This window comes from Allobosea sp. TBD101, assembly GCF_059817965.1.
Genome location: NZ_CM187543.1, coordinates 2,489,703 through 2,546,331, shown reverse-complemented (window position 1 = coordinate 2,546,331; position 56,629 = coordinate 2,489,703). Strand labels below are relative to the sequence as shown.

At 67.1% G+C, this 56,629-nt stretch carries 51 protein-coding genes, 1 tRNA gene and 1 pseudogene (2 of these 53 only partly in view); 16 read left to right on the top strand and 37 right to left on the bottom strand.

All coding sequences use genetic code 11. The features are described from left to right. The 9 genes from tssH to AC6RIC_RS12380 all read right to left on the bottom strand — a co-directional run. Positions 1-668, bottom strand: partial view of a type VI secretion system ATPase TssH gene (tssH, locus tag AC6RIC_RS12420; protein WP_499736389.1) — the start only. Its footprint begins 2,062 nt before the window's first position; only the first 668 of its 2,730 coding nucleotides appear in the window; it begins with the start codon at positions 666-668; its stop codon lies off the left edge, out of view. A gap of 17 nt (positions 669-685) precedes the next feature. After that, on the bottom strand, positions 686-1,744 hold the full coding sequence (tssG, locus tag AC6RIC_RS12415; RefSeq protein ID WP_499736388.1) for a type VI secretion system baseplate subunit TssG: 1,059 nt from the start codon (positions 1,742-1,744) through the stop codon (positions 686-688). After that, the gene (gene tssF, locus AC6RIC_RS12410; RefSeq protein ID WP_499736387.1) at positions 1,741-3,702 is read right to left on the bottom strand and encodes a type VI secretion system baseplate subunit TssF; all 1,962 of its coding nucleotides are present in this window, start codon (positions 3,700-3,702) and stop codon (positions 1,741-1,743) included. The genes tssG and tssF overlap by 4 nt, the downstream gene beginning before the upstream one ends. A gap of 4 nt (positions 3,703-3,706) precedes the next feature. Further along, positions 3,707-4,276 (bottom strand): type VI secretion system baseplate subunit TssE, encoded by a 570-nt coding sequence (locus tag AC6RIC_RS12405; RefSeq protein WP_499736386.1) that lies wholly within the window; start codon positions 4,274-4,276, stop codon positions 3,707-3,709. Positions 4,277-4,318: 42 nt separating this feature from the next. Further along, positions 4,319-4,804: an Hcp family type VI secretion system effector gene (locus AC6RIC_RS12400; protein ID WP_499736385.1), complete on the bottom strand. Its 486-nt coding sequence runs from the start codon at positions 4,802-4,804 to the stop codon at positions 4,319-4,321. 135 nt (positions 4,805-4,939) lie between these two features. Then, positions 4,940-6,445 carry a type VI secretion system contractile sheath large subunit gene (tssC, locus tag AC6RIC_RS12395; RefSeq protein ID WP_499736384.1) on the bottom strand — a complete coding sequence of 502 codons (1,506 nt, stop codon included), beginning with the start codon at positions 6,443-6,445 and terminating at the stop codon, positions 4,940-4,942. Between the two features lie 146 nt (positions 6,446-6,591). Beyond that, positions 6,592-7,122 carry a type VI secretion system contractile sheath small subunit gene (gene tssB, locus AC6RIC_RS12390; protein ID WP_499736383.1) on the bottom strand — a complete coding sequence of 177 codons (531 nt, stop codon included), beginning with the start codon at positions 7,120-7,122 and terminating at the stop codon, positions 6,592-6,594. Positions 7,123-7,244: 122 nt separating this feature from the next. Next, positions 7,245-8,714 carry a type VI secretion system protein TssA gene (locus AC6RIC_RS12385; RefSeq protein ID WP_499736382.1) on the bottom strand — a complete coding sequence of 490 codons (1,470 nt, stop codon included), beginning with the start codon at positions 8,712-8,714 and terminating at the stop codon, positions 7,245-7,247. A gap of 172 nt (positions 8,715-8,886) precedes the next feature. After that, positions 8,887-9,444, bottom strand: coding sequence for an OmpA family protein (locus AC6RIC_RS12380; protein ID WP_454656570.1), 558 nt, complete (start codon positions 9,442-9,444; stop codon positions 8,887-8,889). A 118-nt stretch (positions 9,445-9,562) separates the two neighbouring features. Here AC6RIC_RS12380 and AC6RIC_RS12375 point away from each other — a divergent pair, with 118 nt between their 5' ends. The 3 genes from AC6RIC_RS12375 to tagH are packed head-to-tail and all read left to right on the top strand — an operon-like array spanning position 9,563 to position 13,419. Then, the gene (locus tag AC6RIC_RS12375; protein WP_499736381.1) at positions 9,563-11,422 is read left to right on the top strand and encodes a type VI secretion system Vgr family protein; all 1,860 of its coding nucleotides are present in this window, start codon (positions 9,563-9,565) and stop codon (positions 11,420-11,422) included. Positions 11,423-11,460: 38 nt separating this feature from the next. Beyond that, on the top strand, positions 11,461-12,009 hold the full coding sequence (locus tag AC6RIC_RS12370; protein WP_499736380.1) for a DUF6931 family protein: 549 nt from the start codon (positions 11,461-11,463) through the stop codon (positions 12,007-12,009). A gap of 33 nt (positions 12,010-12,042) precedes the next feature. Next, positions 12,043-13,419, top strand: a complete 1,377-nt coding sequence (tagH, locus tag AC6RIC_RS12365; RefSeq protein WP_454656567.1) for a type VI secretion system-associated FHA domain protein TagH — start codon at positions 12,043-12,045, stop codon at positions 13,417-13,419. A gap of 162 nt (positions 13,420-13,581) precedes the next feature. On the opposite strand, the gene AC6RIC_RS12360 is transcribed toward tagH, so the two are convergent. The 3 genes from AC6RIC_RS12360 to AC6RIC_RS12350 form a co-directional block, all read right to left on the bottom strand. Beyond that, entirely contained in the window at positions 13,582-13,935 is a 354-nt protein-coding gene (locus AC6RIC_RS12360; protein ID WP_336812475.1) for a RidA family protein, read from the bottom strand. Between the two features lie 62 nt (positions 13,936-13,997). After that, positions 13,998-14,780: a hypothetical protein gene (locus AC6RIC_RS12355; RefSeq protein WP_499736379.1), complete on the bottom strand. Its 783-nt coding sequence runs from the start codon at positions 14,778-14,780 to the stop codon at positions 13,998-14,000. Positions 14,781-14,847: 67 nt separating this feature from the next. Next, positions 14,848-15,351 carry a PAAR domain-containing protein gene (locus AC6RIC_RS12350; protein ID WP_499736378.1) on the bottom strand — a complete coding sequence of 168 codons (504 nt, stop codon included), beginning with the start codon at positions 15,349-15,351 and terminating at the stop codon, positions 14,848-14,850. A gap of 177 nt (positions 15,352-15,528) precedes the next feature. Here AC6RIC_RS12350 and tssK point away from each other — a divergent pair, with 177 nt between their 5' ends. From tssK to AC6RIC_RS12320, 6 genes are read left to right on the top strand one after another with little or no spacing between them, the layout of a single operon-like run. Next, entirely contained in the window at positions 15,529-16,866 is a 1,338-nt protein-coding gene (tssK, locus tag AC6RIC_RS12345; protein ID WP_499736377.1) for a type VI secretion system baseplate subunit TssK, read from the top strand. Continuing rightward, positions 16,863-18,308: a type VI secretion system protein TssL, long form gene (tssL, locus tag AC6RIC_RS12340; RefSeq protein WP_499736376.1), complete on the top strand. Its 1,446-nt coding sequence runs from the start codon at positions 16,863-16,865 to the stop codon at positions 18,306-18,308. The genes tssK and tssL overlap by 4 nt, the downstream gene beginning before the upstream one ends. Before the next feature lie 12 nt (positions 18,309-18,320). Next, positions 18,321-21,956: a type VI secretion system membrane subunit TssM gene (gene tssM / locus AC6RIC_RS12335; protein WP_499736375.1), complete on the top strand. Its 3,636-nt coding sequence runs from the start codon at positions 18,321-18,323 to the stop codon at positions 21,954-21,956. Between the two features lie 3 nt (positions 21,957-21,959). Continuing rightward, positions 21,960-22,667, top strand: coding sequence for a type VI secretion system-associated protein TagF (tagF, locus tag AC6RIC_RS12330; RefSeq protein WP_499736374.1), 708 nt, complete (start codon positions 21,960-21,962; stop codon positions 22,665-22,667). A gap of 10 nt (positions 22,668-22,677) precedes the next feature. Continuing rightward, positions 22,678-23,472 (top strand): PP2C family protein-serine/threonine phosphatase, encoded by a 795-nt coding sequence (locus tag AC6RIC_RS12325; protein ID WP_499736373.1) that lies wholly within the window; start codon positions 22,678-22,680, stop codon positions 23,470-23,472. Further along, positions 23,469-25,625, top strand: a complete 2,157-nt coding sequence (locus tag AC6RIC_RS12320) for a serine/threonine-protein kinase (protein ID WP_499736372.1) — start codon at positions 23,469-23,471, stop codon at positions 25,623-25,625. Before AC6RIC_RS12325 ends, AC6RIC_RS12320 begins: the two co-directional genes overlap by 4 nt. A 212-nt stretch (positions 25,626-25,837) precedes the next feature. On the opposite strand, the gene AC6RIC_RS12315 is transcribed toward AC6RIC_RS12320, so the two are convergent. From AC6RIC_RS12315 to AC6RIC_RS12305, 3 genes are all read right to left on the bottom strand, one after another. Next, entirely contained in the window at positions 25,838-26,116 is a 279-nt protein-coding gene (locus AC6RIC_RS12315) for a hypothetical protein (RefSeq protein ID WP_499736371.1), read from the bottom strand. Positions 26,117-26,172: 56 nt separating this feature from the next. After that, positions 26,173-27,948: a transglycosylase SLT domain-containing protein gene (locus AC6RIC_RS12310; RefSeq protein WP_499736370.1), complete on the bottom strand. Its 1,776-nt coding sequence runs from the start codon at positions 27,946-27,948 to the stop codon at positions 26,173-26,175. A gap of 66 nt (positions 27,949-28,014) precedes the next feature. Beyond that, on the bottom strand, positions 28,015-29,568 hold the full coding sequence (locus tag AC6RIC_RS12305) for a methyltransferase regulatory domain-containing protein (protein WP_499736369.1): 1,554 nt from the start codon (positions 29,566-29,568) through the stop codon (positions 28,015-28,017). Positions 29,569-29,941: 373 nt separating this feature from the next. Here AC6RIC_RS12305 and AC6RIC_RS12300 point away from each other — a divergent pair, with 373 nt between their 5' ends. Further along, positions 29,942-32,077 (top strand): caspase family protein, encoded by a 2,136-nt coding sequence (locus AC6RIC_RS12300; RefSeq protein ID WP_499736368.1) that lies wholly within the window; start codon positions 29,942-29,944, stop codon positions 32,075-32,077. 114 nt (positions 32,078-32,191) lie between these two features. Continuing rightward, positions 32,192-32,265 (top strand) — tRNA-Gly (locus tag AC6RIC_RS12295). A gap of 119 nt (positions 32,266-32,384) precedes the next feature. Here AC6RIC_RS12295 and AC6RIC_RS12290 read toward each other — a convergent pair. Next, complete coding sequence (locus AC6RIC_RS12290) at positions 32,385-35,108, bottom strand: bifunctional diguanylate cyclase/phosphodiesterase (RefSeq protein ID WP_454656554.1); 2,724 nt, start codon at positions 35,106-35,108, stop codon at positions 32,385-32,387. A gap of 24 nt (positions 35,109-35,132) precedes the next feature. Continuing rightward, on the bottom strand, positions 35,133-36,233 hold the full coding sequence (locus tag AC6RIC_RS12285) for a TRAP transporter substrate-binding protein (RefSeq protein ID WP_499736367.1): 1,101 nt from the start codon (positions 36,231-36,233) through the stop codon (positions 35,133-35,135). A 443-nt stretch (positions 36,234-36,676) separates the two neighbouring features. Between AC6RIC_RS12285 and AC6RIC_RS12280 the strand changes: the two genes are divergently transcribed. After that, positions 36,677-37,099: a hypothetical protein gene (locus tag AC6RIC_RS12280; RefSeq protein ID WP_454656552.1), complete on the top strand. Its 423-nt coding sequence runs from the start codon at positions 36,677-36,679 to the stop codon at positions 37,097-37,099. Between the two features lie 52 nt (positions 37,100-37,151). On the opposite strand, the gene AC6RIC_RS12275 is transcribed toward AC6RIC_RS12280, so the two are convergent. The 16 genes and pseudogenes from AC6RIC_RS12275 to napE form a co-directional block, all read right to left on the bottom strand. Beyond that, on the bottom strand, positions 37,152-37,403 hold the full coding sequence (locus AC6RIC_RS12275; RefSeq protein WP_499736366.1) for a hypothetical protein: 252 nt from the start codon (positions 37,401-37,403) through the stop codon (positions 37,152-37,154). A 183-nt stretch (positions 37,404-37,586) separates the two neighbouring features. Then, positions 37,587-37,889: a DUF6522 family protein gene (locus AC6RIC_RS12270; RefSeq protein WP_499736365.1), complete on the bottom strand. Its 303-nt coding sequence runs from the start codon at positions 37,887-37,889 to the stop codon at positions 37,587-37,589. A gap of 68 nt (positions 37,890-37,957) precedes the next feature. Beyond that, positions 37,958-38,101: pseudogene (ccoS, locus tag AC6RIC_RS12265) on the bottom strand (cbb3-type cytochrome oxidase assembly protein CcoS); the annotation flags it as partial. Then, entirely contained in the window at positions 38,098-40,356 is a 2,259-nt protein-coding gene (locus tag AC6RIC_RS12260) for a heavy metal translocating P-type ATPase (RefSeq protein ID WP_499736364.1), read from the bottom strand. The pseudogene ccoS and the gene AC6RIC_RS12260, both read right to left, overlap by 4 nt. Continuing rightward, the gene (locus AC6RIC_RS12255) at positions 40,353-41,138 is read right to left on the bottom strand and encodes a DUF2189 domain-containing protein (RefSeq protein WP_454656548.1); all 786 of its coding nucleotides are present in this window, start codon (positions 41,136-41,138) and stop codon (positions 40,353-40,355) included. The genes AC6RIC_RS12260 and AC6RIC_RS12255 overlap by 4 nt, the downstream gene beginning before the upstream one ends. Positions 41,139-41,149: 11 nt before the next feature. Further along, on the bottom strand, positions 41,150-41,356 hold the full coding sequence (locus tag AC6RIC_RS12250; protein ID WP_454656547.1) for a hypothetical protein: 207 nt from the start codon (positions 41,354-41,356) through the stop codon (positions 41,150-41,152). Continuing rightward, on the bottom strand, positions 41,353-42,231 hold the full coding sequence (ccoP, locus tag AC6RIC_RS12245; protein ID WP_454656546.1) for a cytochrome-c oxidase, cbb3-type subunit III: 879 nt from the start codon (positions 42,229-42,231) through the stop codon (positions 41,353-41,355). Before ccoP ends, AC6RIC_RS12250 begins: the two co-directional genes overlap by 4 nt. Before the next feature lie 3 nt (positions 42,232-42,234). Then, complete coding sequence (locus AC6RIC_RS12240) at positions 42,235-42,405, bottom strand: cbb3-type cytochrome oxidase subunit 3 (RefSeq protein ID WP_454656545.1); 171 nt, start codon at positions 42,403-42,405, stop codon at positions 42,235-42,237. A gap of 4 nt (positions 42,406-42,409) precedes the next feature. Then, the gene (gene ccoO / locus AC6RIC_RS12235; protein ID WP_454656544.1) at positions 42,410-43,141 is read right to left on the bottom strand and encodes a cytochrome-c oxidase, cbb3-type subunit II; all 732 of its coding nucleotides are present in this window, start codon (positions 43,139-43,141) and stop codon (positions 42,410-42,412) included. 4 nt (positions 43,142-43,145) lie between these two features. After that, positions 43,146-44,801 carry a cytochrome-c oxidase, cbb3-type subunit I gene (ccoN, locus tag AC6RIC_RS12230; protein ID WP_454656543.1) on the bottom strand — a complete coding sequence of 552 codons (1,656 nt, stop codon included), beginning with the start codon at positions 44,799-44,801 and terminating at the stop codon, positions 43,146-43,148. Between the two features lie 232 nt (positions 44,802-45,033). After that, on the bottom strand, positions 45,034-45,747 hold the full coding sequence (locus AC6RIC_RS12225) for a cytochrome c3 family protein (RefSeq protein ID WP_454656542.1): 714 nt from the start codon (positions 45,745-45,747) through the stop codon (positions 45,034-45,036). 12 nt (positions 45,748-45,759) lie between these two features. Continuing rightward, positions 45,760-46,263, bottom strand: coding sequence for a nitrate reductase cytochrome c-type subunit (locus AC6RIC_RS12220; RefSeq protein WP_499736363.1), 504 nt, complete (start codon positions 46,261-46,263; stop codon positions 45,760-45,762). Beyond that, positions 46,230-48,731, bottom strand: a complete 2,502-nt coding sequence (gene napA, locus AC6RIC_RS12215) for a periplasmic nitrate reductase subunit alpha (RefSeq protein WP_499736362.1) — start codon at positions 48,729-48,731, stop codon at positions 46,230-46,232. The genes AC6RIC_RS12220 and napA overlap by 34 nt, the downstream gene beginning before the upstream one ends. Further along, on the bottom strand, positions 48,728-49,015 hold the full coding sequence (locus AC6RIC_RS12210; RefSeq protein ID WP_454656539.1) for a chaperone NapD: 288 nt from the start codon (positions 49,013-49,015) through the stop codon (positions 48,728-48,730). The genes napA and AC6RIC_RS12210 overlap by 4 nt, the downstream gene beginning before the upstream one ends. Next, on the bottom strand, positions 49,008-49,514 hold the full coding sequence (gene napF, locus AC6RIC_RS12205; RefSeq protein ID WP_454656538.1) for a ferredoxin-type protein NapF: 507 nt from the start codon (positions 49,512-49,514) through the stop codon (positions 49,008-49,010). Before napF ends, AC6RIC_RS12210 begins: the two co-directional genes overlap by 8 nt. A gap of 10 nt (positions 49,515-49,524) precedes the next feature. Then, positions 49,525-49,719 (bottom strand): periplasmic nitrate reductase, NapE protein, encoded by a 195-nt coding sequence (napE, locus tag AC6RIC_RS12200; protein WP_454656537.1) that lies wholly within the window; start codon positions 49,717-49,719, stop codon positions 49,525-49,527. A gap of 335 nt (positions 49,720-50,054) precedes the next feature. Between napE and AC6RIC_RS12195 the strand changes: the two genes are divergently transcribed. Beyond that, complete coding sequence (locus AC6RIC_RS12195; protein ID WP_454656536.1) at positions 50,055-50,747, top strand: Crp/Fnr family transcriptional regulator; 693 nt, start codon at positions 50,055-50,057, stop codon at positions 50,745-50,747. Here the strand turns inward: AC6RIC_RS12195 and AC6RIC_RS12190 are convergent, their stop codons facing one another. The 4 genes from AC6RIC_RS12190 to AC6RIC_RS12175 all read right to left on the bottom strand — a co-directional run bounded on the left by AC6RIC_RS12190 (position 50,748) and on the right by AC6RIC_RS12175 (position 53,812). Then, positions 50,748-51,377, bottom strand: a complete 630-nt coding sequence (locus tag AC6RIC_RS12190; protein WP_454656535.1) for a hypothetical protein — start codon at positions 51,375-51,377, stop codon at positions 50,748-50,750. Between the two features lie 75 nt (positions 51,378-51,452). Next, a complete protein-coding gene (locus tag AC6RIC_RS12185) occupies positions 51,453-51,884 on the bottom strand; it encodes an RrF2 family transcriptional regulator (protein WP_454656534.1) in 432 nt (143 codons plus the stop codon). 215 nt (positions 51,885-52,099) lie between these two features. Beyond that, positions 52,100-53,305 carry an NnrS family protein gene (locus AC6RIC_RS12180; RefSeq protein ID WP_499736361.1) on the bottom strand — a complete coding sequence of 402 codons (1,206 nt, stop codon included), beginning with the start codon at positions 53,303-53,305 and terminating at the stop codon, positions 52,100-52,102. Between the two features lie 78 nt (positions 53,306-53,383). Then, on the bottom strand, positions 53,384-53,812 hold the full coding sequence (locus tag AC6RIC_RS12175) for a pseudoazurin (RefSeq protein ID WP_454656532.1): 429 nt from the start codon (positions 53,810-53,812) through the stop codon (positions 53,384-53,386). A 597-nt stretch (positions 53,813-54,409) separates the two neighbouring features. On the opposite strand from AC6RIC_RS12175, the gene AC6RIC_RS12170 reads away from it, so the two are divergent. The 3 genes in view from AC6RIC_RS12170 to AC6RIC_RS12160 are tightly spaced (at most 26 nt apart) and all read left to right on the top strand, a layout consistent with a single transcriptional unit that may run on beyond the window. Further along, a complete protein-coding gene (locus AC6RIC_RS12170; RefSeq protein WP_499736360.1) occupies positions 54,410-55,015 on the top strand; it encodes a flavin reductase family protein in 606 nt (201 codons plus the stop codon). Positions 55,016-55,038: 23 nt separating this feature from the next. Then, positions 55,039-56,043: an MsnO8 family LLM class oxidoreductase gene (locus AC6RIC_RS12165; protein WP_499736359.1), complete on the top strand. Its 1,005-nt coding sequence runs from the start codon at positions 55,039-55,041 to the stop codon at positions 56,041-56,043. A gap of 26 nt (positions 56,044-56,069) precedes the next feature. Beyond that, positions 56,070-56,629: the start of an LLM class flavin-dependent oxidoreductase gene (locus AC6RIC_RS12160; RefSeq protein ID WP_499736358.1), read on the top strand. Its footprint extends 784 nt past the window's final position; the window shows 560 of its 1,344 coding nt (coding positions 1-560); the start codon lies at positions 56,070-56,072; its stop codon lies beyond the right edge, outside the window.

Below are 56,629 nucleotides of genomic sequence, written 5' to 3'. Positions count from 1 at the left end.
AGCACGTCGATGACCTGCCGGATCTCGTCGTCGCGGCCGAGGATCGGGTCCATCGTGCCGGAGCGCGCCTTCACGGTGAGGTCTTGCGAGAAGCGGTCGAGCGCCGTCGTGCCCTTCGCCCCCTCGGCCTGTTCGGCGCCGGGCGTGCCCGCCGCGCGCAGGCCCGAACCGTCCATCGGCCGGAGGTTCTCCTCCTCCGAGCTTTCCCAGACCTTGCCGTAGCCTGCAGCCAGTTCCTCGACCGGGATCTTGGAGAACTCCTTGGAGAGCCCGGTCAGCACGCGGCGCAGTTCGGTTGATTTCAACGCCGCGACCAGAAGGTGGCCGGTCCTGATCTGCGTCTCCCCGAAGAACAGGGTGGCGTAGTGCCAGCCACGGTCGAGGATATCGACGATGTGGTTGGCGATGCCGGGCATCTCCGTCTCGTTACGGCGGAAGCCCTCGACCACGCCGCCGAGCTCCATCAGCATCTTGGCGCGGTCGAGCTTGTAGTGATCCGCCGTCAGCGTCAGGTCGTTGCTGGTGCCCTGCAGGATCTGGAGCAGCCAATGCGCCAATTCGACATTGCGGTTCCCGGCCCCCTTCGCCTGCCTGAGCGCCTGCAGGAAGGTGTCGTAGCCGACCCGGTTGAGCTTGCCTGTGACGGCTTCGAGGCTGATATCGGCCATGGTCGTCCCCTTCGATGTCAGGTGGCCGCAGCGCGGCTTCGTTTCAGGCGCAGGCTTTCGGCGGGATGGAAGCGGGCGTCGCGGCGTAGCGCCCCCTCCTCGACATTCCAGTTCGGCGCCATCCAGCTCGTCCAGCCGAGATGGCCGGACTGACCGAGCCGGACCGGCTTCACCGCACCGACCGGTAGGGCAAGCTCGACATCCCATTCGAACTGCTCGCCGAGATGGAAAAACACCGCATCGGCCAGGGGCTCGCAGCGGTCGCCATCCGGCAGGAAGCGCGCGAACTGTTCGAGGTCGCGAGCAACGATCTTCACGCGGAACTTGTCCTCGACGCTGTAGACGCTGCCGCCCAGCAGCGCGTCGCTGCCCAGCGTGCAATGCGAACCGCCGAGCCGCGTCCGGTCTCCCGGGTCGAAGACCAGCCACATGCCCGTAAACTGCTCGATCTCGATATCAGCCTTGAACAGCCCGGCGAGGAAGCGCCGCAGGCGCGAGGCCGATTTCGCCTGCGCGCCGATCAGCCCGGCATGGGCGAGCTTCTCGGCATCGGGAACGGAATCGCGCTTGAGATAGGGCTTCGAGCCCACCCCGATCATGCTGCCGATATAGGCGGCGAAACGGTCAAGATCGGGCCGGTCATGCTGGGCGACAGGTCGCGAATCCGCCCAGGCCCGGTAGAACAACTGCAGGAAGCGGTGGTTGAAGATGTCGAGGAAGCGCGGGAAGGCGTCGTCGCGCGCCAGTGTCCAGTGGTAGCTCTCCTCGGTCGTCGCCAAGGGCAATGGGCCCTGCGGCCCGAGCAGGCCGAGGAACTTGACGAAGAGCCGCAGGCGCCCCTGCCCGTCGCGATCGGCTTCCGCGATGCTCGACGCCGGAAAGTCGAGATAGGGCTGTTCGCCCAGCGCGACATATTCGTCGCGGCGCGAGGCGACGTCGCCGACGCGCGGCCGGTCGGGGAAGCTACGCTCCAGCCGGCGCATCGCCGCATAGAAATCGAAGCGCCAGGGCTCGGCCTCGAGCTGCGCCTGGTAGTCCGGCGCCTTCTCCAGCGGGGTGGCCGCGTCCTCGCTCACAGGATGCGCCTCGCACCGGCGCGCGGCGGAAAGCGCATGACTTCGCCGCGCTCGACGGTGCGGATCACCGTCTGGGTGAAATGGTTCATCGCCGCGTATTCGGCGAAAAAGCGGTCGAGCACCGCCCCCAGCAGGAAGACGCCCGAGCCCTCGAACGCCTTCTCGTCGAGCAGCACGGTGATTTCGAGCCCGCGCGCCGCGCCGGTCCCCGCCCGCTGCGGAAAGCGGCGCACCACGGCGCGGCTGTCGACGCCCTTGATGCCGCGGATGCGCCGCTCGGTCGCGCTGTCGGCGAGATCGGCAAAGAGCGAGAGCAGTTCGCGCAGTGCCTCGCCGTTCTCGCCGGCGCCGCGCTGGACGAGGCCGAGATGATTGAGGCTGATCAGATTGACCAGCCGCCAGGTCACGACGCCTGTGCTGGCTGTCTCCGAACGCAGCTTGAGCTGGGAAACGACCGGCTCGCGCGGCGGCGTCGGCCCGGCAAGGCAGGCAATGTCGAGCGAGACATTGTCGATCAGCCGGAAATCGGCGCCGCCCTGTCCGGTCGGCAGGTGCTCGGTCAGGTGGCGGTTGGAGCAGAGCGCGCGCACGCTGAGTTCGGCGACGGACGCGGTATCAGACACACCGGCCGGCTCGACCAGCGAGATGAACATCTCGGTGCCCGTATAGTCTGAAGCCCTGCCCTGCCGGCGCTCGACCGAGGAGCGGCGGCGCGGCAGGCGGCGCTGCGTAAAGTGCAGCCCCTGCGTCGGCGAGGCGCCCTCCGGCGAGGAATAGAGCGGGTGGACCGGCTGTTTCTCCCGCCCGCCGACATAATGCGCGTGGACCGAGAGGATGCTGTGCGGCTCGTAGTCGAGTGCGCGGCTGCGATCGGGCACGACATGGAACTCGTGCTGGTTCGTCTTGACCGGGATGCGGTCCGTCGTCTTCTCGAACAGGTTGATCGCCGGCGCCGCATAGAGCGCGAACATCTCCTTGCGCACGGCAGCAGGCAGCCGCGTGTTCGCCTCGTCGAAGACGAAGATGATATCGACCGACTTGGCCTTGAGCTTCGGCATGATGCCGGCGAGCCCTTCCAGCCGGAAACCGAGGAACTTGCGCGGGAACCAGAACAGTTCGCGCAACAGGTCGAAGCCGCGGAAGACGCGGGTATCAGCCGGCAGCAGCGCCTCATCCTCTTCGAAGCCGATCTGTTCGAGCCGGCAACCATCGCCCGGCGTCACCACGGGATCGCCGAATTCGTCGAGATGGCGAAAGTGGATGCCGATGCAGTTCGAGAACAACTGCTCGTAGAGCGCCACCGCATCGGCCTCGCTGCCGAGCAGATGGACCGGCAGTTCACGGGTTCGACATCCGGCGAACCAGCTCGCCGGGTTCTTCAGTGCCTGCGCGGCCGAGGGCTCCTGCTCGCGATCGGCCATCATCCGGTGGGTCAGCGAAATGCGCAGGCCGGACAATGCCCGCGGGCCGGTGCGCAGGCCGAGCGCCTGCAAAGGCCCAGGAGCCGGGATGTACTCCGCTGCCGTGATCTCGAAGGGCCAGAGCGTGACCTCGCCGCCGAGGCGATAGCGGCAGGCGACCCGGCGCTCGCGCTCCAGATAAGTCGCGTCGATATAGGAGCCGCGCGCGATCCGCATGCCCTCGCGGAGCGCCGGATCGGAATAGGTCGGCACCACGCCGGCCAGCAGCGCCGAAGGCGTCGGCGCCAGATAGTTCGGCAGCAATTGCTCGATCAGGTTGTTGGTGAATTCGGGAAACTCGTGCCGGAGCTTCAGCTGGACGCGCGCGGCGAGGAAGGCCGCGCCCTCCAACAGGCCACCGACCATCGGGTCCATGCGCTCGCCGGCCAACCCGCCGAGCCGCTCGGCGATCCCCGGATATTCCTCCGCAAACTCCTTGCTGTGCTCCATGAAGAGCCGGAGTTCCTGATTGTAGAGGTCGAGAAACTCCTGGTTCATCGCGTCACCGGCCCTTGATGGCGATTTTACCTGTGTCCAGCTCGAGATCGGCAACGAACTGGACGGGAATATTGAGCGGTTCGCAATTCAGATCGGCGCGAACGAGGAAACGGACTTTCAGCTCGGCCGGGTCGAGGCTGTCGTCGCGCTCGACGGCGACCGATTTGCGGATCAGGCGCGGCTCGTAGCCGACCAGCACATCGGCAAGGTCCTCGCGGATGGCATCGACGCGATGCTCGTCGATCGAGAGGCGGGTCAGGTCCGGAAAGCCGTGGTTGAGCACCGAGCGGCGCACATGGTCGAGCCCGGAAAGATCGAGGCACGAGCCGAGATTGATGGTGTTGACGAGCGCATCGAGGTCGAGCGCGATCTCGCGGCGCAGCTTCTGCTCGGTAATCGCGGCGCGAGGGGCGGCCCGGCGCGGCGCAATCACGCGTTCACCGCCCTCGTCCCTCAGGTCGAGCGCGGTCTTCGCATCCTTTTCCAGATGCGCCTCCCGGAATGCGAACATCAGGGGCGGCCTGAGCCGCTTCTTCGCGATGGGATCGACCATGACCTGCCACGCTGCCGGCAAGGTATCGGCTCCGGCACGGGGCCGGAGCCGATACGCTTCGTCTTACTTGGCTTCCTTGGTCTTGATGTCATAGGACATGGTCAGCGCCGCATCGAGCGAGCCGTCGGCCTTCTGCGGCTTGTACTCGTATTTGATCTTGGCGTAGTTCAGCGAGAACTGGTCGGTCGGGATGCTCGAGCCGCCGGCCGCGTCGCCGGACTGGTAGCTCGACACCAGCAGATCCTCCAGCGTCAGCGTGTAGTAGTCCTGCTGCTTATCGCCCTGCTTGCGGACGAAAAGCACGGCCTTCTTGATGTGCTTGCCGGTGGCGCAGAACAGCGCGAGATTGGTCGAGGCCTTGCCGACCGAGGACGTGAAATGCACGTCCTGGAAGCTTGCCTTGCCGGCGCCGCCGCCCGCATTGGACGCATGCGAGCCCGCGTTGCTGATGCCCCAGGAGAAGGAATCGACCTCGATCGTATCCTTGTGCTTGGAGTCCTTGCTTTCGCCCTTGATGCCGTCGATCTCGAGCAGGAAGTCGCTAGCCATTTTTACCTCCAGGGTAGGAATTGCATGGGCACGCGGATGCGGGCCCGCCGTGGACGCACTTCTCCTCTCGCGCCGCCCTCACACGGCCGGCGCGCCGAAGATTCTCGTTGTCGCCGTCACCGGCTCAGGTGGCGGTCACTGCTTGGGAGCTGGCAGTCGCGAGACCAGGCTCAGGCCGATATCCATGCCTTCGAGCTGGAAGTGCGGCCGCAGATAGAACTTGGCCGAGTAGTAGCCAGGATTCTCCTCGTCCTCGAAGACGTCGATGCGCGCATCGGAGAGCGGGCGCCGTGCCTTCGTCTCTTCGCTGGAATTGACCGGATCGCCGTCGACATAGTCGGTGATCCACTCCTGCAGCCAGCGGCGCAGCGGCTCCTTTTCCTTGTAGGAGCCAACCTTGTCGCGAACCATGCACTTCAGGTAGTGCGCGAAGCGCGAGACCGCGAACATGTAGGGCAGCCGCGACGACAGGTTGTCGGATGCGGTCGCCGCCACGCCGTCCGGCCCCGAGAAGGCCTTGGGCTTGTAGAGCGACTGGGCGCCGATGAAGGCGGCCTTGTCGGTATTCTTGCGATGGATCAGCGGGATCAGGCCGGATTTCGCCAGCTCCGCCTCGCGCCGGTCGCTGATCGCGATCTCGGTCGGGCATTTCAGGTCGACGCCGCCATCATCGGTCGGGAAGGTATGGGTCGGCAGGTTGAGCACCTCGCCGCCCGACTGGACGCCACGGATGCGCGTGCACCAGCCATATTCCTTGAAGGCGCGGTTGATGTTGACCGCCATCGCGTAGGCCGCGTTCATCCAGGCGTATTTCTCGCCCTTGTGCCCGTCGGTATCCTCTTCGAAGGCGAACTCCTCGACCGGCTCGGACTTGGCGCCGTAAGGCACCCGCGACAGCACGCGCGGCAGGCACAGGCCGACATAGCGGGAATCGGCAGCGTCACGCAGGCCCTTCCAGGCCGCATAGTCCGGCGTGTCGAAGACCTTGCCGAGATCGCGCGGGTTCGACAGCTCCGTCCAGGTGTCCATGCCCATCAGGGTCGGGTCCGCCCCGGCGAAAAACGGCGCATGCGCCGCCGCCGCCACCTTCGACAGATCGCGCAGCAGCTGCACGTCGGTCGGGACATGGCTGAAATGATAGTCGCCGACCAGGCAGCCGAAGGGCTGTCCGCCGAGCTGGCCGAATTCCTGCTCGTAGACCTGCTTGAACAGCGGGCTCTGGTCCCAGCGCGCGCCGGGATAGGTCTTGAGGTTGCGGTAAAGCTCGCCCTTGGAGACGTTCATCACCTTGATCTTCAACTGTGCATCCGTCTCCGAATTGAAGACGAGATAGTTGAGACCGCGCCAGGCGCTTTCGATCTTCTGGTATTCGGGTGCGTGCAGCACCTCGTTCATCTGCTCGGTCAGCTTGGCATCGAGCCGGGCGATCATCTCCTCGATCGTGTCGATGACGTCGCCCTTGATCAGGGTCTGGTCTGCCAGCGCCTGGTTGACCAGGGTCGCGACCGCGTTCTCGACCTCCGTCGCCGCCCGTTCGGTCTTCGGCTTGAAACTCTGCTTCAGGATCGACGAGAAGTCGTCGATCTCGCGCGTTTCGACTGCTGCCCCGCCGGGCCGTTGGGTTTGTGCTTCCGCTGCCATTGCCGCCTCGCTCGCTTAACCGCCTGCAGGCCCTGCCCCGCCCCGAATGGGCGGGATCGCTTCAGATCATCCGGAACATTGCTGCTGCGAAAACCGGTTCCGGCTTTCGCGGCCGGCACGCTCCGGGGCGGGCCTGCGCCCTGCCCTCAGTTCGCCGTCTTGTCTTCGGAGGGTTCGCCCTTGCCGAGCCTGTCCTTCAGCGCCGCCATCAACTGGGGATCGGCCAGCAGCGCCTTGATCTGGTCGCTCGCGGCCATCTTGCCGTCCATGTAGCGCAGCAGATTGGCAAGCTGCTCGCGCGCCTCCAGCAGCTTCGCCGTCGCCGGAATCTGGCGGGCGATGGCGGCCGGGTTGAAATCGTCGAATTTCGAGAATTTCAGCGCCACCGAGAGCTTCTCGTTGCTGTCGTCACCCAGCTTGTTGGGCACGTTGAAGGACACGGCCGGCTCGATCGCGGCCATGCGCTGATCGAAATTGTCCATGTCGAAGTCGAGGAACTTGCGCTGCGAGATGTCGGACTTCTCGATCGCCGAGGCGTTGCCCGACAGATCCGCCATGACGCCCATGACGAAAGGCAGTTCGACCTTCTGCTCCGCGTTATACGGGTCCTCGTAGGTGATATGGACCCGAGGCGGCCTGTTGCGGCGGATGAACTTCTGTCCAGAATCTCCAGCCATGTGACGTGCCCCTCTGCATTCGTGCCACGCAGACGTAACGTGACATCCTATCCGTTTTCACCCGTCCTCGATATAGTCGCTTGAGCGTGACGGGAGGTTCAAGGCGATGACGAAAAACTTCCCTAGCTGTCGACTTCCGGGACCGGCACGACATCTGGCAGGATGTTGCCGAGAAGCGACATGAAATCATGCTGCGCCAGCGCACAGGCCTTGTCCATCAGGAGCGGCGTCGGGTGCGAGGGTTCGACCTGGCGATAGAAGGCGGCGACCGCCCTCATCGCGTTGACCGCTTCCGCCCGGCTGCCGATCGCGATAGCCGACGACCCCGGGCCGGGCGCGGAAGCAGCCACCTCGACCGCCTCCACGACGACCTCCTCGCCATCGCTCCCGTCGGAAGCCTCCTCGCTCGCCTCGGCATCGCCGTCGGAGCTGTCCTCGGCCTCATCGGCGCTGTCGGCGTAGCTCTCGTCCGTGTCGCCGCTGGTTTCGTATTCGCTTTCCGCCTCATAGCCGTCCGGCGCGGGCAGCCGCTCCAGCGGCAGCCGGAACCGGCGCTGGTCGCCGATCTCGAAAACCGCCTTGTCGACCTGGTCGGGGAACATGATCTGGATGACCTCGATCAACGACTTTCCGATCAGCTGCTGCGCCTGCCCGATCAGCAAGACGGCCGGGCTCGAAGGCTCGGTTTTGCGAAAGTAGCCGAGGCAGGCAGCCAGCGTATCCTTCACATGGAGGATGCTCGAAAGGCTGCCGGGACTGAAGGTTGCGGTGTTTGCTGCCGACCCTTGCGGAGCGGCCGCCACGAGCTCCGGCCCCGTCGCCTGATGGCCCGGGACGCGCCGTGCGACCGCGGCGTCGAGGAAGGCGGCGATCTGGTCCAGCAGCGTCGCCAGGCGCGGAAAGCCGAGGGGATGATCGACACCGACCTTCTCCAGCCAGGTCGTGCGCAGGCGCGCGAGCGCATCCCGCGCCGCATTCACCCGGCCGAGCACCGCGACCAGATCCTCGGCTTCGACTTCGCCCAGCGCCGCCTGGATCGTGCTCGCATCGGGATGCTGCTCACCGTCGACCAGCTTGGTCTCGCCGCTTGCCACGAGCTGGCTGCGGAACATGAACGGCCCGATCCGCCGGCTGACGAAGAGCGGCGCGTGCTGCAGCGGCAGCACCACCGTCGCCAGCTCGTCGAGCCCCTGCAGGGCGACCTCGCGCATCACGAAATCGCCGTCCATCGCCCTGGGATGCATCTCGTCCCAGTACGAGCCGAGGAGATCGGCCATGGCTGAGAGGCTGGCAGTGAAGCCCGGCACGTCGCGGTTGAGGATCGTCAGCTTGGCCGCGAGCACGAAGACCCTGAGATCGCGCGAGCGCTCCAGGAGCTTGCCGAGTTCGGCGAAGGCGGCGGGAAACTCGATGCTCGTCCGGTCGAAGGCGATCTGCCGCCCGTCATCGTCGCGGCGAAAATACGAGGCCGGCAGCGCGACCTCGAGCCGCGCCGTGGCGTTCATGAAATCGAGATCGTCTTCGAGATCCGGCCCGCAGGGCTCCTCAGCCGAGATCGGCTTCGTCAGTTCGGCGAAATTCAGGCCCGCCATCGCTCTCCCCGCGGGAGCATTTCCGCACTTCCCCGAAGCGCCGAAATGCTCCAAATCTTTGTTTTATCGCACTTTCTTCACGCGAACCGGCATCCACTTCGCTCGAAAATGCGCTAGCAGGAGCGGCGGCCCGGTCACCGCCGGGGTCGCCGCGGCCACTTCGTATCGTGCTTCACTCGGTACGCAGCCGGGTCTCGACCCGGCGATTGTCGCCGGAGAGCGGATCGGCTGCGATCGGCTTGCTCTGCCCATAGCCCTTGGCCACCAGATTGGAAGCCTTGACGCCATGCCCGCCGAGGTAGCGAACCACGGCCTGGGCACGACGCTGCGACAGGTTGAGATTGTAAGCCGCGCTGCCGGCAGCGTCGGTATGCCCCTCGACCATGAAGGTCTGCTTCGCGAGCTGCGGCGTCTTCAGCGCCTTGGCGAACTCGTCGAGATTGAGCTTCGCCTCGGGCTCCAGCTCGTCGGAATTGTATTTGAACTTCACGACGAGATCGAAGGCGCTGACCGGCTTGGCCGGCTCGACCACCTGCCCCGCCCTGGCGCATTCGGCTTCCGTGCCGACGCAGAGGCCGCGCGTGATGGCGGGCTTCGGCGCCACGGCCGGCCCGAAATGCTTGACGATGTCGTCGGCCTTGTAGGTCTGCGCCCCCGCCCCGTTCGCCGTGGAGAGAACCAAAGCGCCGGTCAGGGCGACAAAGGCAGTGAAGCCGGGCTGCTTGCGCATGGGAACTCTCCCGCTGAGTGTCGCCATCTGGCGGTCGATGACTTAGGGATGAAAGGATGACTCCAGAAATCACCTACGTCAATATAAAAATAGCAGCACGAATCGAAAGGTTCAGTTGATGCCATCCGCCCTGAGGCAAGAAAATAGCACTGCATCTTTCTCGACACCAAAGGGGAAAGACGAATTTACTATTATAAAGTTCGAAGCCAGCGAAGCTTTGAGTGAGTTATTTACGTATAATGTCGAGGCGACCAGCAAGACTGAGAATGCCGACCTGCAAAGCATCATGAGCGAGAAATGCGCGATCAAGTTCACGCTCAAGAACAAGAGCGAGCGCGTCCTGAACGGCACGCTGGTCGACGCGCAATGGCTCGGCAAGCAGGAGGATCTCTACATCTACCGCTTCACGCTCAAGCCCTGGCTCTGGCTGCTCTCGCAGCGTGCAGACTGCCGGATCTTCAAGAACAAGACCGCCTTGGACATCATCAAGGAGATCTTCAAGAAGGAGGGCTCGGCGAGCTTCGACGACCGCACCAGCGAGACGCTCCAGCCGATCGACTACTGCGTGCAGTATCGCGAGACCGATCTCGATTTCGTGCTGCGGTTGATGGAGCAATACGGCATCTACTACTATTTCAAGCACAGCGACGGCGACCACAAGCTGGTGCTCTGCGATTCCCGCTCCGGCCATGACCAGGTCCAGGCCGCGGCCGAGCCGAGCTTCCAGGGCGACGCCTCAGGCTACGCCTTCGTGCCGCAGGGAAACCGCTTCCCGCGCAGCGCCGTCGAGCACCTGACCCAGTGGTCGACGATCCGCCGCCTGCGCACCGGCAAGTTCGAGCTCAAGGACTATGATTTCGAGAAATCGGAATCCGATCTCACGGCCCGCGCCGAGGAAGGCTTCCCGAAGGCCAAGTCCTACGAGGCCTACGACTACCCGGCCGCCTACACCAAGCGCGACCAGGGCGAGCATTTCGCCCGCGTGATGGCGCAAGCCGAGCAGGCGCAAGACGACCGCCGCTATGCCAGCGGCGACGCCGCGAGCCTCTATCCCGGCGCGCTGATGAAGCTGATCGACCATCCGACCGGCGCCGAGAACAGCGAATACATCGTCGTCCGGGCAACCCATGCCTATGGCATCCAGAGCTACCGTTCCTCCGGACGCCGGGACGAGGCGCTCTATCACGGCTCCTACGAGCTCCAGAAAAGCGACAAGCGCTTCCGCGCGCCGATCGTGACGCCCCGCCCAACCGTCTACGGGCCGCACACCGCCAAGGTCGTCGGCGAGAAGAACAAGGGCGAGGAAGGCGATATCGACGTCGACGAATACGGCCGCATCTGGCTGCGCTTCCACTGGGATCGCGAAGACGGCTCGACCTCCTGCCGCACCCGCGTCGCGCAGATGTGGGCGGGCAAGGGCTGGGGCGGCCAGATCATCCCGCGCATCGGCCAGGAGGTGATCGTCGAGTATATCGAAGGCAATCCGGACCTGCCGCTCGTCGTCGGCGCCGTGGTCAACGACCAGCACAAGCCGCCCTACGAATTGCCGGCGAACAAGACCCAGTCCGGCCTCAAGTCGGAATCCACCGACGGAGCCGGCTTCTCCGACACCTATAACGAGATCAAGTTCGAGGACCGCAAGGACCAGGAGGTCCTGGAGATCCGGACCGAGAAGGACCACAAGATCACGGTCAACAACATCGAGACCCGCGATATCGGCGAGCGTTACGACGGCGGCGGCTATTCGCGCGAGACCACGCTGAAGAAGGGCGACGACAAGCTCGACGTCCAGAACGGCAAGCTCGACATCGAGGCGCTCCGGGAGATCAATCTCAAGGTCGGCGAGAGCACGATCAAGATGACGCCCGGCAGCATCGAGATCAAATCGCCGACCATCACGATCCATAGCCAGGCCAAGACGGAGGTGAAGAGTGATGGCATGCTCGTCATCAACGCCCCGATGGTGAACATCAACTGAGCTGGATACCAACCAGAGACAGAACGGCCGGAGCCTCCATGTCACGCCTGCGCTTCAGCACCGCCCGCGAAGTGTTCGAGACCTATCCCGCGGCCCGCCAGGCCGTCACGATGGCGCCGACCACCGAGCCGCCGCTGGCCTTCCTCGGCAGGCTCGTCAGGGGTCCGGCACCGACGGAGGCAGCGAGTTTCTGCGCCTTCCTGCTGCCCCGGCGCGAGACGGTGTGGTGGGCGCTCCAGACGGTTCGCTCCATGGAGCCGCCCGGCACGCAGGATCCCGGCCTGGCGGCGGCCGAGGCCTGGGTGCGCGAGCCCGGCGACAAGACCCGCTTCGAAGCCTTGCGACAAGCCCAGGCCGGCGACAGCGCGCGGCCCGGCACCTTCGTTGCATGGGCGGCCGGCTATTCCGGCGGCAGCATGTCGGAGAGCAACCCGATCCCGACGCCCCCGGATCTGACCGCGAAGATGGCCCGGATCGCGGTGCTCAACGCGATCAACCGCCTGCCGGCGCGCGAGCGCGACGGCGCATTGCGCGCCTGCGTCGAAGCATGCATTCGTTTGGCTGAAGACGATGCCGGCAAGCGCTGATACCTCGACCCAGGCCGGAACGGGACGTCCGCGATGGCGCTGACACTAACGATCGAGAACGAAACCTCGCTGCCCGATGGCGGCCCGCTCAGCGTGACCACCAGCGGCGGGCGCGGCCTCGATATCGGGCGCGACCAGCATCTCGACTGGGCGCTGCCGGACCCGTCGCGCGCCGTCTCCGGTCGCCATTGCGAGATTCGTTTCCGCGACGGCGGCTGGTGGCTGCGCGACATCTCGACCAACGGCACCTTCGTGAATGGCGGCGAGCATCGCGTGCAATCGCCCTACCGACTCCAGAACGGCGACAGGCTGGAGATCGGCCACTACATCATCGCGGTCGCCATCGCCGACGAAGCCGGGCAGGCCTCCGGCGCAGCCGCCCCGCCCCCGCCTTATGCGGCCCAGCCGGAATCACTGTGGGCACCGAGCGAGGACGCCGCCCCGCCGATCGCGCGCCGCGACCTCATGCCACCGAACCACGCCAAGCCGGTCCACGCGGGCTTCATCGACTGGGCCGCCGATATTCCGGCTCCGAGCACCGACCCCGCTCCGCCGCCGGCACGGGACTGGTCGCCGTCTGCCGCGCGGAACGACGAATTCGCCTGGGCGCCCCTCCAGCCGCAGCCCCTTCCGCCGGAGGAGCCGGTCGCACCGATTCCGACCCCGCGCCGTCCGCCGACGAGCAGTCTCGCCAGCGCCAGCCCATGGGACGAGCCCGCCGAAGCTGCGGTTCCGCCCGAGGCACCGGTTGAGCAGGCTCCCGAGCCTGGCTTCATGCCACCGCCCTTCCCGGCCGAGCCCGCGCCGCAACCGAATGCCCCCGCGCCGATCTCGATGGGCGAGTTCATGCAGCGCTTCGCTAAGGGCGCGGGCGTCTCGCCGCAGGCCCTCGCGACGCAGGACCCCGGCGCCTTCGCCGAGCAGCTCGGCGGCCTGATGCGGCTGATCGCCGAAGAGCTGAAGGGCCTGCTCGCCGCCCGCGCCGAGACCAAGCGCATCGCCCGCAGCACCAGCCAGACGATGATCCAGGCGCAGGACAACAACCCGCTGAAATTCTCGCCGACGGTCGACGATGCCCTGCAATTGATCTTCGGCCAGCCGCGCAGCGGCTATCTCGACGCCAAGCGTGCCTTCGACGAGAGCTTCCGCGATCTCAAGGCGCACCAGATCAAGACCTACTCGGCCATGCAGCACGCGCTGAAGATGCTGGTCGAGGACCTCGATCCGCAGGCGATCAACGAGGCGACGGCGCAGGATGGCGGTCTTGGCGGCCTGATCGGCTCGCGCAAGGCCAAGATGTGGGAGGCCTATGTCGCCCGCTGGGACGCCAAGACCGCGCCTTACGAGAACGGCCTTGTCGACGCCTTCATGATCTATTTCGCCGAGTGCTACGACCGCGGCGGGAAGTAGCCACGCTCTCCTCTCAAGGTGTCATCCCGGACAAGCGGCAAAGCCGCGCCGATCCGGGATCCATACCGGAACATTCATCGGAGAGGCTCAGGCATGGATCCCGGGTCTTCGCTTCGCTGCGCCCGGGATGACACCGCTGGATCAGCGCCGGGCAGGCCGGGCTCAGCCCTTCGCCGCGACCGCGGTGATCTCGATGGCATAGCCGGGCGAGGCCAGCTTCGCTTCGACGGTCGCGCGGGCAGGCGAATGCCCCTTTGCGACCCACTTGTCCCAGACCGCGTTCATCTCGCCGATCTTGCTGATATCGGTGAGGAAGATCTGGACGCTGAGGATGCGCTCCTTGCGGCTGCCGGCCTGCGCCAGCGTGTCCTCCAGCAGCGCCAGCACCTCCTCGGTCTGCTCGGTCAGCGAGGCGCCCTCCGTCTTCTCGGCGACATGGCCGGCAAGAAAGATGATGCCGTTGAAGATGGCGGCGTCGCAGTAGCGAGCGGCCAGTCCGATGCGTTCGATGGTCATGGGCTTTGCGTCCTGTCGCGGGAGAAATGGCGCAGCTCGCTTGGCCCGCCAATCCCGCCCGGTCAAGCCGGCGGCAGCGCCAGGATCTCTTGGATGGCGCGCGGCTGGAGCTGGCGCGGCGTGTCGTCCATCGCGACCTTGTAATAGCCGAGGATGCTGAGCTGCTCGTAGGTCGCCCAGATCGAGTCGTCCTCGAAAGCGGCCATCCGCTCCTCGAAATTCAGGATCATGCCGTATTCCATGCCGACGCCGCGCTCGATCGGCGGCGGGGTCGGCTTGCTGCGCTTCTGTGCCTCGGCCGCGGCGAAAGCGGCGAGCGCACCCGGCTGCCAGACCTGCTCATAGGCTGCAACGATATCCGCAGCAGGTTCGCCCTTCCCTGTCAACACCCTCCGGCAGGCATCGGCGAAGGCATCGGTCAGCCCGTTAGCCTCGGCCGCGGAATCGGCCTTGTTGTAGTCGGCCCGCAGCGGCTCGACATAGCCGAAGAGGTTTTCCAGCTGCCGCGCCGCCGGCCCAGACAGGAACAGCCAGGGAAAGGCGCCGTCGATCGAGATCTGGCCGGGCAGGAGATGCGCCGCCTGCTCGCCGTCATCGGCCCGGAAGAACTGGCGCACCGCCGCCGTGCAGCTGACATTCGGCACCGGCAGGATCGGGCGCTTGCGCCGGGCGGGATCACGAATCAGCGCCATGTAGCAAAGCGTCTCGGCGACGCGCCCGTTGCGGGCCAGCCCGTGGTTCTTCGCCCGCCGCTGGTCCGAGGACAGGCGTTGCACCATCTTGTGGCGGAAGCGTTCGATCTTCGCCTCCGCCCTGTCCGGGACCGTCCGCCTGCCCTTCGCCATCATACCCCGCAGCGAGAAAACGATTCAGTCCCAGCGGCTTCCGCCGCTTTCCTGAATCAATCTGCGATCAACCGCCGATGATCACGGTCGGCAGCCCCATCATGATCTTGTTGGGCGGGCCGAGCGCCTCCAGGATCGTATCCCCCATCCGGCAAGCCGGCAGGTTGTTGATCAACACGGTCTGCGAGCCGTCGATCACGACGCCGAGACCGTGTGGCACAGGCGGCGGCACAGGCGTCAGGCAATTGTGGATGTCGGCCCCCCCGGAAGCGCCTGTGATCATCGAGCCCATGCTGGCCGAAACGGCGTTCTTCGTCGCGATCTCGGCCGCCAGGGCCGCAGGCGCGCCGGGCGTCCCAGCGGCAGCCAGCGTCGCCGCTTCCGCCGCCTGAACCGTGGCATCGGCAGCTGCCTTAGCACCCTGAATCGCGGCTGCCGCCGCGGCCGGAACGCCGCGCCAGGCCAGCATGCCGCCGATGATCACGTTCGCGCTGCCCGGTCCGGGCTGGAGCATGCCCGGCAGCGGATGCAGCACCGGGTCCATGACGCGTGCGGCCGGTCCCTTGGGCATGCGGGCCTCCCTGCTCGAACGGACTCGTTCCTCTCAGCACTGCCGCGAAAATCGCTCCCCCGCATCCTTCAAGTCAATGACGGCGGTGCCTGAACGGCGCGCTAGCATTCGTTTGGTGACGCTTGGGGAGGACCCGTATAAGCTCGCCCAGCCTGCCTTCGAGTGAGCGAGACCGGAATGTCGTGGTACAGCAAGGTCGTCTGGTCGGAAGGGCTATTCCTCAGGCCACATCACTTCCAGCAGAGTGATCGCTATCTCGAAAACCTGCTGGAAAGCCGCGTCAGGACCATCACGCCCTATCCATGGGGCTTCTCGGTGCTGGAGATCGACCGCGACCTCGCCCAGCAGAGCCGCATCGGCCTGCGCCGCGCCGTCGGCGTGATGCCGGACGGCACCCCTTTCGCGCTGCCTGACAACAGCCCACTGCCGGCCGCGATCGAGGTGCCCGAGAATGCGGCCGGCCAGATCGTCTGGCTCTCGCTGCCGCTCGCCGCCGCCAATACGCGGGAGGTCGAGGACACGCTGAACGGCTCGGCCAGCCGCTATGTCCCGGCGAACGAGATGCTGATCGATTCCACCGCCTCGCTGCGGACGGAAGAAGAGATCGACGTCGCCCATCCGCGCCTGACGCTGGAGCTGCGCAAGACCTCGAAGGCCGGTTATGTCGGCCTGGCCCTCGGCCGCATCCTCGAAGTGCGCGACCGCGCCATCCTCTTCGACGAGAAATTCGCCCCGCCCGTGCTGGTCTGCTCGGCCTATCCGGTGATCGAGGGCTGGCTCGACCGCGTCATCGGCTGGGTCGACAACAAGCTGGAGGAGCTCGCCCGCTACGCCGCCGATCCGACCGCCGGCGGCGGCCTGCAGAGCGCCGATTATTTCGTGCTCCAGCTCCTCAACCGCAACATCCCGGTGCTCAAGCACATGCGCCGCTCGCGCTTCGTCCATCCCGAGCGGCTGTTCTCGACCTTCCTGGCACTGGCCGGCGAGCTTGCGACTTTCACCACGGCCGAGCGCCGCGCCCGCGACTACCCGGCCTACGATCATGACGATCTGGAGAACTGCTTCGCCCCCGTGGTGCGCGATATCCAGGACTTCCTCTCGGCCAATCTGGGCCGCCGGGCGATCCGGCTGGAGATCGTCGAGCGGGCGCAGAACGCCTTCATGTCGACGATCCGCGACCGCAGCCTCGTGCGCAACGCGACGCTGGTGCTGGAAGTGGCGGCGCGCCGCCCGCTGACCGAGATCCAGGCGCAGTTTCCGCAGCTCTTCAAGATCGGCCCCAACACCAAGATGAACGAGATCGTCCATGCCCATCTGCCGGGCATCAATCTCGTCCACCTGCCGACGCCGCCGCCGCAGATCCGCGCGCTCACGGATCATGTATACTTCTATCTCGACCGCACCTCGCCGCTCTGGCCGGAATTCTCGACGGCGAGTTCGATCGGCATGCATTTTTCCGGTGACTGGCCCGATCTCGAACTCGAGCTCTGGGCCGTTCTGGAGGGCAGGCGATGAGCGATCCGGGTTCGCCCTCAGATCCGTTCGGCCGCTCAGAGCGGACGATCATCAGGCCGAACCCCGGCGGGCGTCGCGCGCCCCTGCCGCCCGCTCCCGCTGCCCCCACACCGGCCGCGCCGCAGGCACCCCAGCCCTACCAGCCGCCGCAGGTGCCCTCGCCCGGCGTGCCCGGCACCGGCGACGAATGGATGTCGCAACCGGCGCCAATCCCGCAGCAGCGGCAGGCCCCGCCGCCTTCGGGCGGCGGCCAGTCCCTGCCGCGCCGCGACCAGCTGCTGACACCGAACGCCAACCCGCTGTTGCGCGCGGCCGCCCCGCTCCTCCTGCTGCTCGGGCGGATGCGCGCCAATCTCTCCAACGCGCCCTTCGCCCAGCTCCTCGGCCAGGTCGGCGAGACGATCGAGGCCTTCGAGCATGAGGTCCGCGCCGCCGGCGTCTCGGCCGAAACCGCGCAGACAGCCAAATACGTCATTGCCGCCACGGCCGACGACATCGTCCAGAACATCCCCGGCGACGACCGCCATGTCTGGACTCAGTACAGCATGCTCTCCCGCTTCTTCGGCGAACGCATCGGCGGCGTCCGCTTCTTCGAGATGCTCGACAAGGCCAAGGCCGATCCATCGGTCAATTACGACCTGCTGGAGCTGATGCATGCCTGCCTGGCGCTGGGCTTCCAGGGCATCCACCGCACGTCCGCTGGTGGCGCCAACAATCTCCAGATGATCCAGCGTAACCTGTTCGAGACCTTGCGCCGGGTGAAGCAGCCCGACCCGGAGCTTTCGCCGCGCTGGCGCGGACAGGCCATCGCGCAGGCGGTCGCCGGCTTCAAGGTGCCGGTCTGGTCGGTGGCCGCGATCGCGGCCGTCGCCCTGCTCGGCGTGTATTTCGTCTTCCGCGCCCTGCTCGCCGGCAATGCCGAGGCGGCCTCCACCGCCCTGCTCTCGGTCCACCCGAAGGGCGAGATCGGCATCATGCGCAAGGTCTTCTCGGCCCCGCCGCCGCCTCCCCCGCCACCGCCGCAGCCGCCCAAGGTCTGCGCCGCCGTGCAGCCGCCGATCGTCTGCCTGGTGACGCCCAATGTCGTCATCGTCCGCCTCGTCGGCATCACCCTGTTCGAGCCCGGACAGGCCGCCGTGCGCGCCGAGTTCCAGCCCCTGATCGAGCGTATCGCAGCCGTGCTGGAGCAGGAGGGTGGCGCCATCAAGGTCGTCGGCCATACCGACAACGTGCCGATCCGTACCGCCCGCTTCCCGTCCAATGTCGAGCTGTCACAGGCTCGCGCCAAGGCGGTCGGCGAAGGGCTGAAGGCCAAGCTCAGCAAGCCGGACCGGATCAGCTTCGAGGGCAAGGGCGCCGACACCCCGATCGCGCCGAACACCACCGCCGACGGCCGCGCCCAGAACCGGCGTGTCGAAATCCTGATCCAGCGCCAGAACTAGGAGGGCGAAGCTATGAACCTCGCCACCTGGCTCCGCATCTTCGCGATCCTGATCGGCGCGCTCGCGCTCGCCGCGCTGATCTGGTTCGGCGGTCCCTTCGTCGCCTTCGGCGAGGTCCGGCCGTTCGAATCCTTCTGGGTGCGCCTGCCAATAGCCGTGCTGCTCCTGCTGGGCGCGCTCGCCTGGATCGCCGCCATCGTGATCCGCCGCCGCAAGGCCACCGCCGCGCTGACCGAGGCGCTGGAAAAGGAAGAATCGACCGGCGACGGCGCCGCCCTCTCCAGCGCGATGAAGGATGCGCTGGCAACCCTGAAGAGCGCGCGCGGCAAAGGCGGCGACTATCTCTACGACCTGCCCTGGTACGTCATCATCGGCCCGCCCGGCGCCGGCAAGACGACCGCGCTCGTCAATTCCGGCCTGAAATTCCCGCTGGCGCGCGGCGCGACGCCGGCCGCCGTCGCCGGCTCGGGCGGCACCCGTTATTGCGACTGGTGGTTCGCCGAGGACGCGGTGCTGATCGACACCGCCGGCCGCTATACCACGCAGGACACCGACACCAAGGCGGAGAAGTCGAGCTGGCTCGCCTTCCTCGACCTGCTCAAGACCAATCGCCCGCGCCAGCCGATCAACGGCGTGCTCGTCGCGATCAGCGTCGAGGACCTGCTGACCTCCTCGCCCGAGGAGATCGCCGCCCATGCCGACGCGATCCGCGCCCGCCTGCTCGAACTGCACGAGCGGCTGAAGGTCGATTTCCCGGTCTATGCCGTCTTCACCAAGGCCGATCTGATCGCCGGCTTCAACGAGTTCTTCGGCCAGTTGACCGAGCCGCAGCGGCGCATGGTCTGGGGCCATACCTTCCAGACCGCCGACAAGACCCGCAACATGATCGGCGACGTGCCGCCGGAATATGACGCGCTGATCGAGCGGCTGAACGAGCGCCTGCCCGACCGCCTGCAGGACGAGCACAACCCGACGGCGCGCGCCCAGATCTTCGGGTTCCCCAGCCAGATGGCGACGTTGAAGCGCGGGATCGTCGATTTCCTGACCCGCGTCTTCGAACCGACGCGCTACCACGCCAATGCTACCCTGCGCGGCTTCTACTTCACCTCGGGCACGCAGGAGGGAACGCCGATCGATCAGTTGATCGGCGCGCTCTCGCGCAATTTCGGCTCGGACCATGCCGGTGCGGCCTCCTTCTCCGGCAAGGGCAAGAGCTATTTCCTGACCGAGCTGATCCAGAAGGTCGTGATCGGCGAATCCGGCTGGGTCTCGACCGATCTCGGCGCCGCGCGGCGCACGACCGCTTTGCGCATCGCCGGCTTCGCCACCGTCGCGCTGCTCTCACTCGCCGCGCTCGGCCTGTGGTGGACGAGTTTTTCGCGCAACAGCGACCTGATCACCGCGACCAATTACGGGCTCTCGGATTATCGCAGCGCCGCCGCGCCCGTGTTGCAGGAAACCACGATCTCGGACCGCAATTTCAGCCGCGTCCTGCCGCTGCTGCACAAGCTGCGGAACATGCCGGCGGGCTACGCGACGAAGAACGAGCCGACGCCGACCCTCGCGACCTTCGGGCTCAGCCAGCGCGACCGCCTGCAGAACGCGACCGAGATCACCTATCAGCAGGCGCTGGAGCGGATGCTGCGCTCGCGCATCATCTTCCGGCTGGAGGAGCAGCTCGAGGCCAACGCCAACAATCCCGGCTTCGTCTACGAGGCGCTCAAGGTCTACATGATGGTCGGCGGCCAGGCCAAGCTGGACCACGAGCTTGTGACGTCCTGGATGCGGCTCGACTGGGCCGAGAACCTCTTCCCCGGCCCGGCCAATGCCAAGGGCCGCGAAGCGTTGGAAGAACACCTCGCCGCCATGCTCGACCTCGATGACGGCACCGGAGAGCCGATCGTCAAGCTCAACCAGTCGCTGATCGAGCAGAGCCAGCGGACGCTGCGCCGCCTCAGCATCGCCGAGCGCGCCTATGAGCTCCTGCGCACGCAATCCCGCAGCGAGAGCCAGAAGGACTGGGTGGTATCGCAGCGCGGCGGCTCCGATGTCCGCCTCGTCTTCGAAGGCGTCACCGGCGAGGATCTCGACCAGATCCGCGTACCCTATTTCTACACCTATGACGGCTTCCAGAACGCCTTCATCGCCAAACTCGGCGATATCGGCGACCAGATCGAGCGCGAGCGTTGGGTGCTGGGCGAAAATCTCGACCAGCAGGCGATCACCGCCCAATACGCCACGCTCTTCCCCGACCTGATGAAGCTCTACAGCCGCGACTATGCCGCGAGCTGGCAGCGCATGCTGAAGCGCCTGAAGCTGCGGCCGCTCAATGCCGACAAGCCGCGCTATGTCGCGCTCAGCGCCATCTCGGCCGCGACCTCCCCCTTCAAGCAGGTCCTGGAATCGCTCCGCGACGAGACACAGCTCACCAAGGAACGTCCCGACGCCAAGAAGGCCGTCGCCCAGGCCGCGGCGCAAACCGCCGCCGACACGCTCGCCCGGCGCGCCAGCAATGCGCTGAGCCGCCTCGGCACCAATCTTCCGCTGGCGGCGCCCGGCGTCGACCGCGTGCTGGCCGGCGGCGGTGCCGATACTGCGCTCGGCGCCGATATCGAATCCCAGTTCAAGCCCTTCCATGTCCTCGTCGACGGCGATCTCGGCCGCCGGCCGGTCGACCAGCTTCTCCAGACCTTCTCGGAGATCAATCAGAACCTCGCGACAGCCGCGACCAACCCGGCCCAGTCGGCGGCGGCGAATGCCGCGCTCGTGCCGCTGATCGCGACCTTGCGCGCCAATTCCTCGCGCTATCCCGCGCCCTTCGACGGCATGGTCATCCAGGCGGTCAATGATTTCGAGGGCGATGCCACCGGCGCGACCGTCGCCCTGCTGCGGCAGGCCTTGGCCGAGCAGGTCACCCGCGTCTGCACCGAGGTGATGAACAACCGCTATCCCTTCACCAAGGCGAGCACCCGCGACGTGCCGCTCGCCGATTTCGCCCGGCTCTTCGCGCCCGGCCAGATCATGGACAAGTTCTACAAGGAGCGGCTGGAACCCTTCGTCGACACCTCCAAGCCGCAATGGAACTGGCGCGTCGACAGCCGGGTGGCGCGCGCGCTGTCGCCGACGACCTTGCGCGAATTCCAGCGCGCCAACGAGATCAAGGAAGCCTTCTTCCCGACCGGCGGCAACCTGCCTTCCTTCCAGATGGTGGTGACCCCGACCGCCCTCTCGGCCGATGCCGCCAATGCCAAGCTCGAGATCAACGGCTTCACCGTGACGAGCCAGCAGGGCGTCAACACGCCGACCCCGGTGATGTGGCCGGGCGGCGGCGTCGGCAAGACGGCGGTGACGCTGACGCTCGGCGGTGGAGGCGGCAACGCTTCCGGCGGCATGTTCAGCGGCGGCTTCTTCTCCTCCGGCCAGCAGGGCGGCGGCGCGCAGGGCGAGGCCAAGCTCTTCGAGAAAGAGGGTACCTGGTCCTTCTTCCGCCTGCTCGATGCCGGCTCGGTGCTGAAGCAGGGCGACAATGTCGGCTTCAACCTGAATGCCGGCGGCCGGCAGGTCGGTTATTCCTTCGGCGTCGGTTCGCTCAAGAACCCGCTGATCCTGCCGGCGCTGCGGGAAATCCGCTGCCCGACCGGGATCTGAGCCTTGAGCTGCGGCCTCTTCGGCAAGCTGCCGGCCAAGCGCGACTTCATCGCGCTGAACGCCCCCTCCGGCTTCCTCGGAACTTATGAGAAATGGCTGCAGGGCGGCCTGACCGCGAGCCGGCTCGAGCTCGGCAATCGCTGGCAGGAGGCTTATCTCAACGCCCCGATCTGGCGCTTCTGGCTGGGCGGCGCCCATGGCGGACAGACGGTGGCGGGCGCCTTCATGCCCTCCGTCGACGGCGTCGGCCGCTATTTCCCGCTGACGGTCTTCGCCGCCGCCAGCCCGGGCGCTGCGATCCCGCCACCGGAACTCGACCCGCAGGACCGATGGTTCGAGGCGATCGAGGATTTCCTGCTTCAGGCGCTGGAACCCCAAGTGAGCTACGAGGCCGTGGCGCAGCGTCTGGCCGCCCTGCCCATCCCCAACGACCACCATCTCGCCGCCCCACCGCAGGACATGGTTCGCCTCGCCGACGGCTCCATCGTCAGCGCCGCGATCGCCTCCGGCTTCCCGGAGCGCCTCGCGGCCCTGCGTGTCGAGGACCATGCCCGCGCCTATGCCCATGCGTGTTATCTTTGGACTGTCGGCGGCCCGAATTTCGAGCCGCTGGCCCTGACAGGCCACGCCTTGCCCGATCCCTATCTCTTCGCCGGCCTGCTCACCGGCCGCTTCGACGGCCATCTCGCGCCCGAGCGCGCCGGATCATGAGGGCGATGCCATGAACGACGCCCCCCACCGGAACCCGGATTTCGAGACCGGCTGCATCAGCCATACCGGCAAGGTCCGCACGGCCAATGAGGACAATTTCATCCTGCGGCCGGAGATCGGCCTCTGGGCGGTCGCCGACGGCATGGGCGGGCACGAGAACGGCGCGCTCGCCAGCGCGACCGTCGTCGCGGCGCTGGAGGCGGTCGGCGCCGCCGGCTCCGCGCCAGACCTGCTCGCCATGCTCGAAGCCGGCGTGCTCAAGGCCAATGACGACTTACGCGCCGAGATCGACAAGCGCGGCGCGACCATGGGCGCGACATTGGTCTGCCTGCTGATCCACCAGCGCCATTTCGCCTGCCTCTGGTCGGGCGATAGCCGCATCTACCTGATCCGCAGCGGCATCATCGCGCAGGTCTCGCGCGATCATACTGAGGTCCAGGACATGGTCGATCGCGGCCTGCTCACCGCCGATGAGGCGAAGCGCTCGCCGCGCCGGCACATCATCACCCATGCGATCGGCGTGCATGAGACACCCGAGCTCGACCTTGAAAACGGCGAGATCGCCGATGGTGACACCTTCCTGCTCTGCTCGGACGGGCTGACCGAACATGTCACTGACGCCGAGATTCTGGCGGCCGTCGAGGCCGGCGGCGCGCAGGCCGCCTGCGACACGCTGCTCGCCCTGACGCTGGAGCGCGGCGCGCGCGACAACGTCACCGTCGTCATCGTGCGCTATCGACAGGGCACGAGCGAAAGGACACGCTGGATGCCGAACCGATCGATGCGAGGGAGCCCAACGTCATGAGCGACGACTCCGAGCGCACCGTCTTCGCACCCCGCGCCAATGCCCGCATCGGCACGAAGCTCAACGGCATCTACGAGATCGAGAGCCTGATCGCGGTCGGTGGCATGGGCGAGGTTTACAAGGGCCGCGCCATCCAGACCGGCGATGCCGTGGCGATCAAGATGATCCGCCCCGACATGGCCCGCGACGACGCCGTCCTCGCCCTCTTCCGGCGCGAGGCGGCGGCCCTGCACAACCTCTATAACGAGGCCATCGTCCGCTACTACGTCTTCGCCATCGACCCGGTGAGCGAGACGCCCTATCTCGCGATGGAATTCGTCGACGGCCAGCCGCTTTCCGAGCGCATCCAGCAGGGGCCGCTCAGCGTCGAGGAAGCCGACATCCTGCGCCAGCGCGTCGGACCCGGCCTGCATGCCGCGCACCGTCTCGGCATCATCCATCGCGACATCTCGCCCGACAACATCATCCTGCCGGGTGGTGATCCCTCCCGCGCCAAGATCATCGATTTCGGCATCGCCCGTTCCAGCATCCTTGGCGAAGGCACGGTGATCGGCTCCGGCTTCGCCGGGAAATACAATTATGTCTCGCCCGAGCAGCTCGGCCTCTATGGCGGCGAGGTCTCCGGCCGCTCGGACATGTATTCCTTCGCGCTGGTGCTGGCGCAGGCGCTGACCGGGCGCGCCATCGACATGGGCGGCAGCCAGGTCGACATCATCGACAAGCGCCGCCGCCTGCCCGATCTCTCGGGCGTCGACGCACGCATCCGGCCCCTGCTCGCGCGCATGCTCGCGCCCGACCCGAAGGATCGCCCGACAGATATGGCCGAGGTCGCCAACTGGCAGGCCCCCACCCCAGGTAAGAAGGCCGCCGCCAAGGCGCCGAGCGGCAAGGCCGCTCCTGAAAAATCCGGGCGCTCCCCCCTGCCGCTCGTCGCCGGCATTGCCGCGCTCGCACTGCTGGCTGGCGGCGGCTTCTACGCCTGGACGATGATGGGCGGCGGGCAGCCGGCGCGGGTCGCGAGCAACGATCCCCCGCCGCTCTCGGAACAGCCTTCAGCCGGCACGCCGGCTGCAACGCTGAACGCACCACCTGCCCTGACCGAAGCGCCTGCCGCGAAAGCTCCGCCGGCAAGCGCCCCCCCGGCGCTGACCGAGGCACCGGCGCAGTCATCGCCCCCCGCGACGCCGGCTCCCACGGCCGAGAAGCCTCCGGCGCCATCGAGCCCACCCGCGCCGCCTCCGGTATCACAGCCTCCGGCCGCGCCCCCGCCGGCCACGCAGCCGCAGACCGGGCAGCAGCAGCCCTCACGGCCGCAGCGCCCCCCATCGGGCTCGCAGGTTGCCGTGAACACCGAGCCGCCACAGCAGCAAGCCCCCGCGCGTCCGCCCGCTGCCGAGCCCGTCAAGCCGCCCCCGGCCGTCGAGGTGAAGCCACCGGAGCCGCCGCCCGTCGCCGTCGTCATTCCGACGCCACCCTTAAGCCCGAGCGTCTCGCCGCCGCAGGTCGCCGCCATGGTGCAGGAGCCCGAGCCGCGCACGCCGGCCGAGCGCATCGAGCGCTATGTCCGCGACTACGATGGCGGTTCCTGCTTCTTCCTCTGGCCGCTCGAGATCGGCGACCGCAAGGCGACGCTGGAAGGCTTCGGCAGCTCGTCCGCACCTTTCATCGCGTTCGACAGCGCGTTCAAGGCGGCGCAGGGCTTCGAGGCGCAGATCCATCTGCGGCCCATGACCGAGGCGCAATGCCCGATGGTCGATTTCCTGCGTCGGCCCGGCATCGGCATCGACCGCAGCCCGCGCGTCCAGATCGGTGCCTTCAACATGAAGAGCGGCGACATCCTCAACGGCTCGGTCGAGGCCGGCGGTGGCCAGAATCTCGATGTCGTGCTGATCGGCGACGATGGTCTCGTCTACAATCTCGCGAGCTTCATGAAGCGCGAGGGCGGCAAGGTGACCTTCAACCTCAAGCTCGAATCGACCGGCGGCGCCGCCCGCCCGCAGACCGTGCTCGCGCTCGTCACCAGGGAGGCCCTGCCGGCGCTGTCCGGCCCCAATCCTTCACCCGCGAGCGAGTTCTTCGCCAATCTGAAGCTCGATCTCGCCCGCCAGAGCGGCAAGCTGGGCCTGGGGATCAAGTATTTCCGGATCGAGTGAGGCGCCGGCCGGCGCTATCGGACCTGACTGCAGCTGCTTGCAGCGCTACCTTTGTCATTCCGGGGCTTCGCGAGAGCGAAGAACCCGGAACCCACGACTGGGTGAGCCGTCCAAAGCCGGGATAAGAGGCCCAGCCCAGTCGTGGGTTCCGGGTTCGCGCCTGCGGCGCGCCCCGGAATGACAAGGGTGGAGGGCGGTCTCGAACAATCCGATCAATCCTCGCGATAGAGCACGCCCCACTCGTCCTGCCAGACGCCGGCCTTGTCCTCGACCACGATCGGCGCCCTGATCTCGTTGGCGAGGCGGATCGCGGTGCGGAAGGCCTCCTTCGCGGCCAGCTCGTCGCTGATGAAATCATTGACCAGATGCCCGCCCGCCAGATCGGCCGGGCAGAGCACATGCCCGAAGGCCTCTCCGCCGCGCTGCGACAGCCTGAGCGTGATCGCATCGGTCGGTGGCTCGTCGACCTGCTCGAAACGGTTGGCCGGCATGGCTTTCTCCTTTCGGTGCTCTCACGGAGCGGATAACCGCGTGCAGCGGCGGAACGTCACTTCTTCGGTTGTGGCCGGGCGATGCCGGGCCCCTGCCCCGGCCTGACCGCGCTGTAGCGGTCGAGCCTGACCTTGATCATCTCGTTGAACTTCTTGTGGACCTCGGAGACCGTGAGCACCTTGGTCTCGCCGCCGGCATCGGCATAGAAGATCGGCCGGTTGGCCTGGGCCGGCTTGGGCAAAAGCTCGGCCGCCTTGACGCCGGGCTGCTCCTCCATGGTCTCGATGAAGGTCTGTGCCGCATCGGGCCCGAGGAAGTGGATCAGGTAAATCTCGCCGCCGGTGAGATGGCGCCCCAGCGCCCGCTCCAGCCGAAGCGTGTCGCGCTTCAGCATCTCGGCCGCCAGCAGCGCCGAGATATAGGGCTCGCGCCGCATGTCGAGGATGCGCTGGCGCTGGGCGGCGTCGCTCACGACGAATTGTCGGCCCGACTTGCCGATCAGCTTCGCGTCGGCGGCGAGCCCGTGCTTCGCACCGAATTCGTAGATCACGCCGAGCCAGGTCTGCTCGATGAACTGGTAGAGACCTGTCGCCGAGGAGGTCTGCGCCTTCACCGCCGTCGAGAACGAGGATTCCTTGTCGGCGACGGCCATCAGCAGGGTCGGGTCGGCACCGACGACCTTGCTGGCCCGCACGATGGTGTCGACGAGGTGGCGGCGGATCTTGATCGGCCCGAAAGTCAGGATCTGGTCGGGATCGCCGCTGGAGATCTGCGGCGGGGGCTGCGGTGCGCCGCTGGGCGAAACCGGTCCCGGCGGCGGCCCGCTTTGCATCTTCGGCGGCACCAGCAGGATGTTGGATGGCAGCTGCAACTGGTTGACCGGCACCTGCTGGGTCGGCGCCTCGTCCTGCGGCTTGATCGCCGCGAGCGAAGGATCGTTGTCGAGGGCGAACTGCGCCGCCTGCCGCGCGCCCTCCAGGTCCTGCTCGACCGAGGACAGGATCAGCGAAGGCCGGGCCGGCGCATCCTTCAGCGCCGGAGCTTCGACGGCCGCGATCTCGATCCCGCGCTCCGGCTCCGGCCGCTCCTGCTGCTGGAGCCGGGCATAGGCCAGGCCGAGCACGGCGGCTGCCACGCAGGCGACGCCGGCAGCGACGGCCGCGATCGCCTTGCGGCCGGAGGAAGCCCTCTTCGGTCGGGCATCCGGAGTATCAGCCGTTTCCGCAGGCTTCGCGGATGAGGTTCGCGAAACCTGCGGAGGAGCGACCGCCGGTGGTGCCGCTGCGGCGGCAACCGCCTTTGCCGGAGCCGATCGCGACGGCTCCGGCACGGGCTGTCGCACAGGAGCGGGAGCGACCGGAGCCGGTGGAGGGCGCGGAGGCGGCGGGCTCGCAACCACCGGTGCCGCAACCGCTTCCGGCTTTCCCGTCACCAAATTCCGCAGCTTCTCCAGCCAACCAGCATCGCCCCGCCCGGCAAGCGTCGTGAGGTCGTCGACGAGGCGTTGCGCCGTCATTTGCGGCACGTCAGAATCGCGCGCGATCATGCCAGCAGCGGCCTTGCCCGACTGCTCTGACATCGTCTTCAGCGCGTAGAACCAGAGCTGCAACGGTGTGCGCCGGCTTTCCAACGGCGTCCCCGCCGCCGGATGGATCATGTAGTGGCAATGCTGGCAGGCGAAGCCGCGCAGCTTCGGGCGCGGCTCGAACTGCGCCGGCCGGCCGCAGGCGGGGCAGCTCATGCTCGTCCCGCCATGGCGCAGGCGCATCAGCGCGGCGAGGCATGCCTCCTCCGGAAACAGCGCCTGGAACTGCCGGAAGCGCTCGCTCATTCCGCTGGCCCGCGCTCCATCGCCCCCTGCCGCAAGGTTACCCCTCGGAGGGGCGCTTCACAATCGTCACGCCCGCAACAGCCCGAGCCGCGCGACATCCTTCAGATGCATCGCCACCTCCTCCGCCGTCGCCCGCTCCGGCAGGCCGGAGAGGTTGATGCCGGAGTTCCGGGCCTCGTCGAGGAAGGCGTTCATGGCGTCCAGCAGCATGCGCTGGTCGCGCGAGCCGTCGAGCAGGCTGACGAACTTGCGCACGACGACACCGTCGAGCTGGACGGTGCGGTGGCGCAGATCGGTGACTTCGGCGGAGGTCGAGGCCTGCCAGCGCGCGATCTCGCTGGCGGCCGGCTTCTCGCTGATCGCCGTCGTCAATGGCGGCGCTTCCAGCCTGATGTCGAGCAGGCCCGCCTTGAAGATCGCGATCAGGGCCTCGTCGAGCCGGGCAATCTCATGCGCGCGGTCCGGCCCCAGTTCGCCGGCCACGTCGCGGCAGGAACGTTCGACCAGCGCGTCCCAGGTGATGCTCGCCGGCCAGATCGCGCTGAGAATCCCCAACGCTGCCTTGCACAGCGGCAAATCGACCGCGAGCTGCACGCCCTCGTCGAAACTGAAGCGCTGGACGCCGGGCTTCTCATCGTCCTTGGCCGGCGCCTGCCGCGCATTGGCGGCCAGGTGATAGGGCCTGAGCGAGCCCGGACGGACGCCGCGCCTGAGCGGAATATCCGCCCGGCACAGCAGTGTCTCGCGAAAGGCCCGGCCGATCAGCAGGTCGAGCGTCTGCTCGCGCAGGGCCATCTGCTCCAGCGGCATCTTGTCGAGCATCTGCTGGGCCGGCCCCTTGGCGGCACCGTAGAGGTTCGGGAACGAGGCTTCCGACAGGAACTGCAGCCCGTTCCGCTCGGCGACCGTGAGCACCTCGTGCAGCGCGAAGGCGCGCGCGCCGGGATTGAGATCGTCGTGGTAGAGGACGTTGTCGGGCAGCTCGTCGATCTGCTTCAGGCGCTGCCGCAATGCCGCGCCATGGAAGCTGTCGGGATCGCTGGCCTCGGCGATCTCCTTCAGGGCGGCGCGGGCGACCCGGACCCGCTCGCGCGGGTCCTCGATATCCTTGACCGCGAAGAGCATGACGTCGCGCGCAAGATCGCGCAGCCGGCAACCGGGCAATGCGTTGTAGCTGACATAGGCGACGCCCTGCGGCGCCAGCAATTGCCCGAACAGCGCGATGATCCGCTCGCGCACCATATCCGGCACCCAGGAATAGACACCGTGGACGATGATGTAGTCGAAGCTTCCGATCTCCTCGCCGACCGCGAGGATGTCGCGCTGCTCGAAGGCGAGATTGGTCAGGCCGAGCTCCGCGGCATTGACGCTGGCCTGCCGGATCGAGTCGCCGCTGAGATCGATGCCGAGGAAGCGGCTGCCGGGATATTGCGCCGCCATCGGGATCAGGTTGCCGCCGCGCCCGCAGCCCAGTTCCAGCACGCGCATAGCACTCGGCAGGGCCGGGTTCATGCCGTGGAAATGGGCGATGGTCGCCAGCCGCGAGGGATGGGTCTGCGAGAAGGAATGGCCGGGATAGGCCACCGCATCATAGGGATTGATGGCTGGATCGCTCGTCATCGCCGCCCCCGCCCGGCTCCGTCCCCGGCATTCCAGCCGAAGCACCGCCCCGGCGCCTCATTCATTTGAAGGAGCGCCGCGCCCGACCCTGCTCCTGTCGAACGGCCGGAACAAGCGCTCCGATACCCGACAATTAGGCCACACCGGCGCGATTACGCTTGAGAAACCGCTGCAACTGCCGCCTCCCAACATCAAGCGAAATCTGGAAAATATGCCCTCCGAAGCCTCTCCCGGATCGTGGTTCCTGAATGGCGATTTGAGTTGCTTGAACGGTCGGGTTTCGGGGAACCTCCATCAGATGGTGGACGCCCGTTCGAATCGCGCACGTCAGACAGGGTCCAGCGAGTCGTTCTTCTCGCGAAGGGGAGGCAGCATGCGGTTACATGCCCGGGCCTATGCGTATCTCGTCATCGCCCTTGCCGGGGCCATCGTCGCGCTCAGCCTCGGCGCCACGCCGGCTTTTGCCCAGAAGCGCTTCGCCTTCGTCGTCGGCAATGGCGCCTATGCCAATGTCACGAAGCTGCCCAATGCCCTGAACGACGCCAACGCCACCCGCGCCATGCTGCAGGAGGCGGGCTTCGACATCACGCCGGCGCTCGATCTCTCGCTCGCCGGCCTGCGCAGCGCGCTCGACGTCTTCGTCGATAAGGTCCGCCGCAGCGGCCCGGATACCACGGCACTGGTCTATTACGCCGGCCACGCCGTGCAGCTCGACGGCGCCAACTACATCCTGCCGACCGATATCCGCCCCCAGATCGCGACCAGCATCGCCGATCAATCGCTGTCGCTCGGCGATATCCTGCGCCGCCTTGACGGTGCCGGCGCCAAGTCGAAGATCGCGATCCTCGACGCCTGCCGCGACAACCCCTTCGCCAACCGCCAGGTCGCCCGCGGCCTCGCCCTGCAGATCGTCGACGGCGCCAACGAGGGCATCAGCAACGAGGCAGGTCTCGCGCGCGTCGATTCCGGCAGTGGCACCTTCGTCGCCTTCGCGACCTCGCCGGGCTCCACCGCGGCGGACGGCACCGGCACCAACAGCCCCTTCACCACCGCCTTCTTGCGCGAAGCGCGCGAGCCGGGCCTGGCTGTCGAGCAGATCTTCCGCCGCATCCGTCTCGCCGTCTACGATTCCACCAACGGCACCCAGATCCCCTGGGACACCTCCTCGCTGATCACAGAGTTCAGCTTCTTCCAGCGTCCGGCTGGAGCCCCTGCACCCCAGCCTGCCACCGCCGGAAACGTGCCGCTGACGGCGCGTCCGACACTGGCGTCTCTGCGCGCCATGTCGCCGGCAGATGCCGCCCGCGCCGCAATCGCCTGGGACCGCAGCGACATCTACGGCAATACGCTGGCGATCAACCCCGAGGATCAGACCGCGCTGCGCCTGAACCGCATCCTCGCCCAGCGCACAGATGAACGAGCCTGGGCCGAAGCGGTGCTCGCCGGGGACGCCGAATCCTTCAGGCTCTACGCCCGGCTCTATCCGGTCTCGGATCATACCGCCGCCGCCCTGCGGCTGGCCACGACCGCGCCGAGCCGTAACCGCGTCCAGGTCGCGCAGACCTGCCCGGTCTGCCCGGCCGTCCAGCAGCCCCGCTCGCGTCGTGCCGACTACACGCCGCGCGGCGTCTCCCCCGCGAATGCCGGAGCGCCACGCCAGGCGCCTGCCTCATCGCCCCAGGGCGTCGCTCCGCAGGCTTTCGCGCCAGCCCTGCCCGCTCTGCTGCCGGAGCGTCCGCGCTGGACCGGTTTCTATGCCGGCGGCTCGCTCGGTGGTGGCCGGCAGACCGGCAACACCACCGTGACCGGCCCCTTCGGCAGCCCGACCTTCACGCCGACGACGACCACCACCACGACCGTCACCACGACGTCGCCCATTGCCGGGACCACGACGACGACGACAACGACGTTCGGCGCACCGGTCCTCGCGGCCAACGCGATCAATCCGTTGGCCGTGCCGCGCAGCTTGACGCCTGACGGCAGCAGCATGGTCGGCGGTGCACAGTTCGGCTTCAACTACCAGATCGGGGCGGTCGTCATCGGCGCCGAAACCGATCTGTCGGCAACGCGGCTTGGCGGCAGCCAGACGACAGCGGCCAATCCTGGCGGGACCCGCTTCACGACACGGGCCGAGAATGAAGTCTCGATGCTGGGCACCGTCCGCGCCCGCGCCGGCTTCGTGCTCGGCGATTTCATGGTCTATGGCAGCGGCGGCTACGCCTATGGCCTCGTCGACCAGAAGGGTTCGATCTCGCCCGACAATCCCGCGAACACGTCCGGCGTCTCGGCTTCGCGCTCCGGCCTCGCGAGTGGTTGGGCGCTGGGTGGCGGCGTCGAATACGCGATCATGCCGGGCATGACGCTCCGGCTCGACTACACGCATTACGACCTCGGCAACCAGAAGCTGACGCTGCAGGACTATACCGGGCTCGCCCCGATGCAATACGCGATCATGCGTGCCCGCACCTCGGGGGACATCGTCAAGGCCGGCTTCAACTTCGGCTTCTGAAGCCCGCGGACTTCCATCTCGCGACAAAGTCGGGCGCGCCGGGACCACATCTGGCGGACAACCCTTAGCGCCCCCTTGACACCGGCGGGTCCGATGGGGAATTTGGCGCCCGATGCGGGTGTAGCTCAATGGTAGAGCAGCAGCCTTCCAAGCTGAATACCCGGGTTCGATTCCCGGTACCCGCTCCATCTCCCCTGCCGTCCTGAAACCCCGGATTTCCGCCGTCGACGCGCGCCCGGCGGGGCCGTTCCGGCCGTCGAAAACGCCGGACCGACGTCCCCGTTGTCGCGACCGACGCTTCCGGGGACTACAGCGTGTCGGACGAGTCGAGCTTTCGCCCGCCCCGCGGCCCACCGAGGCTCCGGCTGGACCGCCTGAACAGGGTGGTGTGGACTGCCTGCAGGATCGGTTGCGGCTTTCCCAGAAGATAGCCCTGGGCTTCCGTGCAACCGGCTCGATCGACCGCGTCGAGCTGGTCCTGTGTCTCGATCCCTTCCGCCGTGGTCGTCATGCCGAGCTCGGCCGCCAGTGCGGCAACGGCGGTGACGATGGCGGCGCTGTCGGAATGGGCCGTCATGTCGCGCACGAAGGAGCGATCGATCTTGACCTTGTCGAGCGGGAAGAGCCGCAGATGGCTCAGGCTCGAATAGCCCGTGCCGAAATCATCGAGCACGATGCGGACACCCAGCTCCTTGAGGCTCCTGAGGGTCCCGAGATTGCGGTTGTCGTTGGCGAGCAGCGCGGTCTCGGTGATCTCCAGTTCGAGCCGCGCCGGATCGAGCCCGGTCTCGGCGAGGATATCGCGCACGGTCGCGACCGCGTCGCCGAAGATCAACTGCACCGGCGACAGATTGACGGCAATGCGAAGATCTCCCGGCAACCGGACCGCGTCCATGCAGGCCTGCCGAATGACCCATTCGCCGAGTTCGACGATCAGCCGCGTCTCCTCGGCCAGCGGCACGAACTCCGCCGGCCCGACCAGACCACGCTCCGGGTGATGCCAGCGCAGCAGCGCCTCGAAGCCGCAGAGCTTGCTGGATTTCAGGTCGAAGATCGGCTGGTAGGAGAGTTCGAACTGCTGCTCCTCGATCGCCTTGCGCAGGTCCATTTCCAGGGCGAGGCGGGCGCGCAGGTCCTCGTCCATCGCAGCCGTGAACACGCAGCAGACCCCGCGCCCCTGCCCCTTGGCCTGATAGAGCGCGAGGTCGGCCTGTTTCAGCAGGAGGTCCGCGTCGAAACCCGGTCCCTCGGCAACGGCAATGCCGATGCTCGCCGAGATCGAGATCGTCCGCTCCTGGATGAGATAGGGCTCGCTCAGGACTTCGATGATGCGGGCGGCAAGCGCCTGCGCCTGCTGCGGCTGTTCGTGGCCGAGACTGAGGACGGCGAACTCGTCCCCACCCAGCCGGGCGACGCATCCGGTATCACGCACACAGGTCGCCAGGCGTTCGGCGACCGAGAGAAGCAGCAAGTCGCCGACGGGGTGCCCGAGCGTGTCGTTGACGTCCTTGAAATGATCGAGATCGAGGAAAAGCAGCGCGACCGTCGCGGAATCGTTCCCTTGCCGCCGCAGTGACTTCGCGATCTGGCTACGGAAGGCGAAACGGTTCGGCAAACTCGTGAGGTCATCATGATGCGCCAGGAAGCGAATGCGGCTTTCCTGTTCGAGAAGGGCCGCATTCTGCTGCCGCGCCTCTTCGGCCGCTTCGTTCGCACGCGCGTTGGCGGCGGCAAGATCCGCGAACGCGCCTTTGAGCGCCGTGATGTCGGTCCGGATTCCGACCGCCCCGCCATCCCGCATCCTCCGTTCCGTGATGAGGAGCCAGCGGCCATCCGGCAGCAGGCGCTCGATCGAGCCGCGGCCCTGGCGGTGCCAGACGGTGACGCTCTTCACGAACTCCTCGATATCGCCGGTAGCCTGGGGATACTGGCCGAGCTCGGCGCCCTTGCGGATGATGTCCTCGAAAGGCGCGCCGGCGGTCATGAAGGGGGCACTGAGGGCATAGAGCTCGCGGTAGCGCTGATTGCACGTCACCAGACAGTCGTTCTCGTCCCACATCACGAAGCCGTCGGACATGGCCTCGATCGCGTCGTCGAGGACGGCCGAGGCCCGCGCGCGCTCGGCATCGGCCCGTTCGCGTTGGTGGATGGCAAGCAGGATCGCCCCGGCAAAGGCCGTGAGCAGCATCACGGCGATGAAAGCCGCAGTCACCGTCCTGTCGCGGTCATGGCGCCAGTCCGCCAGGACCACCGTGCTCTTCGCGCTCAGGACGACCCGGATATCGCCATAGAGTGAGCTTCTGACGACGTTGAGCGTGCTGGTCGCGCTCTTCCTGTCTCCGATCATGAAGGCTTTGCCGTTCACCGCCTGCTCGGGCAGCGGCACGGCGCGGGGCTTCCCGATCAGCAGTTCATCATGTGGCAGCGTCGCCACGATCTGGCCATTGGCGCGTTCCAGCGAAATCTGCGTGCCGGCGCCGATGCCGGCTTCCCCCAGGAGCTTCATCAGCGTGTTCAGGGGGACTTCCGCAACGGGGATGATGCCGTGCCAGGCCGGAATCCGGCGCGCGACATAGAGCGCCCAGTCGCCGGTGACGGCATTGCGGAGCGGCCCGATCAGGTTCGTCGGCCTGCGCCCGACCATTGCGACATCCAGCGGCAGCGGATGTCGCGCGCCGCTCGGCTTGGCGGAGGCGACGATGCTGCCGTCCGGCCCGACGAGCAGCAGGTCGCGAAACGCCATCGTCTGGAAATTGAGACCGCGCAGCAGCCGGCTGGCGTCGTCTCTCTGGCCGGGGCCGATCTGCGCGACATCGAACAGGGTCGGAAAACTCGCCAACGCCCCGTCGACCTGCAGCAATTGCCGGTCGAATGCATTCTCGACGGCGACGGCCGCGCCTTCCAGGGATTGCTCGGCGGTGCGCCAGGCGGCCACCTCCCTCTGGCGAACCAGATTGGAGGCGCCGAAAGCCGCTATCGCCATGATGGCCGCCATCCCCGCGACCACCATGAGTTTAAGACGCTTGATCATTGATCCTCATCGAGGGGCGGCGAGTCACGGCGTCCGGGGCTCGATGGCGTGGAGCGGCTTGAGATAGGTGTTCCAGGCCGAGACGCAGTCCTGGCCGCAGCGCTCGAACCAGCGCGGCAGGACGACTTCCGCCAGGAGACGTCGGCGCGTCGCGTCCGCCGGGAGGGCCGGCACCACCGTCATCGGCCGCTCGGGCTTGCCGGAGCAGGTTTCCGTCCCGGCATTGCAGGCGAGGCCGCGCTGCGTATCGGCTTCCGTCTGCGACCAGATCCGCTCCTCGAGCCGGCTCACGCCCTGCCGGATGATGTCGCGCACATCGGCCGGTAGCGCGTCCCAATACGCCCCATTGGCTCCGAAGATCGAGACACCCCAGTTCAGCGCGAAGGCGTGAACGGCGACGGCGACGCGCGGCAGACCGATCTCATAGCCGCTCAACGTGCCGGTGATCGCACAATCCGCCACCCCATCGCGCAAGGACGCCGCAATCTCGGCAAAGGGCAGGATGATCGGCACGGCGCCCATCGCTGCCATCAGCTCGGATTGCGCAACCGACGCGGTGCGTATCTTCCGGCCAGCGAGATCGTCGAGCCCCTTGAAAGGCTTGGTGCAGAACAGGACCTGGGCGGGCAAGGCATAGATCCCGAGAAGCTCGATATCGTAACGCTCGCGCACGACCTCATGCAGATGCGTCCGAAATGCTGAGACGGTACGGCGTAGCGTTGCGACATCGGGGTTCAACACGGGCAGATCGACAGCACTGAATTCCGGCTCCTCCCCAGCGATGGCGCTGAGCTGGGCTGTACCGAACGACACGACGCCGAGGCGCATCAGCTGGAGCATCTCCTGATTGCGTAAGCCACCCGCATCGAGCGGCCGGATCGTTGCACTGATCCGCCCCTTCGACAGCGTGTTGATCTCCGATAGCCAGAAGGGCTGTTCGATCTTGGTGTACTGGGTGATGCCGGCGAGCCCGCCGATGATCTGCAGCTTGATCGGCTCTTCGGGGGGCGTCTGGGCCGAAGCATAGCAACCCGCGAAACCGAGCAGCGCCGCGACAGCCCCAATCACAGGCTGCACGCTGCGGCGCAGGCGAGATGTGATGGCGTTGCCGCAGGTCTTGGCCATCTCCCCCCCGGTGGTAGCCCTGTCTGATCGGGGTGATATTCAGCCTCGGCAGTTAACCGCGGTTGAATCGGACGTCGGAGTTCGAGCGGAAGGCGAATCTTTTCACGGCATTCGGCACGCAGAGCGCATCCGGCTGGGGGCGGCCGGTCATACGCGGCCCATATCGTTGAAGCGCCCCGCGCCTCCCACGTTTCGAAGACGTATCCGCGAGGCCGGCTTCATCGCCGCGGCGGCAAGCTTCTCAAGCATACGTCCAAAAATTGTTCCGGCCTCCGCCGCAGCTTTATTGCACAAGCGAGATATCATCGACGCCGCCTGCAACAACGCCCGACGAAGAATTCTGCTGTTGCCGTACAAGCCGAGCTTGTTATGCTCGGTGATCTCCCACCCCTGTCCTGGATACACGGCCGGACCTTGAGGCTCTTCCCGCCACGCGCCGGACGATGGCGCGCAAGGCAAAGCGGGACAGGGCCGTCGAGCCAGGACTGGCGGACACGAAGATCGGGAGCGACCGAGGAACGGCGGCAACGGAACGGGGTGGGGAGATGATGCGTCTGGGGACTTGGGCCGCGCTTTGGATTCTGGCCTGTCCGGCAGCGGCGACGAGCGAAGTGCTGCGCCAGGGCGGATTCCTGCAGGATTACATCACCTGCGAAGCCTGGTCGAAGCGCGGGACCACGGATGCGGAGATGCATGGCCTGATCGGCCGCTGGGCGGTCGACGCGATGCGCCGGGGCTCTCCCTCGCGGCTGTCGAAATATGGCGACGGCGAAGTCCTTGATGCCGTCGAGCGGCAGTGCCGGGCGCAGCCGGACAAGACGCTGACGGTCGCAACCTTCCTCGCCGGGCTTCGACTCCCGGAATAGCGCCGCTCGCGACCCGAAGCTCTGCCCGCGGCGCGTTCAGGCGCCCCTAAACTCAGAACGAAGGCAACACGCCGTTACCGAAGCTGTCGGATCGCCCCGCGAAATCCGTCCGGCTGTCGCGTGCATAACCGGGTCCGCTCAGCCGAGCCGGGGCCGGGCCGGCATCGAGATAGCTGCGCTGCTGCGGCTGGAAGGTCATGCTCTGGACAACGGGAGGTTCCGAGTAGGCGGCGGGTCCGCTGGAAGCACAGCCGCCGAGCATCGCGAGAAGAAGAGCGGCCGGAGCGAGGGGAAGAAGACGCATCGTTTCCTCATCGAGACAGCGCGGCAGGAAAGCGCAGACCGGCGGCGCGAGTCGCGCCGCCGGAACCGCATTATCGGGACGGCGTCCGGAAATGTACATCGAAACCCGGTTCGGCAGGCCCGCGCCCCGGACCTGTCGCCCGGCCTGACCGGGCTCCGCTCCCAAACAGACGCGGCTCTCGTCTCAGACGCGCCCGCGACGGCCCGGTGGCGGCACGAATTCGAGCTGCTCCTCCACGACCGTGCCGTCGGCCAGCATGATGGCCTTCCAGCAGCGATTGCCGCACCGGACGGAAAGGCGCCAGCGGCCTGCATCCTCCGCCTCGCCACGCTCGACCCGGCTGGTCACCAGCCCGCGGCGCATCAGGTCGCGCAATTCTTCCGCCGACCAGCCGAAGCGCTTCGCCAGACGCGCGGCGTCGAGCACGAAGGAGCCGTCCTCATCCCGGGTGAAGGGAAGTTCGGGCGCGGCTTCACCGGCGGTCATGGCGTTCGCTCCGGAGGCGTCGATCGATCCGGCTCCTTCTGCGCCGAAGAGCCGGCCGCTTCCAGCCCATCGCCCTCCTCGTCGAGCAGGATGCGCTCGGCCGCACCGTCGAGATCATCGTACTGGCCGCTGCGCAGCGACCACAGGAAGGCCGCAAGCGCCGCTCCGCCAAGTACCAGCGCCAGCGGGACGAGGAAGACGAGGCTGCTCATTCGCCCGGCTCGTCGGCCACGACAAGCCGCCCCGTCGGCCTGGGGGCGGGTTTGGCCGGAGCCACCGCCCGCCCCGCATCGAGCCGCAGGGCGTTGGCGACGACGAGGATCGAGGACAGCGACATCGCGAGCGACGCGATCAGCGGCGTCACGAAACCGGCGATCGCGACCGGCAGGGCCAGCGCATTATAGAGGATCGCGAGGGCGAAATTCTGCCGGACCAGCCGGCCCGCGGCCCGCGCCACCGCGACCGCATTCGGAACCGCATCGAGCCCGTCATGCAGGAAGACGAAATCCGCGGCGTTGCGGCCGATATCGGCGGCCGAGGCCGGCGCCATCGAGGCATGTGCCGCCGCCAGCGCCGGAGCATCGTTGAGACCGTCGCCGACCATCAGCACCTTGCGCCCCCCGGTCGCCAGCGCGGCGAGGCGCTCGACCTTCCCGGCCGGCAGCAGCCCGGCCGAGACCTCGTCGATGCCGAGCCGGCCGGCGATCGGCTGCACCGCCTCCAGCCGGTCGCCGGAGAGCAGGACGACCGAAAGGCCACCCGCGCGCAGGGCATCGACGGCGGCGCGCGCCTGCGGGCGCAATGTCTCGGCGAAGGCGAAGCGGGCGACGAAGACGCCATCGCAGCTCAGGACCGTCCCGCTTTCCTGCGTCGCTCCCGCATCCGCAAGCGCCCATGCGGCCCGCCCGAGGCGGTAGCGGCGGCCTTCCAGCTCAGCCTCGACGCCAAGACCGGGATGCTCCCGGATGTCGGTCAGCGCCAGGGCCCCCTCCGGCGCCGCAGCAGCGATGGCGCGCGACAGCGGGTGCCCCGAACGCCGCGCGATCGCCGCCGCGATCGCCAGATCGCCGGCCGGGATCGCCCCGGCGTCGATGAGCTGCGGCCGGCCATAGGTCAGTGTGCCCGTCTTGTCGAAGGCGACCGTGTCGATCTCGGCGATCCGCTCGATCGCCGAGCCATCCTTGACCATGATCCCGGCCTCGAAAAGGCGCCGCGAGGCCACGACCTGGACGATCGGCACGGCCAAGCCCAGCGCGCAGGGACAGGTGATGATCAGCACCGCGATCGCAATGGTGATCGCCAGGTGCCAGTCTCCCGTCGCCGCCATCCAGCCGAGGAAGGCGATGAGTGCGGTCGCATGAACGACCGGCGAATAGAGTGCCGCGGCCCGGTCGGCGATGCGGCGATACCGGGCGCGGCCTCCCTCCGCCGCCTCCATCAATCGGACCATCTCGGCGAGGAAGGAGCTTTCGGCCTTCGCCGTCGCGACGATCGTCAGCGGTCCCGAGAGGTTGAGCGTCCCGGCCTGCACCGCCATGCCCGGCGACACCCCGCGCGGCGCGCTCTCGCCGGTCGCAATGGCGCAGTCGAGTTCGGACGCCCCCTCCTCCACGACCCCGTCGACAGGTACGCGCTCGCCGGCGGTGAGCGCGATCCGCATGCCCGGCACGACCTCAGCCAGCGGCAGATAGGCTCGCCCGCCTTCGGCATCGAGCACGGTGGCGCCCCGCGGCGCCAGCCGCATCAGGCCGCGCACGGCGGCCCGCGCCTTCTCATGCATCAGATGGTCGAGCGTCCGGCCGATCAGCAGGAAGAAGATCAGCGAGGTCGCCGCGTCGAAATAGGCATGCGGCCCGTCATGGATCGTATCGTAGAGGCTCAAGCCGAAGGCGAGGCAGATGCCGATCGAGATCGGCACGTCCATATTGGTGCGCCCGCGCCGCAGCACCGCCCAGGCCGAGTCGAAGAAGATGCGGCCCGAATAGATCAGGCAGGGCAAGGCCAGCGCGCCGGAAATCCAGTGGAAGGCCCGGCGCGTCTCGGGCTCCGCGCCCGACCAGACCGAGACCGAGAGCAGCATGATGTTCATGGCGCAGAAGCCGGAAACCGCCAGCGCCCGCATCAGCCGGTCACGCTCGGGGTCCTTGCCATCCGCTTCGCTCTCGAAGAGGTGTCCGGGATAGCCGAGCCCGGCCAGCGCCGTCAGCAATTCCGGCGCCTCCTCGCCCCGCCATTGCACGGCGACGCGGCGAGTCGAGAGATTGACCCGGACCTGCGCGACGCCGGGAAGCCGGGCGAGCCCGGTCTCGACCGCCCGGATGCAGGCGGCGCAATGCAGGCCGGGCACCGAGAGATCGCTCTGCCGCAAGCCATTGCCGAGATCGCGGCTGGCGAGGCGGATTTCCTGCCGTGCGGCAGACGGATCGGGCGCGCCGTCCAAAGGCAATGGCGGCGCGCAGCAGCTCACCTGAGTGCCCGGTAGCTGTGCCAGGTGGCGTGGCCGAGCAGCGGGAAGACGACGATCAGGCCGAGAAGCCCGGTCGCGACCGCGACGAGGAACAGCACGAGCACGATCGCGCCCCAGGCGAGCATCACCGGCAGGTTGTTCCACACCATCGAGATGCTCGTGCCCATCGCGGTGAAGGCATCGACGCGCTCGTCGAGCAGCATCGGGATCGCGAAGGCGCTGATGGCGAAGGAGAAGGCCGCGAACAGCCCGCCGACCACCGTGCCGACCAGCAGCATCGCCCAGCCGACCGGCGTCCCGAACAGCATTGCGGTGACCTCATGCAGGCCGGGAAACGGCCGCAGACCGAAGAACAGCGCATAGATGATCACGGCCGCCCGCATCCAGACCAGCATCAGCAGCGACAGGATCGCGCCGGTATACCAGACCTGACCGCCCGAGGCCGCCTCGACGAAGATCATCCGGGAGAGGCTGACCGATTCGCCGAGCTCGATCGCACGGCTTTTCTGATAGAGCCCGATCGCCAAAAGCGGCCCCATCACCATGAAGCCAGCCAGCGCCGGGAACAGGATGTAGTCCAGCCCGAGCCGGAACAGCCCCCAGACGATGGCGGCCGAGACCGCGAAGACTGCGAGCCCGTAGAGCAGGCTCGGCGCCGGCTGGCGCCAGAGGTCGCGCCAGCCCTCCCCGAGCCAGGACAAGGCCGCGCCCGCCGGCAGGTTGCGCCGCCGCTGGACGGAGAGAGGCAGCGGCATCTCCTGACCGTTCCCGATCGCACCCATGTGCTCCTCCTTCAGCAGGACGGGCGGGCGGCGCGGAACCCGCCCGCCTCGCCCGCCGATTTCGCATGCGGCACGCAGTCCGGCTGCGAGCCTATGGCGACATAGACCAGATGGGCGTTGGCGAGGATGAGCCCGCCCGCCAGCATGCCCGCAAGCGCCAGCCAGAAGGCTTTCCGCCCGCCGCGCCGCCGGGTTTCGCTCTCCGTCGGCGCGCTCATCGCTTCGCCTCACCGAGCGTGCCGACATAGAGCGCCAGCAGCTTGATATCGGTCGGCGAGAGCCGGCCTTCCCAGCTCGGCATGTGACCCTGCCGTCCGCCATGGATGCTGTTGACGACCGACTGCAGGTCCCCGCCATAGACCCAGTTGGCGTCAGTCAGGTCCGGCGCGCCGAGATCATGCTGGCCCTTGCCGTTTTCGCCATGGCAGGCGACGCAATTCGCCGCGAAAACCTCCTTGCCGGCCGGCACCCGCGCCTGTTCGGTCGCGTCGAGCTTCTGGCCCGACAGCGAGCGGACGTAAGAAGCGACCGCCAGAACCTGCTCGCGCTGGAGCATGCCGTCGCGGCCGAAAGCCATCATCTGCGCGGTGCGCGTATCCTTGGCCGTGCCGTTGATGCCGACGCGGATCGTCTCGGCGATCGCCTCCGGACTGCCGCCCCACAGCCAGGAGCCGGCGGCGAGATTGGGGAAGCCCGGGCCGCCCTTCCCCTGCACGCCGTGGCAGACCGCACAGTTGTCCTCGAAGAGCGTGCGGCCGGTGTCGCGGACATGACGCATCAAGGTGGGATCGGCGGCGATCTCGGCGAAGGAGGCCTTGTCGATTTTCGCCGTCCAGCTCGCCCGCTCGGCGGCGGCATCGCGCACCTGCTCGGCTACGACCTGACGCTGGTCGATCCCGAGCAGCCCCTTGGTATAGGTCACGCCCAGCGGCCAGGCCGGCATCAGCAGCCAGTAGCCGATCGCGAACAGGGTGGTGACGGCCAGGAAGAACAGCACGACGCGCGGGATCGGGGTATCCAGCTCCTCGATGCCGTTCCACTCGTGGCCGGTCGTCATTGTCCCCGTGACGGGATCGCGCGCCGTATCTGCCATCGCTCAGTCCCCCGGCCTGTCATCCTTGTCGAAAATGCTCATCTTGGCATGATCGAAGCGTTTTCGGTTCGATGGCCACAAGGCGTAGATCAGCACGCCGACCGCCATCGCGATGAGGTAGAACAGCCCCCAGCTCTTGGCGAAACCGACCAGCGTGTGATGATCGAGGTCCATCGCCTCACTTCTCCGCCGCCGCCTGCTTCTGTGCGGCATCGGTCAGGCGGCCCAGCACCTGGAGATAGGCGACCACGGCATCCATCTCGGTCAGCCGGTTCGGCTCGCCGTCGAAGGCGCGGACATTGGTGGCCTCGCCATAGCGCTCGCTGACGCCGCCGGCATAGGCGCTGTCGGGGCTCGCCTGGCCATAGGCATCGCTGCTGGCATTGGCGATCTGCGCGTCGGTATAGGGCACGCCCACCGCACGCTGCGCCTTGAGGTGCCGGCCGAGATCCTCGGTCTTCAATTCACTGCGCATCAGCCAGCCATATCGCGGCATCACCGATTGCGGCACGACATCGCGCGGGTTGATCAGATGCGCGACATGCCAGGCATCGGAATACTTGCCGCCGAGCCGGGCGATATCCGGCCCGGTGCGCTTCGAGCCCCACAGCATGGGGTGGTCGTATTTCGACTCGACCGCCAGGGAATAGGGTCCATAGCGTTCGACCTCGTCGCGCAGCGTCCGAATCATCTGGCTATGGCAGGCATAGCAGCCCTCGCGGATGTAGATGTTGCGTCCCGCCAGTTCGAGCGGCGTGTAGACGCGCATGTCCGGCGCCTTCTCGACCGTCTCGCCGATGGTGAAGAGCGGCGCGATCTCGACGAAGCCGCCGATGGCGGAGACGCCGATGATGGCCAGCACGAAGCCGATCGCGCTGCGTTCGAGCTTGCGATGAAAGAACTCGCGCATCGGCTTACTCCCCCGCCTGAAGGGCCGCGCCCTGCAACGCCGGCAAGTCGGCGTCGCCAGCTTCCGCCTCGGGCTGAGAACGGGACATCCGGATCGTCATCCAGACATTGTAGGAGGCGACGATCGCGCCGAGCAGGAACAGCAAACCGCCGACGGTACGCGCGATGTAATAGGGATGCATCGCCACGAGGCTGTCGATGAAGGAGTAGGCCAGCGTGCCGCTGTCATTGTAGGTGCGCCACATCAGGCCCTGGATGATGCCCGAGTTCCACATCGCGAAGACGTAGATGACGGTTCCGGCCAGCGCGAGCCAGAAATGGACCTCGATCAGCTTGGGCGAATACATCCGCTCGACCTTCCACATCCACGGCACCAGCGCGTAGAGCGAGCCGAAGGTGATCATCGCCACCCAGCCGAGCGCGCCGGCATGGACGTGACCGACAGTCCAGTCGGTGTAGTGCGAGAGCGAGTTCACGGCCCTGATCGCCATGAACGAGCCCTCGAAAGTCGAGAGGCCGTAGAATACGGCGGCGACCATCATGAAGCGCAAGGTCGCGTCGTCGCGCACCTTGCCCCAGGCGCCGTTCAGCGTCGCCAGTGCGTTGCCGGCCGAGGCCCAGGACGGCACCAGCAGCACCACCGAGAAGGTCATGCCCAGCGTCTGCACCCATTGCGGCAGCGCCGTGTAGTGCAGGTGGTGCGAGCCCGCCCACATATACATGAAGGTGATGCCCCAGAAGCTGATGATCGACAGCCTGTAGGAGAAGATCGGCCGCCCCGCCCGCTTCGGCAGGTAATAGTACATCATCCCGAGGAAGCCGGAGGTCAGGAAGAAGGCGACCGCGTTGTGGCCGTACCACCACTGCGTCATCGCGTCCTGAACGCCGGAGAACAGCGAATAGCTCTTCGCCTCGCCGAAAGAGATCGGCACCGCCAGGTTGTTGACGATATGCAGCACCGCCACGACCAGGATAAAGGCCATGTAGTACCAGTTCGCGACGTAGATATGCGGCTCCTTCCGCCGCTGGAGCGTGCGGATATAGATCAGGAAGTAGACCACCCAGACCACGACGAGCCAGATATCGGCATACCATTCCGGCTCGGCATATTCCTTCGACTGGGTGACGCCCATCAGGTAGCCGCTGGCCGCCAGCACGCAGAACAGGTTGTAGCCGATCAGCACGAACCACGGGCTGAACTGGTCCGGCAAACGCGCACGCGTCGTCCGCTGCAGGACGTGGAACGAGGTCGCGATCAGCGCATTGCCGCCGAAGCCGAAGATCACGCCTGAGGTATGCACCGGCCGCAGGCGGCCGAAGCTCGCCCATGCCGCGTCGAAGGTCAGATCCGGCCAGGCCAGGAGCGCGGCGACCCAGACGCCGAAGAACATGCCGACCACGGCCCAACCGAGCGAGAGCACGATGCCGACCCGGGTCGGATCGTCGTAGTAGCGTGTCAGGCGTTCGTCGGACGGCTCCGGCGCAAAATACTGCGACATGACCAGGCCGATACAGCCGAGGCTGAACAGCAGGACGATCGCGCCATGGACAGCGAACAGGGTGTCGCTGCCCGCGATCGTCATCGCGAAACCACACAGCGCCAGGACGGCCGAGATAGCAATGGCGCGCTGCCGCTCCGCGATCGTGAGTGCCGCAATCATCGCTCCCCCCTCTCCGTGGCTGGCGCGAGCCGACGCCTCATGCCTTCAGAAGTCGGTATCGCACAAAAGCATCATCTCAAATACCCAATTCTCCGATGAGCGGGTCGGACAAAACGCCGTAGACGCTGCCGAGGCCTGACCGCGGCGACGTCGAATCGCACGCCCGTCATTCCGGCGGGCGCCGCAGGCGCGAAGCCCTGGAATGACGAAGCAAGCTCCGCCCCAAAGCTCCTCAATGCTTCTCGATCTCCGCCAGATAGGTTCGCACCGCACGCTCCGGCCCATGCCAGGAGGCGCTGCCCTTGCCCTGCAGTTCCGGCGCATCCTTCCAGCCCGGCTCGATTCCCGTCATGTCCGGCAGCAGATGTGCGATGCCCTTATGGCAGTCGATGCAGGTCTTCTCGCCCGTGGTCAGGAAGCGGCTATGGATGTCGGCCGCGCGCCGCGTCTGCTTGGTGAAGTCCATCGCGACCGAGGAATGGCAGTTCCGGCATTCCAGCGAATCGTTCGCCTTCAGCCGCGACCATTCGTGCTTGGCGAGCTCGAGCCGCATGTTCAGGAATTTCTCGCGCGTCGAGATCGTGCCGAAGATCTTGCCCCAGACCTCCTTCGAGGCCTGCATCTTGCGCGCGATCTTGTCGGTCCAGTTATGCGGGACATGGCAGTCCGGACAGGTCGCGCGCACGCCCGAGCGGTTCGAGAAATGGATCGTCGACTGCAGCTCCTGATAGACGTTGTCGCGCATCTCGTGACAAGAGGTGCAGAATTTCTCGGTATTGGTGACTTCCAGCGCGGTGTTGAAGCCGCCCCAGAAGAGCACGCCGCCGACGAAACCGCCGAGCGTCAGGACGCCGAGCGGCAGATAGGCGCTCGGCCGGCTGATGATGCGCCAGAAGCGGACGACGACGCCCCAGCACCAGAGGATAAGGGATTTAAGCCTGGCCATGATGCATGCGCCTCAAGGCTTCCGGCCGATGTCTTTGGCGTCCTGGAACCGGTTCTGGACCAGGGGCGGAACATCGGTCTGCTGGACATGGCAGGCGGTGCAGAAATAGCGTCGCGGCGTCACGTCGGAGAGCACCTGCCCATCGCGGTCCTGGAAATGCGTCACGCTGATCATCGGCGCACCCGAGCCTTCCGTGAACTCGCGCTTGTGGCAGTCCATGCAGCGATTGGTGTTGAGCGTGAGCTGGTAGCCGTCGATCGCATGCGGGATCACCGGCGGCTGCTCCGGATAGTTCCGCATCCGCCTGACGTCGTCGACGACCGGCCTGCCGAGCGCCGGCACCCGTTCGAGCGCCATCGGGTTGGCCGTGCCCGTGAGACGCGGCACGATCTTCACCGGCGCGCCCTCCTGCGAGACGGCGGCGCCGAAGGCGAGGACGAGGCCCGCCGCCAGGGCGGCCCCGAGGAAGGTCCGCGAGCGCATCAGCCCGAGACCGGAACGATCTTGACCGCGCATTTCTTGAAATCCGTCTGCTTGGAGATGGGATCGGTGGCGTCGAGCGTCGTCTTGTTGATGAGCTGGCTGGCATCGAACCAGGGCACGAAGACCACGCCGGGCGGCATGCGGTTGCGCCCACGCGTCTCGACACGGGTGCGCATCTCGCCGCGACGCGAGACCACCGTGATCTCGGCGCCTTGGTTGAGCCCACGCTTGCGGGCATCCTCCGGATGCATGAAGCAGCGCGCACCCGGGAAGGCCTTGTAGAGTTCCGGCACGCGCATGGTCATCGAGCCGGAATGCCAGTGCTCCAGCACCCGGCCGGTGACGAGCCAGAGATCGTACTCGTTATCGGGTGATTCCGCCGGCGGCTCGTAGGGCACGGCGATGATGCGGGCCTTGCCGTCCTTGTTGCCGTAGAACTCGACGCCCTTGCCCGGCTTCACGTAGGGGTCGAGCCCCTCGCGATAGCGCCAGAGCGTCTCCTTGCCGTCGACCACCGGCCAGCGCAGGCCGCGGACCTGATGGTAGAGGTCGTAAGGCCCGAGATCATGGCCATGGCCGCGGCCGAAGGCGGCATATTCCTCGAACAGCCCCTTGTGGACGTAGAAGCCGAAATCCTTCGACTCCTGGTTCGCGTAGTCGGGCGCGGTTTCGGAGAGCGGGAACTTGTCGACCTGGCCGTTGCGGAACAGCACGTCGAAGAGCGTCTTGCCCTTGTAGTTCGGGTTGGCGGCGAGGATTTCCGCCGGCCAGACCTCGTCGGTGGTGAAGCGCTTCGAGAACTCCATCAGCTGCCAGAGGTCCGAGCGCGCCTCGCCGGGCGCATCGACGAGCTGGTGCCAGACATGGGTGCGCCGCTCGGCATTGCCGTAGGCGCCCTCCTTCTCGACCCACATTGCAGCCGGCAGGATCAGGTCGGCGGCCATCGCCGTCACCGTCGGATAGGCATCCGAGACGACAACGAAGTTCTCGGGATTGCGGTAGCCGGGATAGGTCTCGTTGCTGCTGTTGGGCGCCGCCTGCAGGTTGTTGTTGACCTGGATCCAGTAGAAATTGAGCTTGCCGTCCTTCAGCATCCGGTCCTGCTCGACGGCGTGGTAGCCCGGCTTCTCCGGGATGATCCCGTGCGGGACGCGCCAGATCTCCTCGGTGTGCTTGCGGTGCTCGGGATTCACCACCGTCATGTCGGCCGGCAGGCGATGGGCGAAGGTGCCGACCTCGCGCGCCGTGCCGCAGGCCGAGGGCTGGCCGGTGAGCGAGAACGGGCTGTTGCCCGGCTCGGAGATCTTACCCGTCAGCAGGTGCAGGTTGTAGACGAGCTGATTCGCCCAGACGCCGCGCACATGCTGGTTGAAGCCCATCGTCCAGAACGACGTGACCTTGCGCTTGGGGTCGGCATAGAGCTCGGCGAGCTGGAGCAGGAAGCCCGCCTCGACCCCGGTCAGCTCCGCGACCTTCTCCAGCGTGTAGTCCTTCACGAAGGCGGCGTAGGTCTCGAAATCGATTGGCGTCGTCGCAGCGGGATCGGCAGCCTTCTTCGCCTTGACCTCGCGCGGATCGTCCGGCCGCAGGCCGTAGCCGATCTCGGTCGCACCCTTCACGAAGGTCGTGTGCTTGCCGACGAAATCCTTGTTCACCCGCCCGGTCGTGATGATGTGGTTGGCGATGAAGTTGAGGATCGCGAGGTCCGTGCCCGGCTTGAACACGATCGGGATATCGGCCAGGTCCGAACTGCGATGGGTATAGGTCGAGAGCACCGCGACCTTGACATGCGGCTGGCCGAGCCGGCGGTCCGTCACCCGCGTCCACAGGATCGGGTGCATCTCCGCCATGTTCGAGCCCCAGAGCACGAAGGCGTCGGCATGCTCGAAATCGTCGTAGCAACCCATCGGCTCGTCCATGCCGAAGGTGCGCATGAAGGCGTAGGCAGCGGATGCCATGCAGTGGCGGGCATTGGGATCGAGATTGTTCGAGCGGAAGCCGGCCCGCATCAGCTTGGTCGCAGCATAGCCCTCGAAGATCGTCCACTGGCCGGAGCCGAACATGCCGAGCGCGGTCGGCCCCTTGGCCTTCAGCGTGGCCTTGGCCTTGGCGGCCATGGTGTCGAAGGCTTCCGCCCAGGAGACCGGCGTGAACTCACCGTCCTTGGCGTAGACGCCGTTCTTCTTGCGCAGCAGCGGCTGGGTCAGCCGGTCGTTGCCGTACATGATCTTGGAGAGGAAATAGCCCTTGATGCAGTTCAGGCCGCGATTGACGTCGGCCTTCATGTCGCCATGGGTGGCGATGACCTTGCCTTCCTTGACGCCGACCATGACGCCGCAGCCGGTGCCGCAGAAGCGGCACGGCGCCTTCGACCATTTGATCTGCAGGCTGTCGACGCCGCCGGTCACCGGCTGCGCCCCGGCCGGCACGCTCATATTGGCGGCGAGCGCGGCGACGCCGGCCGCCTGCGCCTTCAGCATCTCGCGACGGGACAGGGTCATGGGATCACTCCGGGGTCGTCGAGGGTTTCGAGGTCTTCGATCTGCTCGAACACCATGTTGGCCGAGAGCACGCCGTCGATCAGGTTGATGGCGGCAAGCCGGTCGCCGATCACGCCCGTGCTGGAGCCCTCAAGCACGATGACGATCTTGCCGTTCTCGACTCGGTGGATCTCGGTCTCGGGAAGCTCTGCGATACGCGCGAGCACGGCCTCGACCTTGGCCGGCAGGGCCGAGACGACGGCGCTCGAAATATGATGGAAGCGCGGGCGAGGATGCTCAGGCATGGGCGACCTCCAGCGAGCGCGTGCCGATCGCCTGCGCCGGGCAGGCGGCGATGCAGGCGCCGCAGCCGGTGCAGCGATCGGCTGCGATCTCAGGCAAGGCTGGGCCACCGAGCCGGGGCTTAAAGCGGATCGCGCTCTCCGGGCAGGCATCGCCGCAGCTCTGACAGACGATGCCGCGCTGCGCGAAGCAATCGGCTCCGACCGCCGCGACATGGTCGAAGGCCGGAATCAGGCGATCGAAGACGGGCTCGGCGCAGGCTTCGGCACAGGCGCCGCAGAAGCTGCATTCGCTCGCGACGAAGCTCAGGATCGGCCGACCGCCGGCGTCGAGCGCGATGATGTGCTGCGGGCAGGCCGGCACGCAGGCGCCGCAGCCGGTGCAGGCAGCCGCGATCGAAGCGGCGCGCGACCATGGCGGCCGCACGCCTTCCGGCGGCGACGGCGCAGGGCGGCCGGTCAGGAAACCGCGTCGTCCAAGGTCGATGGCTCGCTCGCCCATGCCCGCCTCCTCAGCGCGGAGGCCCGGGCGGGCCGAAGACGATCTGGGTCATCCAGACGAGGAAACCATAGCCGCCGACGACACCGACCGCCACGACCGGCCAGATCAGCACGGCCAGCGTCAGGAAAGCGAGAAGCTCGGCTCGCTTCGTCGGCTTTTCAGGCGCGGCATCTGGGCCGCCGGTCTTCGCGGTCTCGGTCGTCATCTCTGGTCCTTTCGGCCGGCCGCATATCGCACCGACTCGTGTTGAGAGATCGACTAAAGAGAATATGTATCCAAGCGCTCTGTCCATGCAAGAAGCGACGCCGGACCGGTCTTTCGCGGGCGTCTTTGACATAACGCAAACAGGAGCGGCCGAATGCGGCCTATAGTTTAGGGTTGACCTACTTGTTGCTCGCCCCCAACGCCCCGAACCATCCCCCGCAGGCGATCGTGCCGCACTTGAACCCGGGGGATGATTGCGGTCTTATCCGGCGCCGCGCACCGATGGTTCGGGATGTCGCAGGTGCCCCCGAATCCGTCCGAAGGAAAGGCTGTCACGTGGGAATGGACCGCAGCGTGCTGCGCAGCGTCCCGCTGTTCGCGGCGATGAGCGACGCCCAGCTCGACCGCATGACGGCGCAGGCCTCCGCACGGAGAATTCCGCAGAGCGAGGCCGTCTTCGAGCAGGGCGACCCGGCCAAGGCCTTCTATCTCCTGCTGCACGGCCGGCTGAAGGTGACGCAGGTCACGCGCGACGGCCAGCAGATCATCGTCCGCGTCGTCCATCCCGGCGACCTGTTCGGCTTCACGCGGGCGCTCGGCCGCAGCGACTATCCGGGCACCGCGACGGCCGCCGTCGACAGCCTCGTCGCGAGCTGGCCGACCGAATCCTGGGACAGTTTCGTCGCCGACAACCCGCATCTGGCGATGAACGCGATCCGCACCATCGGCCAGCGCCTGGACGAGGCCCATACCCGCATCCGCGAGATGTCGACCGAGGAGGTCGAGCGCCGCGTCGCCCATGCCGTGCTGCGACTGATCGAGCAGGCCGGCACACGCGTGGATGCCGGCATGCGCGTCGACTTCCCGATCTCGCGGCGCGACATCGCCGAGATGACCGGCACGACACTGCACACGGTCTCGCGCATCCTCAGCGCCTGGGAAACGCAGGGGCTGGTCGAGGGCGGGCGCCAGAAGCTCGTCGTCTGCGACGCGCCCGCCCTGAAGCGTCTGGCGGAGAATGCCGGCTGATCAGGCCCCGGCCGGCGACCAGTCGTAGAGATGGATCAGCTTCGGATCGTCGGCATGCTCGATGAGCATCCGGCGCACGCGGTCCTGCCAGAGCGCGGCGAAGCTCTCGAGCCCCGCTTCATCCGCCTCCCCCGCGACCGCCTGCGGCATCACGGCGCTCATCGCTGCCGCGTGCGGCACCGCACCCGTATCGATGTCGACCACAACCCCGGCCCCGGTATCGCGACGGCGCAAGGCCACCGTCCCCTCGATATCGGCGCCGAAATGCAGGAGGTTGCGCCGGGAGAAGCGCTGCGCCGGCCCGATCCCGCCAAAGCCGGTCTCCGGTGCCGCGCCGGTCAGCAGCGTCGCGACCGAGGCGAGCACGCCGGTCGTGCCCTGGTCACGCTCGCCGCGCATGAAGACCTCGATGCCACCGCGCTCCGGCATCTCGTCGTCGTGGAGATAGGCGAGTCCGTTGATCACCATGAGATAGGCGCCAGCGACCGCCGGGCAGGAATGACCGGCCAGTCGCACGGCGTCCTCATAGCCGTATTCGAGGATGCCGCCCTCGCTCGTCCCCAGGAAGGCGGAGAGCGGGTCGCGGAGCTTGAGGCGCGGCGCGTCGGTGAAGAAGGACGGGAAATTCATCACACTCTCTTCGGGCAGGAGCAGCCGCAGCGCGGCTTTGCCCCGGAAAGACGTCGTCTCCGGACTGGCGACGCCTCAGGCCGGTTGCCGGGCGAGGCCGAAGCGTTCCGGATCTGCGAGCAGGTCGGTTAGGGAATAACGGTCGAGTTCGCCGAGGAAGACCTCCATCGCGTCGCTGAGGATTCGCCGCCAGCGATCCCCGCGCAGCGCCGAACGCCCTTCCGCCTCGCCGAAGCACTCGACGGTCGCGAAGGCCGGCTCCGTCGCCCGGATCAGTCGGCCCAGCGAAATCTCGGCCGGCGCCCGCGCCAGCATCAGCCCGCCGGCGCGGCCGCGCACGCCTTTAAGGAAATCCTGACGGACCAGGAGATTGGCGACCTTCATCAGATGGGTCCGCGAAATATCATAGGCCGTCGCCGCTTCCTCGACCGTGACCAGCCGCTCCGGATGCGCTGCCACGAAGACGAGCAGCCTGAGCGCATACTCGCTGAACTGGGTCAGGCGCATGCACTGCACCCGCGGCGGCGGCCGGGCCTGTTCTCGCCAACATCTGGAAGGAGCACCATCCGACGGTCCTGTTCACCGCCCGGTGAGCCCCCTCGCCCGGCGGACTGGTCTTCTGGAGCGCAACACGGCGCATCCCCCGCGCCTCACTACGGCAATCCGGCTCGTTGCGCATCAACAGATCCTCCCGAAAAACGCCGATCCCAAGGCGAAGGACATCAGGCCGGCCCTGCTGCCGGTGCGGCCTTCGGGCCAAGCCGCGCGCCGGTCAGGACCCGCCAATAGCTCACTGCGAATCCGAGGAAGGCGAGCGACCAGCACAGCCCGGCGACATGGAGCAACGCGACCGGGCCATGGCCGAGCCCGGAACAGATCCGCGCCACGCTGCCGATCACGATCAGGACGTAGCAGGCCTGCGTTGCCGCAGTCGCGACCAGCGGGCGCCCGGTATGGCCGAGGCTGGCCCGCGACATCACCGCCAGCGTCACGGTGCCGAAGGCTCCGGCGGTCCAAGCATGCAGCCCGGCACCAGGGCCGACCAGCCCGAAACTCGCCGCCGCCGAGAGCGCGAAGCCCAGCGGCACAAAGGCATAGCCGACATGCAGGATGACGAGCAGCGGATTGCGCCAGGTACGATCACCCGCCCAGCGTGCCAGCCTGACGGCATGAAGCACGGCGCAGAGCGCCAGCGCCACCCCGCTCGCAACCGTATCCGGTTGGGCAACCCAGAGGCTAAGCGCGAGCGCGCTCGCCGCCAGCACCACCTTGTCATAGCCCCCGAAGGGAATCGGCAGACGCCCCGCCCCTCGCGGCGCCAGCCAGTTGCGCGTGAAGCTCGGCACGATCCGCCCGGCGATCAGCCCGACCAGCATGAGCACGACGGCGATGGCGAAGCGGCGCGCGTAATCGGCCCCGCCCGTCAGCGCCGCTTCGAGATGAAAGGCGAGGTTGGCGACGAGCAGCAGCCCGATCAGCACCACGACCTTGAGATTGCGCCAGTTGCGCCCGGCGACGATCTCGCGCGCAGCCGCCCCCGCCAGCAGCACAAGGAACAGTGCATCGATCGCCAGCGCAAGGCGCCACCCGATCAGGGCTGAGGTGGCGACCGCGATACGGCCCGCGATCCAGGCCAGAACCAGCACGAGCAGCGGCGCGCCCTGCACGGGCAATCGCCCGGTCCAGTTGGGAATGGCGGTCAGCAGGAAGCCGCCGATCGCCGCCGCCTGATAGCCGAAGAGCATTTCATGGATATGCCAGTCCACCGGCGCGAAAGCCGTGGGGATGGCGAGATGGCCGGTGACGAAGCCGAGCCAGACGATGATCGTCAGCCCGGCTTGCAGCGCCGCGAGGAGGAAGAGCGGCCGGAAGCCGTAGGACAGCAGCGCAGGCCCCTCATAGGCCTTCAGCCTCGGGATGGGCGCCATGCTCGCTTCTCCTGACGTGATCGGGCGCAGCCTGGCGCTGCGCCCCTTGCCCCTTCGACGGACCGCGCCGCGGCCCGCTCACTTCGCCTTGGCGACCAGATCGGCGAAGACCTGCTTGGCCTTGCCCGGATGCTTGGCAGCGGCGGCGGCTTCCAGATTGGTCGGCTCGCCGACCACGATCAGCGCCACCATGCCCATACCGTAATGCGGCTTGCACTTGATGCCGTAGACGCCGTTCTGCTTGAACGTAACGTCGACCTGCTCGTTCAGCTTGCCGATGAAAGGCTCGGCCCCGGCCGGGAGCATCTCCGGAACGGTTTCCGCGTTGTGGCTCTTGTCGGTCGGCACGAATTTCACGGTATCGCCGGGAGCGATCTTCACCAGCGCCGGTTCGAATACCATGGCGCCGGCCGCCCCCTTGTTGAGCATCTTGACCTCGACCTCCGCCGCATTGGCGCCGGTGGCTGCCAGCGCCATCAGCGCGCCGGCCAGAAACATCCTGAACATCTGCCTTCTCCTTCAGCAGCGGGCACGTCCGTCCCTCGCTGCACCGCAACATTAGTCGGGAGGGCCGCGCGCCAACTTGCGAAAACGCAAACTCAGGATGGATTGCCGGAGAGGACGGGCCGGTCGGAGCGGTGAACGGATTTCTTCCGGAACGGGTCGTCGCGGTGGCGCTTCCGCCTCTTGCGGAGGTCATCTTTGAAAGGCTGTTTCATTGACCGCGAAGCATCCGGCAGAAACAATGAACAGTATCGAGCGGTGTTCGCATTGCTCCTTCGCGGGATTTGCTGGAGCAGCTTGCACCGCGTCAACAATGCTAAAAGCACCACGACGAAATCGTGGGCTCCGAGACACGGAGACGCGTCGGTGACGACATGCACGAATCCAGAAAACCTTGTTCAGGCGCCTGAACGGCGATGTTCCTGACAAGATTCCGGGCGCCCTGAGCACCTGAAACCATACCATCGCGACGCTGCCGCGACGCCGGTCCTTCCGGCGAAGGGAGACGCTTGTCCCGTCCTCCCGGCGGCAACCTGCGGAACCGCCGCCAATCGGCGCCCCGCCCTCTCACAAACCCAGACAGCTGCTCCAGAGGTTTCCATGGCGATCCTGTCCCTTGCCTCCTCGCTTCCGACCCGCGCCGCGACCGGCCAGGCCGCCCGTAGCCTTCCGGTCCCGACGGCTGCGAACGGCGATTTCCGCACGGCCCTGCGCCATCTCGCCGGCGGCGTCTCCATCATTACGGCGGGGCGCGGCGAGGATCGCACCGGCCTGACCGTGACCTCCCTCTCCTCGCTTTCGGCCGAGCCGCCGACCGTGATGTTCGGCCTCAACCTCTCCTCCTCGGCCTACCCCGTCCTCGCGCGCCATCGCAGCTTCGGCGTGAACTTCCTCAGCGCCGCGCAGAAGCAGGTCGCCGATCGCTTCGCCGGGCGCGGCGGCGAGAAGGGCCCGGCCCGCTATGCCGAAGCGGAGTGGAGCGAGGGCCGCACTGGCGCGCCTCTTCTCGAAGGCGCGCTGGCCGCGCTCGATTGCGAGCTGGAAGAGCTGATCGAGCGCCACTCCCACGCCATCGTCATCGGCCGGGTGCGCGAGGTCCGGCTCGGCTCGAACGACGCCGCCCTCCTCTACTGGCGCGGCGACTACGAGCGGCTCGGCTGGATGGCCGAGGAAGCGTCGACCGCACTCGGCCTCCGCTCCGCCTGATCTCCCGAACGGTAGCGAAATCCATGACCTACGCACTCAGCATTCTCGACAAGAGCCCGCTCATCGAGGGCGAAACCGCCGGCGCAGCACTCCAGCGCACGGTGAGCCTCGCCCAGGCGGCGGAGCGCCTCGGCTACCACCGCTTCTGGCTGGCCGAGCATCATGACTTCCCCGGCCTCGTCAGCCCGGCGCCGGAGGTGTTCGCCGCCTATCTGCTGGCGCGCACGCAGCGCATCCGCATCGGCTCCGGCGGCGTGCTGCTGCCGCATTACAGCCCTTACAAGGTCGCCGAAGCCTTCAACCTGCTGGCGTCCCTGGCGCCCGGCCGCGTCGATCTCGGCATCGGCAAGGCGCCGGGCGGCCTGCCGCTCTCGACCAAGGCGCTGCGCGTGCTGCACGATCCCGCACGCGCACCGTCCTTCGAGGCTCTGCTGGACGAGCTCGACGGCTTCCTCGCACCGCCGGCAGCCGCAGCCGGCCCGCAGGACAAGGCCCGCGCGCTTCCGGTTCCGCCCGTGACGCCGGAGCGCTTCCTGCTGGGCGCCAGCCCGGACAGCGCCCGGCAGGCCGGCGAGCGCGGCTGGCATTTTGTCTTCGCCGGCCACCACAACGGCGATCCCAAGGCGATCGACGAAAGCCTGAACGCCTATGCCAAGGCCGGCGGCACGGCCCCCCTGCTGCTCGCGGTGGCCGCCTTCGCCGCCGAGACGGCAGAGGAAGCGCAGAGCCTGACGGAAAACCACCGCGTCGTCCGCCTGACCCTCGACAACGGCCAGAACCTCAACCTCGGCAGCGAGGAACAGGCCGCGGAATACGCCCGCCAGGCCGGCGCCGCCTCCTACAGCACCGAGATCCGCAAGCCGCATATCCTCGCCGGCACGCCCGAGCAGGTCCGGCGCGAGTTCGACGCCCTGCATGCCCGCTTCGGCATCGGCGAGTTCGTCATCGACACGCCGACGGCCCTGACCAGCCGGCGCCTCGCTTCCCTCACACTGCTCGCCGGCGAACGCCCGGCACTCGCCGCCTGATCCCCGCTTTCGGAAGGACTGATCCCATGTCCCGCACCCGCCTCACCTTCGGCCTGATGCTCCAGGGCGCCGGCAGCCACATGAATTCCTGGCGCCACCCGAGCAACCCGGCCGATGCCAGCGTCAATCTCGACTTCTTCATCCGCAACGCCCGCAAGGCCGAGGAGAACGGCATCGCCTTCGCCTTCGTCGCCGACGGGCTCTACATCAACGAGAAGTCGATCCCGCATTTCCTCAACCGCTTCGAACCGCTGACCATCCTCTCGGCGCTGGCGACGGTGACGAAGAAGCTCGGCCTCGTCGGCACGGTCTCGACCTCCTATAGCGACCCCTACACGATCGCCCGGCAATTCGCCTCGCTCGACCTGATCTCAGGCGGCCGCGCTGGCTGGAACGCGGTGACCTCGCCGCTGGAAGGCTCCGGCCGCAATTACAGCCGGCCGCATCCCGAACATTCGCTGCGCTACGAGATTGCGCAGGAATATCTCGACGTCGCCAAGGGCCTCTGGGATTCCTGGGATGACGACGCCTTCATCCGCGACCGCGAGGCGAGCCGCTTCTTCGATCGCGACAAGCTGCACACGCT

Bases quoted from the DNA above. Each gene is read 5' to 3' on its own strand.
- tssM (WP_499736375.1), top strand. From the start codon at position 18,321: ATGAACCTCGCCACCTGGCTCCGCATCTTCGCGATCCTGATCGGCGCG.
- AC6RIC_RS12315 (WP_499736371.1), bottom strand. From the start codon at position 26,116: ATGCCGGCCAACCGTTTCGAGCAGGTCGACGAGCCACCGACCGATGCG.
- AC6RIC_RS12385 (WP_499736382.1), bottom strand. From the start codon at position 8,714: ATGGCGGGCCTGAATTTCGCCGAACTGACGAAGCCGATCTCGGCTGAG.
- AC6RIC_RS12270 (WP_499736365.1), bottom strand. From the start codon at position 37,889: ATGACCGCCGGTGAAGCCGCGCCCGAACTTCCCTTCACCCGGGATGAG.
- tssL (WP_499736376.1), top strand. From the start codon at position 16,863: ATGAGCGATCCGGGTTCGCCCTCAGATCCGTTCGGCCGCTCAGAGCGG.
- AC6RIC_RS12255 (WP_454656548.1), bottom strand. From the start codon at position 41,138: ATGGGTGCGATCGGGAACGGTCAGGAGATGCCGCTGCCTCTCTCCGTC.
- AC6RIC_RS12360 (WP_336812475.1), bottom strand. From the start codon at position 13,935: ATGACCATCGAACGCATCGGACTGGCCGCTCGCTACTGCGACGCCGCC.
- AC6RIC_RS12305 (WP_499736369.1), bottom strand. From the start codon at position 29,568: ATGACGAGCGATCCAGCCATCAATCCCTATGATGCGGTGGCCTATCCC.
- AC6RIC_RS12250 (WP_454656547.1), bottom strand. From the start codon at position 41,356: ATGAGCGCGCCGACGGAGAGCGAAACCCGGCGGCGCGGCGGGCGGAAA.
- AC6RIC_RS12290 (WP_454656554.1), bottom strand. From the start codon at position 35,108: ATGATCAAGCGTCTTAAACTCATGGTGGTCGCGGGGATGGCGGCCATC.
- AC6RIC_RS12180 (WP_499736361.1), bottom strand. From the start codon at position 53,305: ATGGCGCCCATCCCGAGGCTGAAGGCCTATGAGGGGCCTGCGCTGCTG.
- AC6RIC_RS12355 (WP_499736379.1), bottom strand. From the start codon at position 14,780: ATGGCGAAGGGCAGGCGGACGGTCCCGGACAGGGCGGAGGCGAAGATC.
- AC6RIC_RS12210 (WP_454656539.1), bottom strand. From the start codon at position 49,015: ATGCCTGAGCATCCTCGCCCGCGCTTCCATCATATTTCGAGCGCCGTC.
- AC6RIC_RS12300 (WP_499736368.1), top strand. From the start codon at position 29,942: ATGCGGTTACATGCCCGGGCCTATGCGTATCTCGTCATCGCCCTTGCC.
- AC6RIC_RS12280 (WP_454656552.1), top strand. From the start codon at position 36,677: ATGGCGCGCAAGGCAAAGCGGGACAGGGCCGTCGAGCCAGGACTGGCG.
- AC6RIC_RS12185 (WP_454656534.1), bottom strand. From the start codon at position 51,884: ATGCGCCTGACCCAGTTCAGCGAGTATGCGCTCAGGCTGCTCGTCTTC.
- tagH (WP_454656567.1), top strand. From the start codon at position 12,043: ATGGCGCTGACACTAACGATCGAGAACGAAACCTCGCTGCCCGATGGC.
- ccoN (WP_454656543.1), bottom strand. From the start codon at position 44,801: ATGATTGCGGCACTCACGATCGCGGAGCGGCAGCGCGCCATTGCTATC.
- AC6RIC_RS12310 (WP_499736370.1), bottom strand. From the start codon at position 27,948: ATGAGCGAGCGCTTCCGGCAGTTCCAGGCGCTGTTTCCGGAGGAGGCA.
- tssK (WP_499736377.1), top strand. From the start codon at position 15,529: ATGTCGTGGTACAGCAAGGTCGTCTGGTCGGAAGGGCTATTCCTCAGG.
- AC6RIC_RS12165 (WP_499736359.1), top strand. From the start codon at position 55,039: ATGACCTACGCACTCAGCATTCTCGACAAGAGCCCGCTCATCGAGGGC.
- AC6RIC_RS12170 (WP_499736360.1), top strand. From the start codon at position 54,410: ATGGCGATCCTGTCCCTTGCCTCCTCGCTTCCGACCCGCGCCGCGACC.
- AC6RIC_RS12275 (WP_499736366.1), bottom strand. From the start codon at position 37,403: ATGCGTCTTCTTCCCCTCGCTCCGGCCGCTCTTCTTCTCGCGATGCTC.
- AC6RIC_RS12350 (WP_499736378.1), bottom strand. From the start codon at position 15,351: ATGCCCAAGGGACCGGCCGCACGCGTCATGGACCCGGTGCTGCATCCG.
- AC6RIC_RS12375 (WP_499736381.1), top strand. From the start codon at position 9,563: ATGCCATCCGCCCTGAGGCAAGAAAATAGCACTGCATCTTTCTCGACA.
- AC6RIC_RS12400 (WP_499736385.1), bottom strand. From the start codon at position 4,804: ATGGCTAGCGACTTCCTGCTCGAGATCGACGGCATCAAGGGCGAAAGC.
- AC6RIC_RS12380 (WP_454656570.1), bottom strand. From the start codon at position 9,444: ATGCGCAAGCAGCCCGGCTTCACTGCCTTTGTCGCCCTGACCGGCGCT.
- AC6RIC_RS12225 (WP_454656542.1), bottom strand. From the start codon at position 45,747: ATGGCCAGGCTTAAATCCCTTATCCTCTGGTGCTGGGGCGTCGTCGTC.
- napA (WP_499736362.1), bottom strand. From the start codon at position 48,731: ATGACCCTGTCCCGTCGCGAGATGCTGAAGGCGCAGGCGGCCGGCGTC.
- napE (WP_454656537.1), bottom strand. From the start codon at position 49,719: ATGACGACCGAGACCGCGAAGACCGGCGGCCCAGATGCCGCGCCTGAA.
- AC6RIC_RS12325 (WP_499736373.1), top strand. From the start codon at position 22,678: ATGAACGACGCCCCCCACCGGAACCCGGATTTCGAGACCGGCTGCATC.
- napF (WP_454656538.1), bottom strand. From the start codon at position 49,514: ATGGGCGAGCGAGCCATCGACCTTGGACGACGCGGTTTCCTGACCGGC.
- AC6RIC_RS12175 (WP_454656532.1), bottom strand. From the start codon at position 53,812: ATGTTCAGGATGTTTCTGGCCGGCGCGCTGATGGCGCTGGCAGCCACC.
- tssF (WP_499736387.1), bottom strand. From the start codon at position 3,702: ATGAACCAGGAGTTTCTCGACCTCTACAATCAGGAACTCCGGCTCTTC.
- tssB (WP_499736383.1), bottom strand. From the start codon at position 7,122: ATGGCTGGAGATTCTGGACAGAAGTTCATCCGCCGCAACAGGCCGCCT.
- AC6RIC_RS12190 (WP_454656535.1), bottom strand. From the start codon at position 51,377: ATGAATTTCCCGTCCTTCTTCACCGACGCGCCGCGCCTCAAGCTCCGC.
- tssC (WP_499736384.1), bottom strand. From the start codon at position 6,445: ATGGCAGCGGAAGCACAAACCCAACGGCCCGGCGGGGCAGCAGTCGAA.
- AC6RIC_RS12370 (WP_499736380.1), top strand. From the start codon at position 11,461: ATGTCACGCCTGCGCTTCAGCACCGCCCGCGAAGTGTTCGAGACCTAT.
- AC6RIC_RS12220 (WP_499736363.1), bottom strand. From the start codon at position 46,263: ATGCGCGGTCAAGATCGTTCCGGTCTCGGGCTGATGCGCTCGCGGACC.
- ccoO (WP_454656544.1), bottom strand. From the start codon at position 43,141: ATGCGCGAGTTCTTTCATCGCAAGCTCGAACGCAGCGCGATCGGCTTC.
- AC6RIC_RS12285 (WP_499736367.1), bottom strand. From the start codon at position 36,233: ATGGCCAAGACCTGCGGCAACGCCATCACATCTCGCCTGCGCCGCAGC.
- ccoP (WP_454656546.1), bottom strand. From the start codon at position 42,231: ATGGCAGATACGGCGCGCGATCCCGTCACGGGGACAATGACGACCGGC.
- AC6RIC_RS12320 (WP_499736372.1), top strand. From the start codon at position 23,469: ATGAGCGACGACTCCGAGCGCACCGTCTTCGCACCCCGCGCCAATGCC.
- AC6RIC_RS12240 (WP_454656545.1), bottom strand. From the start codon at position 42,405: ATGGACCTCGATCATCACACGCTGGTCGGTTTCGCCAAGAGCTGGGGG.